This is a genomic window from Paraflavitalea sp., from assembly GCF_059502485.1.
Genome location: NZ_JCACET010000008.1, coordinates 2306863 through 2364533, shown reverse-complemented (window position 1 = coordinate 2364533; position 57671 = coordinate 2306863). Strand labels below are relative to the sequence as shown.

Sequence of the window (57671 nt, the reverse complement as noted above, 5' to 3'; positions counted from 1 at the left end):
TGGTCAACTGTTGCGCAACCGCCGTGATCCTCAACTGGCCGGGCGCCTGCATAAGCGAATGCTGCAGGTGATACAATCGGACACCTGTAACGGGCGTGGTGAACGGCAGGCTTCATTCGGAGATGTAACGCTGCTGGAGGGTTTTGACTTTTTCAACCGGAAGCCTCTGTACCGTGTTTTATATGCGCCTTTTCAAGCTTCTATCGATAAGCGCAACGGACAATGCCGGGTTGTGTCTCCTCCTTTCGATGCGCGGTTTTGCCTGGGCTACCGGTTTCGTTATACGCATGTGTCATTTGTTGCCTGTGCGGCGGTATTGGATTTTGAGCGGGATCATTTTACCTGTGATGTGGTGCGGAGTGATTACCAGGATATTCGTGAACCCATACAACTTTCCCTGCAAGCCAAGATACCTGTTCAAACTAACCTGCCCGTGGTTTTTGTGATGGGTGTGGAGCTTTTGCAGGCAGTGAACGGGCGGTATTATTGTATGGGTGCTGACGGGCCGCTGTCGCTACAGGTGGTGCAATGTGCTGCGGGTGCTCTTGCCGATTGTTCTGTTGCAGCTTAGTTGTATCAGGTGGATGTGGCCGCTCTGCCTGATGGCTCTATATGTGTCGCGACTCTACTGTCCTTCTTCTTCGTTCTTAGCTGCAGCGGGCTAAGGGATGTGGCAGTGCTGTGATCAGCTTCCTTTACTTTTTTCCAGCATTTTTATTGGGCGTGGTGATCGCCAGCCACCTGCCACACGGGCGTCTGTCCGAGGGACTGGGGAAGGTATGGGCTGTTGTGTTGCAGCGTGTGTATTTATTCCTTCATTTTTAAAATCCGTTCTATGAGTATTCAAGAAAGAATGACGAGCCCTACCCCGCCCTTCTTTGCGAAGTTGCGTAACTGGGGCCTTATCCTGGCGGCCGTTGCCGGCGCCGTTCTTACTACCCCGGTAGCCTTGCCGGCTATTGTGGTGAAGGTTGCCGGTTATGTGGCTGTGGCGGCTGGCGTGGCCAGCGCTGTGAGCCAGGCTGTGACGCAACCGAACCAAGAAGGATAGCTCCCGTTTTAACTCCGATCCTTTGAAAACCGCCCTCTGCATGCGTAACACGTGTGCGGGGGGATTACCGGAGGGTTGGAAAGTTGAAAAGGGAAAATATTCTTTCGTCTCCCGTCCTTTAGTCATAGGATCTCAGATTTAGACCGAGCCTGGATTTCTATCCGGGCTTTTTTTATTCTTCTTACTGTTTTATCGTGCCAGGATGTAGTTACTTTCTTTGCTTACTTTTTCGTCAGTTTCTTTTTGTTGACCTTTTTTGCTTACGCAAAGGGTTTCGCGCTTTTCGCGCGTGATTGTTACTTTCTTTGCCTTGATGCAAAGAAAGTAACCAAAGAAAAATCAAGTCAGGCCCGATCGCTCCGCGCGGCCTGACAGGCCAACTCCTCTCCATGGCTTAACATTCTTCACTAATTATTGACAACTGGTCACCTTAGTGTAACGACGTATTTTTGTTTCTGTATCCTTATCTTACTAAGTGTGGATACATTTGCTTCGATAGCTATGTTCAATTTTAATGTCCGGTTATCAGAAGGAAGGGCCCGGAGGCCCCTGATAGACAGCATAAGAAACCGGGAAAGGCAAAGGACCGGAACCGGCCAGGAGGACACGGCCTGCGAACTCCTTTTCAAAAGCAGCCTGCAACGACCGGCTAACGCGATAACCGCGGCACTGCTCAATGCCTACCAGGCAACAACAAGAACGAGCAACGAGATAATACTTCATACTAAAAAATTTTAAACAACAGCAAAAACGCTGCGAGACAGCGGTATGGCGGCATTCGCGCAAGGCCAAAAGGAATGCGCAATAAATGCGCGGATTACTTTTGCTGAATGGGTTGGTGGGGCTAGTGCGGGAGATGGTGGTGAAGATTAGTACTAGAGCTTTATGGCGAACCTTTTGGCGGCTGTCTTTCTGAGGAGGAGATACCTTATTATGGTTGGTTAATTTTATTGACGTAGATCATCACTAATTGGAGGGATGGGTTGGCATGCCGCCATAATTTTATGGAGCAGCTATTGCGGTTTTTATTTTTTTGTATGAGGGGTTGGGATCGGTGGTTGGTGGCAGATGCAGTAGCAAATATCATGGGGACGCTTTGAAAGAAAATTCGGACAATCAAAGATGCACATATAAGTAAGTCAGACCATCGGACAGTTAACTGATTTATTTATCCAACAGAACTAAAGTCATAATATCTTATTAGATTTGATAATTACTCTATTATTAACTTAAGTATAATTACTAATATGCCTCTTAGTTGGAATGAAATCAAAACTAGAGCTACAAACTTTAGCAAAGAATGGCAGGACGAGACAAATGAAAATGCTGAAGCTAAATCATTTTGGGACGGTTTCTTTAATGTTTTCGGCATTAGTCGCCGTAGGGTAGCTACTTTTGAGCAACAGGTAAAGAAAGCTGATGACAAACAAGGATATATTGATTTACTCTGGAAGGGTATGATTTTGATTGAACATAAAAGCCGTGGAAAAGACTTGGACAGAGCTTATAAACAAGCCAAAGATTATTTTCCAGGACTGAACGAAAAAGAACTTCCCAAATATATCCTTGTTAGCGATTTTGAGCGTTTTCGTTTATACGATCTTGAAAATAATGCTCAAACTGAATTTAAATTGAAAGATCTCATTAACCATGTTGGTCTATTCAGTGAAATAGCAGGGTATATAAAAAAAACATATAAAGAGCAGGACCCTGTCAATATACAAGCGGCTGAACTGATGGGTAAATTGCACGATAAGCTTAAAGCCATTGGCTATTCGGGTCATCATTTAGAAGTATATTTGGTACGCTTAGTGTTTTGCCTATTCGCGGATGATACCAACATATTTGAAAAAGGGATCTTTTATGAATATTTGGACATAAGAACTGAAGATGACGGCTCTGATCTATCAGGGCACCTAGCACAATTGTTTGATGTTCTCAATACTCCTACTAATGCCCGCTTAAAGTTTTTAGACGAGAATCTATCTGCTTTTCCATATGTAAACGGTAAACTCTTTGAAGAACGATTGCCCACGGCCGCATTTGATAGTGACATGCGTCGGATATTATTAGATTGCTGTTTGTTAGATTGGGGAAAAATTTCACCTGCCATATTTGGTTCCTTATTTCAAAGCGTAATGAATGAAAAAGAACGCAGAAACTTAGGAGCTCACTATACAAGTGAAAAGAATATTCTCAAACTTATTAAACCTTTATTTTTGGATGAACTCTGGAAAGAGTTTGAAGCAATCAAATACCATAAAGGAAAACTCCAAAATTTCCATGATAAAATAAGTAAGCTACGCTTCTTAGACCCAGCGTGCGGATGTGGCAACTTTCTAATAGTTGCATACAGGGAACTCAGATTGTTGGAAATTGAAATTATCAAAACACTTCTCTTCAAACATGAAAAACTTCGCCCGGAAGTAGCTGCCGAAGCAGGAATTGACATAATCCACCTGATTAAATGCGATGTAGATGCTTTCTATGGGATAGAATATGAAGAATTCCCTGCCCAAATCGCTCAAGTAGCAATGTGGTTGATTGATCACCAGATGAATCAACTGGTTAGCCAGACATTTGGAGAATATTATGTAAGATTACCATTAAAAAAGAGTGCAACGATAAAACATTATAATGCTCTAAGGCTTAACTGGCAAAGCTTGATTGAACCAATGCCATGGGAAACAGGACAGTTAAAATATGATTATATACTAGGAAATCCTCCCTTCTTGGGTAAGCAATATCAAAGTGCTGAACAAAAAGAAGATATGGACGACACATTTAAAGGTGTTAGTGGTGCAGGAGTATTAGACTACGTTACTGCCTGGTATATAAGAGCTGCAGAATATATGAAGGCTGTAAATTTAGGAGAAGGGAAAAACATAAATGGAACAAAGACGGCATTTGTAAGCACGAATTCAATCTCCCAAGGGGAGCAGGTCGCAATACTATGGAATGAGCTTTTTAACAAGTATCATATTAAAATTCATTTTGCACATAGAACTTTTAAATGGTCAAACGAAGCTAGAGGAAATGCAGCTGTTCATTGTGTAATCGTAGGGTTTGCAAACTTTGATGTCACAGAAAAAGTGATTTATGAATATGACAATATCACTAGCGAACCTCATGAGACAAAATCAAAAAACATAAACCCATATTTAGTTGAAGGCAAAGACATTTTTATCCCTACAAGAAAGAAACCTATCTGTAAAGTACCCGAAATTACTTATGGCAGTATGGCTAATGACGGAGGAAATTTATTACTCACTGACGAAGAAAGAAATGAATTGATTAAAAATGAACCTGCGGCTATCAAAATCATTCGACCGTTCTTAGGATCACAAGAATTTATTAACAATATCAAAAGATGGTGTATTTGGCTAAAAGATGTTAATCCAAATGATTTCAAAAATTTGAAACAAATAATTAGAAGAATTGAGGCAGTAAAAGAATACAGGTTGAATAGCTCTAGACCTACAACACGAAAACTTGCTGAATATCCCACATTATTTGGAGAAATAAGGCAACCTAATTCCGATTATATTATTATACCAGGAGTATCTTCAGAAAACCGAAAGTATATCCCTATAGGCTTTTTAGATAAAGACGTAATTGCTAGTGATCTTGCGAGAACAATCCCTAATGCAAACTCGTATATATTCGGAGTCTTGACATCACAGATGCACATGACTTGGGTCAAGTATGTATGTGGTAGGCTAAAAAGTGATTTTAGGTATTCAAACAGCTTAGTATATAACAATTACCCATGGCCTGAAAATATAACAGATAAACAAAAACAAATGGTTGAAAAGGCAGCTCTTGATATACTCCATGTAAGGGCACAATTTCCTAACAATAGCCTTGCAGATTTATATCAACCTAGTACCATGCCACCTGCATTGGTTAAGGCCCACTTAGTGCTTGATAAAACAGTAGATCTATGTTATAGGGCTCAACCATTTTCCAATGAAACTAAAAGGATCGAGTTTTTATTTGAACTGTATGATAAATATACTGGCGGGCTATTTACAAATCAAAAATCTAGAAAAAGTAATAGATCAAAAGGGTTGCTTGAATAAGATGAGTTTCATAAAGGCATTAGTAAAAGTTTAGCTTCGATCTAATACAGGTAGTCTAATCCCAATTTTATACAATGATACATAGCCCGTAATTTCTGTTGAAAACATTTTTCCCTTTTCAATATTTGCTTCAGATTTTTGATTAGCGTAAACAATAACTCCTTTAATATTTTCTCTTGAAGGGGTCGAAAGTCTACTGTAAACACCCTTCATTCTTGTATATCCAGCCAATTGCCTAACATCTTCTAGAGATGGTGCCTGAAAATGATATCTTGGTTTATATTTGCAATCAATAACACACTGAAATCCCTTTTCAGTAATTAATATATCTGTCTCCTTCCTCCGAAATGTATCGTGGTAAGATACACTACCTGGTACTGGAAAAATCTGCTTTAATTTTTGAAAGACATACAACTCAAAAAGTTTACTCATATCAATCCAAAATGGAGGTGTTTCATTTTGACATTGGCCAGTTTTACTTATGTTAAAAGAAAAACGCTTTAATATATATTTTCCCAGATTGATTGCGGAAGGATATTCTTTTAAAAAAGGATTAGTGTCAACCTTGACCCACTCATGCGGATCAGCCAATATTGAAACCTCGTCAAATGCAGGAGCGCAATAATTAAGAATATGTTTTAATTCGTTTGTTTGCGATAAACTAAAAAAATTATTCTTATTATTTAAATAGGAGCTTACGAATCCTAATACCAGTTTCAAAAATTGATTCTCTGCAGAATTGATACCATATTCCTGAAAATTGCAAATTGTCTGAGAAAGCCTATTGTTTAAAATATTCTGCTTTATTTGCTGGCTAACAAGTACTTTCCCCTTTATCCGCCCATTAAGACTTGCAGTTGTCCGGTAATAGGATTTTTTTAACCCTTTTCTTACTATTCGCTGAAGCAACTTTAGGAACTGGACTATCAAAATTGGAGATAGCAAATCCTTTTGCTGTGGAATTGTTATCCAGGGCTGATCAAATTCAACATGAAAAAGTTTATCTAGTTGTTCTATATTTTCAGTTGTCTCCAGGCTCTGCATAAGCATCGCAAGGAAATCCACTTCGGAGGTACTGTTTAATTTAGGTTCAACATAAACGGACGCAATTCCTGGTATTATCCAATCGGCTCCTACAAAATAACTTGACTCAGCAAAAAAATTATCTTCCCGCCTTTGTATGCGATAGCATAGTTGGTCAGGTTTATAAATAAAAAACCTATTATAGGAGGATTCCACCAGAACAGATCGCTGATAATCAGAAATCTTATCTAATGCCTTCTCTTGATATTGCTCTGAAATTAATAACAGACGATGCATATACTATAATGAAAGAGATAAAATGTAATTACGCACACTTACTCCATTTACCTCGCCTACCAAAATCCCGTCTTTAACGTATTCAAGAAGAATTGGCTTTATTTCATACTCAAGACGCATTTTCATGTTACCACTTTTATCTTGGTTTTCGATAAAATAAGAATGTCCAATTTGTACGGATTTTTTATCGAATTCAGGCGAAATATTAGAATCAAAAAGACCAGCTATCAGAGCAAATAAATTGTTATAGAATTTAGATCCTAATTCGGTAGAAAGGTTTTTCGGTAAAACATCCACAAAAGCAAAACGTCTTCTGATTGCATAATCAATATGTCCAATATTTCTATCAGCAGTATTCATCGTACCAATAATGTATAGATTTGGAGGTAGTACCAATCCCCTTTTCCCTTCGATTGCATACATGCTTTCAACTTGTTCTCCACGATATTCCATCGCATAAATCAGTTCACCTAAGACTGATGAAAGGTTTGCTCGATTGATTTCATCAATAATTAGAACATAGTTATTAATAATATGAACTTCTGAAGTTGGCATATATTGATATCGATCGAAGAATTTCCGCAGTAAAGACAGATAGTATGTAGCACGATAGTGAGCGTGCGTGTTAAGATCCTTAGAAATCGTACTCTGGTTAATATCTAAAGTTCCATTTAATACTGCTCTTATTAACGATCTGATATCAGTAAAATTCAGCCTGCTTGAGTGCTCCCAATCACTTCCATACCTGAAACAATCATCGTCCACTTTAAAAATACCTACAGTATCAGTCAACAAATATTGTTTCGCCACGATTTCACTATCAATGCTATCTTTAAATTCATTAAAATTATCTCGAACCCAATTATCCTGTTGAGTTCCTGAATTATTACTCTGGGACAATTGATGATTCTCTAATGCTTCTTCTGCAAGCAACCCTAATACTTTATTAACATTCTTATACTCTATCTGACCTCCATTGGGAACCGCTACGATTCCTCGTATTAAATCTTCATAGGTATATGATGGATGAAATTGAACCACCTTAATCAATCTACTATCAAAACAGCTAAGAACGTATTTTGCTATTGCAGCCTGATAAGCATCTCCACCAGTTAATGGTTTCTTTCTGATCAAATTGGAGTATGAGTCAATTATATGATTATAATTACGTCTCTGCATGTTCCCATTCTCCAATTGTAACGATATTCCACTTTCATCAACCACTACCACCTTATAAGGAAGATTATCATTAATGCTGTATACAATTGAACCTGGCTTGACTATTCTTTTAATATCCTGTATCGTAATTTGGCTAGGTCTTGTTAATTCAATGGCTAATTCTTTAGCCAGTTTTGTTTTGCCTGTGCCGGGAGGTCCCTGCAAAATGATTTGCTTTTTTGCACGTAATACGTCCAAAATATCATTCATATTATTTTCGCTTTTAATTTTTTGTACCTCTGTTATTCCAAGAGCGATGGCTGTATCAACTAACAGTGATCGATAAGATTGATCAAACTTAATAAAATCCCTTACCACGGATTCGTAGTCTGACTTAGAAATATCGATTTCAGTCCAGCATTCCTTATTAGCCGATAAGGAAGCCGGAAGATTTTGATATTCTTTCAATCCCATCATATGAAAATGAAGAGAATCGCTCAATCCGATAACATAACTCAATTTATTTTCGCAGTACTGAAAAAATCCTGAAGGATATACCCTTGCCCATTGATACTCCTGAAATACAAATTTTCCAGGACCAGCTTGTTTGCGAGGGTCTTTTCTTATTGAACAATCATACCCTTTTTCTTTCAACCGCTCACACAAAAAGTTCAATTTTTCGTATACAACTTTTAGCTCATCAAAAATATCATCAGATACTTCTTTTTTCGCATTGTTAGTGATAAGGTCTAAATCATCTTCAGTAATAAAATCCATAATAAAAAATTATCAATAAACAGGTACTAAATGCATACAACTTCCCAAAGCTAATTCTTCTGTCTTTGAGAAATTAAAATAGGAAAAATGCACTCCGATTTTCATACAAAAAACGGTGAAAACACCTATTTAAAGAGTTATTATCGCATCCTTCCGGAATCCATAATACTCTCGCCGACGCACATAGCCTAGCTGGTTGGTGAGCATCCGGGTGTTGCTGATCATAAACTCCGGGTTATTGGAATGGTGGTGGCCATAGATCCAGGCAGTGATGGGTGATTGTTCGATATAATCATATAGTTCCGTGGCAAAGGCTTCATTGATCACTGATCCTTTGTATTGCTTGGGATAGTACATGAAGGTAGGTACATGGTGGGTGGCTACGACGATGTTGGCGGTGGTGGCATCCGCTACAACCTGCTCAATAAATTGCCGGCATTCGTGGTGTAGGCGATTACTGTGCAATGGCCGGAAGCGTTCATCACCCTGCATGATCGACCTGTAATCGGTAACCGCGCGGGCAATATCCCACTCCGCTGCCGGGCCGATATGGGACCATAACGTAGAAAAGATGAGTGTTATATTGTTGTCTATTTGCTCCGCCTGGTTATTGATCAGGAATACATTTGGACGGACGGCTTCGCGAAAACCGCCACTACGCTGTGTTATATTGCTGCCATAGTATTCATGGTTGCCGGGCAGCCAGTAGATGGTTTTGAAATGATCGCTTAGGAAGGAAAAGAAATCGGCGCATTGCTCCATTTCTGTAAATGGAATGATATCGCCTGCCAGCACCAGTATATCCGCCACCGGAACAAGCGGATTGGCCTTTAGCCATTTTGTGTTTTCTGATAGCTCCAGGTGGAGATCGGAGCAATATTGGATGTTCATGATTATTATTGTTTACTGCGCGGCTTCTGCTTTTACTTCTCCCCCACTCTTGCGGTATACGCCCGGATTGACGCCCCTGTATTTTTTGAAGATGCGATTGAGGTGGCTTTTGTCGGTGAAGCCAAACTCGTCGGCGATTTCATTAATGCGCATGCTGCTGTGGAGCAACCGGTTTTCGATGAGTTTGAGTTTGTAGCCCAGCAAATACTCCTGCAGAGTCTCGCCGGTGTGCTTTTTGAAATAGCGGCCGAGATAAGTTTCAGAAACACCAAACTCATTGCTGATGGCTTCCGCGCGGAGGCGTTCGGGATAGTAGATGTTGGCCTGGATGTATTCGAGGATGCGAACGATCTTTTCTTCGCTGGCTTCATTGATGATGGCCGGGAAAGACTGGGTGATGTTGCGCGCCACCAGTACCAACAGGGTTTGCAGGTAATGCCTGATCAGGTCCTGGTGGTAAAGGCCGTGCTGCAGGTGCTCGCGGATGAGGCCATCCATAAGGTGCTTCACCGTGAGGCGGTCGGTCTCGTCTTTTAAGATGCAACCCGGTGCATGGTTGGCGTGCTGCAGGATGTGCTCCAGCCGCTCCATGAGAATGGAATCGCCTTTGGCGGATTGGAGGAACACGCTGTTGAAACGGATAAAGAAGAACTGGGTGGTCTGCTCGATGCGAAAGAGGTGACTATCGTGGGGCGCTACCAGGAAGAGGTTGCCGGGTTTGTAATGTAGTTCGGCCGTATTGATGTGTTGTGTGCCGCTGCCGCCTACAATGTACACCAGTTCAAAGAAGGTGTGGGCATGGAGGCCGCGGGGGCATTCGTCCATGTATTCTTTCAGCACCAGTTCCACCGGCTGGTGGAGGTTGTCCTTGATCATGGTACAAAAGTACACCAGAATGATGTACAAATACAACTTTGGGAGGGCTTGCAGAGGCGACCTTTGTGCAGGAAAGGCAACGAGGCAGCAAGGCATTGAGGCAACGAGGAATACAGATAAGCATTAGAATTTCAACATCTTAAAAGAATAAAAAGGACAATCATGAAAGCGCTCGTTTTACAGGAATATAATCAACCGCTTGTTTTACAGGAAGTCCCGAAGCCCGTGGCTGGCAGAGGACAGGTATTGGTAAGGGTTCATGCCAGTGGGGTGAATCCGCTGGATTTGAAGATACAGGCTGGTGTAGCTACACATGCCAGGACGCAATTGCCCGCTATTTTGGGCGTGGACCTGGCCGGAATAGTAGAAGCTGTTGGTGAAGGGGTTAGCCGGTTCAAACCGGGTGATAAGGTATATGGGATGACGGGCGGGGTGGCTGGCATTCAGGGTTCACTGGCGGAATATGCTGCCGTGGATGCAGACCTGCTGGCGCTGCAACCTACCAACTTATCTATGCGGCAGGCGGCGGCTGTGCCTTTGATCTTCATTACTGCGTGGGAAGGGTTGGTGGATGCGGCCCGGTTGCAGGCTGGTCAGACCGTATTGATCCATGGTGGTGCCGGTGGGGTGGGACATATTGCCGTGCAGATAGCAGTAGGGCTCGGGGCTAAAGTGTATGCTACGGTAAAGCAAGCAGACTTTGCACTGATTGAAAGTTATGGTGCTACGCCGATCGATTATACGCGTGAGCAGCCGGAGGATTATGTGAAAACGTATACGAGTGGTGAAGGTTTTGACATGATTCTGGATACGGTGGGTGAGGAAACACTGGCGGCTTCGTTCAACATCGTAAAACAATATGGTCATGTGGTGAGTATTTTGGGAAGGGGCACGCATAACCTTGCACCGTTGTCTTTTCGTAGTGGGTCGTATTCGGGTGTGTTTACGTTGTATCCATTGATCACGGGTAAGAACCGCAAGCATCATGGGGAGATTATGGCGGAGGCGACAGCATTGATTGAAGCTGGTAAGTTGATGCCGAGACTGGATGAGGCGAGGTATACGATGGAGACAGTGGCGGAGGCCTACGGCTCTATGAAGAATCGTACGGCTAAGGGTAAGGTTGTGGTGGAGGTTGGTTCATAAAGATAAGAAAGGGCACAAGTACTCCACGCGCTGTGCTGGGCGGCATACTTGCGCCAGTATATTGCATGCTTTTGCTTCGAAAAAAAGCCTCCACCGGCACAATCATCCGGCGGAGGCGGGCACCTGTTTATTAAGGAAGACTGAATAGAAGACCAATTAATTAAGCGCCATTCCGATTGCGGTGGCGATGACGCCTATATCTACCAGTACACTCAGAAAGAATGCGGGAATGGTGTACCTGGTAGGCATGGCCGCGAGGTTCACGATCAGCGCCAGGGCCATGGCTCCCAGTGCGGTCAGGAACAAGGCAAGGTTCAAGCCTGTGAGCGCTACTACCAATAATATAGTAAGAGGTGTTAGTACACAGCCATGTCCGCCAAGGGCTAAGGCCAGCCACATGAAGCGGCGTTCTTCCTGCCCATCGGCCCAGGTAATAAAGCGGGCGAATAATGAAGTATGCTCTTTTACGTATACTGGTTGTACTGATGGATGAATTGTTGTTGACATAACGGTTCGTTTTTACACTGTAAAATTGCCCATAAACCGTTTCTTTAATGATGACTGGTGTGAGGAGGGAATATGATTTTAGTCAGGTGGGGCACAAGTACGCCGCGCGCAGGGCCGGGCTGCATACTTGCGCCAGAATCAAGGGCTCAGCCTGACAGAAGGAGCTCAGTCTGACATTGTTTTTTCTCCTACTTTTGCCCGGCTTGTCATATCTTTTTATCAAATCCAAACGATTCATGTCTCTTCAACACATTGCAGTTATCGGGGCGGGTACCATGGGTAATGGTATCGCGCACGTGTTTGCCCAAAGTGGTTTTAAAGTCAACCTCATCGATGTTAATGCCGCTCAGCTGGAAAAGGCTGTGCAAACGATCAGTAAGAACCTCGACCGGCAGGTGACTAAAAACATTATCACGGAAGGTGTGAAGGATGCTACGCTTGCCAACATCACTACCGTTACTGACCTGGCGGCCGGTGTTAAAGAAGCCGACCTCGTGGTAGAGGCTGCCACCGAAAACATAGACCTCAAGCTCAAGATCTTCCGCCAACTGGATGAGGCCGCTCCTGCTGCTGCCATCCTGGCTACCAATACTTCTTCTATTTCCATCACCAAAATTGCTGCTGCTACCAAACGGGCCAACAAGGTGATCGGCATGCACTTCATGAATCCCGTGCCCGTGATGAAGCTCGTAGAGATCATCAATGGGTATGCTACCGACAAGGCGGTGACCGATATCATCGTATCACTGAGCAAACAGTTGGGTAAGGTCCCTTGTGTGGTGAATGATTATCCCGGCTTTATTGCCAACCGCATCCTGATGCCCATGATCAATGAGGCTATCTATAGCTTGTATGAAGGCGTGGCAGGCGTGGAAGCCATCGATACGGTGATGAAACTTGGTATGGCTCACCCAATGGGGCCTTTGCAACTGGCTGATTTTATCGGACTGGATGTATGTTATTCTATCCTCAACGTGCTGTATGAAGGTTTCGGTAATCCGAAGTATGCGCCTTGTCCGTTATTGACCAATATGGTGACGGCGGGCTACCTGGGCGTAAAGAGTGGCGAAGGGTTTTATAAATATACTGCGGGCAGTAAAGACCTCGTTGTGAGCGAACGGTTCAAATAAGAATTAAGCTTTCTTCACTTCTACATTACGGATATCATTCAACCTGTATAATGCTTCCTGGAGGCGGGCTTTGGAAATCCCGATCTTCAGGTGGCAGAAGAGGCCGAGCTCCTGCTCAATGACTGTGCAGTTGAGTTGTTTTACCACCATCATGATGTCGTTCATCTGTGAGTAGTCGAAATGCACGATATAGGGCACTTCGATGAAGCGCTGGGTGACAGGCATTACCTGCAGCACCAACGCAGCGGCGCTTTTGTAGGCGTTGATCAGTCCGGGTACGCCCAGCAGGGTGCCGCCAAAATAACGCACCACCACGATGAGCACATTGGTGATTTCTTTGCTGTCGATCTGTCCGAGGATGGGCTTGCCGGCAGTGCCTGATGGCTCGCCGTCGTCGCTCACGCGGAAGGTATTTTTATCGGTACCTATGCGGTAGGCAAAGCAATGGTGGGTTGCCTTGGGATGTTCTTTCTTGACCTCTTCGAGGCGCTGTTTAAACTCTTCTATCGTATTGATGGGATACGCGTAGGCGATGAATTTACTGCCCCTGTCCTTATACTCCGCGGTGGCGGGCTTTTCGACGGTATAATAGAATTCCTGTTCCTGCATGTTGGTTGTAATGGTTGGTGTCATCCTTCTCCCCTTTTCAAGGTCTGTATGGTATCTGTTCCTACGTGCTGTTGCGCTGCCGGCGTTGCTGCTCCGATGACCGGTGCTGCGATACCTGCATCCACAAACAGCTGCTCGTTGGTGATGATCCGGGCTTCGTCCCAGTATCCTTCATCAATGAATGACTGGAGCAATCGTGTGCCGCCTTCTATCAGTACGCTCAATATCTTTTGCTGGTACAACGCATTGGCGATCTGGTGCACGAGACTCACATCTTTGGTAACCTGGTAGTAGTGCAGGTTGCCCTGCTCTTCGTGCTGCAGCGTGTTGAATACGATGGTACGAACTTTTTTGTCGAAGATTTTCAAGGATGATGGTAGCCGCAAGTCCATATCGACCACCAGGCGTATGGGATCGGGGCCTGTCCACAGGCGGCTGTTGAGCTGGGGATCGTCGAACAGGGCCGTGTTGGTGCCTACCAGTATGGCTGCTTCTTCGCTACGCCATTTGTGTACCAGCCGGTTGGTGAGCTCGTTGCTAATGTGGAGCCGGGAATAATCTTCATTGGCGATGCAGCCATTGGCCGTTTGCGCCCATTTCAATAGGATGTAGGGCCGGTGGTATTTGTGGAACGTAAAGAATCGTTTGTTGAGCTCTGTAGCTTCTTTTTCCAATACGCCCACTGTGGTTTTGATGCCGGCGGCATGGAGCTTGTCGATGCCTTTGCCATCTACTTCTATGAAGGGATCGCGGCAACCAATGATAACCTCGGGTATGCGGTGGCGCACGATAAGGTCGGCACAGGGTGGCGTTTTGCCGTGGTGGGCGCAAGGCTCCAGCGACACGTACATGGTGGACTGGGAGATCAACGGGCGATCGGCTTCCTGTACGGAGTCGATGCAATTGACTTCGGCATGTGGTCCACCGTATTGCCGGTGAAAACCTTCTCCAATGATGCGGTCCTGGTGTACCAGCACCGCCCCTACCAGGGGGTTGGGCGCCACGTGGCCGGCTGCCTGCTGCGCCAGTTTCAGACAGCGATGGAGATATGTTTCGTGTTTGGTCAAGGAGGCGCGAAGATACGGAGGAACGGCCAGCTTCGAGCGGTAGAGTCGCCCGGGCCAGAGGCCCCGCAATAGGCTCACTCGCCAGAGGCGAGCGAGTGGGGAGAGTCGAGAGTTCCCATACCTTTGCGGCATGACGATCCAGCAGGCGCAACAGCAGTTAAGGGTGGAGTTACAATTGATCTATGATCCGCGGGAGGCCGCCAATATTGCCAATTGGGTGATGGAAAGTGTGACCGGGCTGGAGCGGATGGAGCGCCTGATACATCAGTATGACCCGCTTTCTGCGGCACAGGAAGCTACGCTGGCTGGCTATACCACTGCCCTGCTCGATCATGTGCCCGTGCAATATGTGCTGCATGAGTCCTGGTTTTACGGGTTGAAGTTGTATGTGGATGAACACGTATTGATTCCCCGGCCGGAAACAGAGGAGCTGGTACACTGGATCGTATCGGAACAAGACCCGGGCGCTATTCAAAGCCGGTTTACCAATTTCGATGTTATTCCGCTTACAGCTGCACAGGTTTTGCCTACTTCGGATTTTTTACCGGCACCACCGCATGTAAAGGATTTTCGTTTTCCGCATGTACGCATTCTGGATATTGGCACCGGCAGTGGCTGTATTCCCATCGCTTTGAAGAAGTCCTTGCCTGCCTCCGAAGTGCATGCCTGTGATGTGAGCGCCGGCGCCTTGCAGGTGGCGCGCAAAAATGGGGATACGCATGAAGCTGCCATCGAATGGCGGCAAGTGGATTTTCTGCGCACGTATGACTGGGACCTGCTGCCGCGGGTAGATATCATCGTCAGCAATCCTCCTTATATTCCTGTTAAAGACAAGGCTACCATGCACGACAATGTGTTACGGCATGAGCCACACCTCGCTTTGTTTGTAGCCGATGATGACCCGCTGTTGTTTTACCGGCATATTGCGCGGTTTGGTCAGCAGAAGCTATTGCCGGGTGGTAGTATTTATGTGGAGATCCATGAAGATCTTGGTGCTGCTACGGAAGCGGTTTTCCGGCAATATGGTTTTGAGGATACGGTTGTGAAGAAAGATATGCAGGGGAAAGACAGGATGGTGCGGGCGAGGAGGTAACTGTTTCCGATGGGCACAAGTACCCAGCGCTGCTGAGCCGGACGGCATACTTGCGCCAGTTGCGAGTCCTGAGTCAGGAATTGCTGATTAGCCTTTGGGTGTCATTTCTTCGAAAAGCTTCAGGTATACTACGAGGTACCAGAACAGGCCTATCATGGCAAAACCTACTATTGCTCCTAGCAGTTTGCTTTTAAGTTTCATTTGTACCGCCATCGGCACAGCTATCACCAGGGAAATAACGGGTTGTAAAAGGATGTTGCGCAGAAAATACACAAGTCCTCCGGAACGCTGTTCCACGCTATAGTTGGCTGCAACAAAAACGTAAGACTGGAAAATCAATTCACTAAAGAGTACTGTTATGCACCCTATCGCTATCAGATATACAATACTGGTGCCCGGAGACTGTGACAATATTTTTTTAAAGGTGAAGTGGAATACGGCGAACATGCTGAGAAATATCATGAGCCCGTAGACATTGATGGTGCCCTCACCTATATTTACCCACTGTGGTAATACATCCCGTAAAAAGTGCCGGGCGAAGAAAAGCGCGGTCAATGCTGCAATGGCCAGCAATAGTGTTTTACGGTTGTCGGTGGGCGCTGTCCTGTCGGGGACCGGCTCAACAATGTCTTCCAGCATAAGGGTTTGTTTGGATGAAGGGTATATCTTGTTTGGCACAAGCCCCCTCTCTCAATTATCTGCCCTGCATGCCTGCACCAGTTATTAACGTTTTTCTTATTTCACGTTCGCTACTACTTTGGCGCCTACGCTTTTGGAGACGCGCATGATGCGGAATATCTCGCCCCAGTAGGCAGTGGTATCGGCATTGATAACGACTACAGGGGTATCGATGGATTGTTTGAATTTAACGATCTCTGCTTTCAGCAAGGTGTCGAACAATATCGGATCGGCTCTTTTGGTGCCGATGTAGAATTGTTGTGCATTGTCGATCGACACAGTGATATGTTGTTTGGCCTTGGTATCTTTTGTTCCCCTCGGGTTGTTGACCTTAACAATGTTGGGGTTGGCAATGGTAGACACGATCAGGAAGAAGAACAGCAGGATGAACAGGATGTCGTTCAAGGCTCCTGCGTGTAGCTCCGGATGTGATCTTAACCTGCTTCTTAGATTCATTTATTACTTTATTTCAGTATTCTAATGGTGTCTCTCTTAAAGTACCCTTCGACAAGCTCAGGGTGACAATGGTTATCGCGTAGGTTCCTGCAGGATGTCGATGAACTCTGCGCTGGCTACTTCCATACGGTTTACGTTCTTATCGATCTGTGCATTGAGGAAGTTGTATCCTACATAGGCCAACAGACCAATGATCAATCCGCTGGCTGAAGTGATCATCTTGGTATAGATACCTCCGGCGATCTGCGCGGGGGTGAAGTCGCCTGATGCATTGATGTTGTAGAACAACTGCAGCATACCGAAGATGGTGCCAAGGAACCCGAACATCGGTGCGATGCCGTATACCAGTGAGAGCATGGAGAGGTTGCGCTCCATTTTATAGATCTCCAGCTTGCCTACGTTTTCCATGCTTTTCTCGATGGCGTCGATGGGCTTGCCGATACGTTGTAATCCTTTATCGATCATCCGGGCTACCGGATTGGTAGTATTCTTGGCGAGGGAACGGGCAGCTGATACGTTGCCACTGAACACATTATCACGGATGATGTTCATGAAATTGGGATCGATGTTGCTGGCTTTGCGGATAGCAATGAGGCGCTCGAAGAAGAAAAATACTGCCAATACTAGTAACAGTGCCAGGGGTATCATGAGGGGACCGCCGTGTGCCAACATTTCCATAACATTCATAGAGGGCGCTGTACCACTGGGTTGCATAACCTGTTTGAGTGAATCTGCATTGATCTGAAGAAAAAACCAATTCATCCAGTATTGTTTTTAGTGCTGTAAATGTATCAAATGTGTGCCTAAAACGTTTTGACGCCGTTAATATTTCTTAAAAGAATGTGAATTAAGGGTGGGGCTTCTTTAACTTCCTGATTGTTTTATCATCATGGCTTGTATCTGGCGCATGGTGTTTTCCATGCCATCGGGGCTTCCGTCGAGGAAGATGACGTTGCCTTTGCCGTATTCGGCAAAGTTTTTCACGGCTTCTGTCCACATGCTGAAGAGGATGACATTGGTATCGAGGTTGGCTTGTTTCATTTCTGCTGCTGCATGGCTCATACCCCTTGCTACTTCTTCGCGGAACAGGGCCACACCTTGTCCACGCAATTGTGCTGCCTGGCGTTCTGCTTCTGCAGCAATTTTGATGGCATTACCTTCTGCTTCTGCTGATTTGGTTTTGGTGATGAGGAGTGCCTGTCCTTCGTTTTCTGCTGCAGCTTTGAGGTTGTTGCTGGCCACTACCCTACTCATGGAATCCATGATCTGCTGGTCGAAGGTGATATCGTTGATCTGCAGGTCGAGCAGGTGGTATCCCCAATCTTCGAGCAGGTGATCTATCTGTTCTTTTACGTATTCAACGATCTCTTTGCGCAAGCCCAATATTTCAGCCTGGCGCTTCGTAGCCACAAATGAACGGATGGTGCCTTCGATGGTGCGGGTAAGCGCCTGCATCAGGTCGCGCTCGCTGAGGAATTTGAAGGCTACTTTTTTGATCGTTTCTTCTTCGCTGTTTTGTACTGCATAGAGCAGCATGCTTTTGAAGTATACATTGGCCTGATCGGCTGTGACGGCCTGGAACTCCATTTCCACTGAGCGGTTTTGTACGCTGACCCTGCGATAGATCCTTTCGAAAAAGGGTATCAGGAAGTTCAGACCGGGCCGCACCACGCGCTGGTACTTACCAAACATCGTGATAACGCCGATATAACCCTGGTTGATGGTTTTTAGTCCGGCAAACAAGATGAGGATTACAATGATGACCCACCAGTAGGATTGAAGGAGATCCATATATAAATATTTTGCTGAAAGTAGTCTTTTTTGTGAAATACTCAGCCGGGAAGACGGGAAGGCGGCAAGGCTATTGCCTATTCCCTACCTTTGCGCCTTTGTTACACATCATGACGCAACATTATTCTTTATTGATAGTAGGTGGCGGGCCAATCGGGCTGGCCTGTGGACTGGCTGCGCAAAAGGCGGGTCTGGATTATGTGATCATCGAGAAGGGCTGTCTGACCAATTCTCTGTATAACTATCCATTAAACATGACCTTTTTTTCCACGTCGGAGCGACTGGAGATCGGTGGTGTTCCTTTCGTGTCGAACAATGCGAAGCCCATCCGGCCTGAAGCATTGGAATATTACCGGCGGGTCACGACTTCCAACAACCTGCATGTGCAATTGCAGGAGGAGGTGCAGGATATTATCCGGCAGGATCAACATTATGTGGTGAGTACTTCGCGCGCTTCGTATACGGCTACGCATATCATTATCGCTACGGGCTTTTATGATATTCCCAAACTGCTGGATGTTCCCGGCGAAGGGCTGCCCAAGGTGCTGCATTATTATAAAGAGGCGCACTTTTATGCGCTGCAAAAAGTAGTGGTGGTAGGCGCCAGCAACTCAGCCATCGACGCTGCGCTGGAGACCTGGCGCAAGGGTGCGGAAGTGACGCTGATCGTGCGGAAGGATAAGATCGGCGAACGGGTGAAGTATTGGGTGAAGCCTGATATGGAGAACCGCATCAAAGAGGGTAGCATCAAAGTGTTTTTCAATTCAAACCTGCAGGCTGTGCGGGAGCATGAAGTGGATATCATTACGCCTGATGGCGTGGTGACTATTCCCAATGACTATGTGATTGCGCTGACGGGTTATCAACCCAATTTTGATTTCCTGCGGCGGGTGGGTATTGAGCTTTCTGATGATGCTATTTTACAGCCTGCTTATAATCCGGAGACGATGGAGACCAATCTGCCGAATGTGTACCTCGCGGGGGTGGTATGTGGGGGTATGAATACGCATTTGTGGTTTATCGAGAATTCGCGGGAGCATGCGGATAAAATTATGAAAAATATATTGGCTCACTCTCTTCGATAGACATAGATCTCTACTCTTCTGTTCTGCTGGCGGCCGGCGGGCGTTTTGTTGCTGCGTACGGGCCGGAGGAATGCATAGCTGCGGGTGGTGAAAGAGATTTTTCCGGCTGGTAATTTTTTCTCTACATATTCTTTTACGGCTATTGCGCGGTTGCGTGATAGTGCTTCATTGTAGGCCAATGTGCCGACGCTATCAGTATGTCCTTCTATAACGACTGAATCGACCTGGAAGCTATTGAGCTTGCGGGCAAAGCTATCGAGTGATCCAAAGCTTTTGGGCGATAGCTGGTAGCTGGCTGTGGCAAAGAAAATATCCGGGATGATCAGCGTATCGATGTGTTGTTTGGGTGGTATGGGCCTGTTGGCTGTTTTGGGCAGGGGCTTGACAGGTGGTGGATTTTTGGTATTGATGTATACCTGTCTTCTGAGAAATTCGTGGCGCTGGTTTTCTCTATAGATATCGGCTTTCACGCTATCGGCCTGCGGACAAAGGCCTTCCTGCTTATCGAGCGGTATGAGCGATACTGCATCGAGGTAGAAGTAGTAATTGCGCTGCATGTCGGGCGCGTTGCGAAAGGTCCACTCTTTGCGGTTGAAGCTACCGATGGTGATGTAGCCTTCTTCTCCCGTAGCGGTATAAATGAGCCGCACTTTTTGCCAGTTGTTGGGGTCTGCGTCCAGGGTGTCCAGTGCATTGATGGCCCAAAGCTGTGGCTGTATTTCTTTGTAGTTCCTTTTCTCATACAGGAAATCGCCGGCACTGAAATAAACACCTACACTATCCAATATATCGTGCCGGGAGCGCACCCAGAACTCCACCTGGTATTGATGTCCGGTCTGCAGGCCACAGAGCAGGCGGGTACGAATGAAGTAGTGCGTGCCGGGTGTTTTATAAGCAGTTCCGGAAGCAAGGCCTACGAAGTGTGTTCCATCGTAGGCTTTGCCGGGTGTATAATAGTAATAGTTGTCGTAGAAGGAATTGGCAACCCAGGATTCAGGGGCGCAGTTTTGCTTGTATTCAACGCAAATGTTCTCGTCTTCGAACCCGCCGTTGGAGACGAGGTTCTGGGCGTGGACGGATACGGACAAGAGAATCACCAGGAAGGATAGTATTCCTTTTGCTTCGATAGCAGATTTCTCACTCCGCTGTCGCTCCGTTCGAAATGACAAAAAAGAGGGAGCATTCAAAATGACAATGTATTTTAGTTGACCAGTTGACGAGTTAACAGGTTAAAAGGTTGGATGCTTACGCCTTTTCCTCCCAGATCATAGCCAAATGAACTATCGTTTCTACGCTCTTCTGCATATCCTGCACGCTTACGTATTCGTGTTTGCCGTGGAAGGCCATTTCGCCGGTGAAGATATTGGGGCAGGGCAATCCCATAAATGATAAGCGTGAGCCGTCTGTGCCGCCTCGGGCGCTCATTTCTATCACCTCTACTCCTGCCCGCTCTATTGCTGCTTTTGCATATTCGGATACCTGCGGGTGGTTGTCGAGTATTTCTTTCATGTTGCGGTATTGCTCTCTTACCACCATCTCGGCTTTGGCGCCAGGGAATTTCCGGAGTGCATAATCCATTTCATCGCGCAGGGCGTTTTCATAGGCGGCGAGCTTATGCGTCCAGAAGTCGCGGATGATGAACTGCAGGGTGGCTTTTTCGATCGTGCCTTCTATCTGCACGGGGTGCACGAAGCCATAGCGGTCTTCGGTGGTTTCGGGCGACCAGCTATCTTTCGGCAATTGCTCCAGGAAAGTGGCTGCCACTTTAATGGCATTTACCAGTTTGTCTTTTGCATAGCCGGGATGCGCACTCACGCCCTGTACTGTGATAGTGACAGAATCGGCCGAGAAGGTTTCAGCTTCAAAGGAACCGCGTTCTCCACCATCGAGGGTGTACGCGAAATCGGCGCCCAGTTTTTTGAGGTCCACATGGTCTACACCGTGTCCTATTTCTTCATCGGGCGTAAAGAGTATTTTGATCGTGCCGTGCTTTACTTCCGGATGGGTGGTGAGGTAGTGGGCCATGTCCATGATCACTGCAATGCCTGCTTTATCGTCTGCGCCCAGCAACGTGGTGCCGGAAGCGGTGATGATGTCGTCTCCTATCTTTTTGCGCAGGTAAGGGTGTGCTTCGGGTGTAATGATCTGTGTGGGATCATCGGGCAACACGATATTGCCGCCATCATATTTGTGGTGCACGATCGGTTTCACGCCTGTGCCCGTGCAATCGGGCGCAGTATCCATGTGGGCGCAATAGCAGATGACGGGCACCTGTTTATCGGTATTGGACGGTATGGTAGCATATACATATCCGTATTCGTCGAGGTGGGCATCTGTGAGGCCTATCTGCAGGAGTTCCTGCACCAGCATGCGACCCAGTGTTTTTTGTTTTTCGGTGGAGGGGAAGGTTTTCGATTGGGGATCACTCTGCGTGTCTATCTGCACATATCTTAGAAACTTTTCCTGTACGGTGAAGGAATATTTATCGAACATGGGATTGTATTTTTGGCAAGATATATTATTATGGCTGTAACCAATCATCCCCTACCCGCTATCCGGCAAGGCTGGGTGCGCGCTATTGTTTTTTTTATCGTACATATTGGTATTTATTTACTGGTTGGCAGTATTGCCGGGGCCGCCTGGATACTGCAGCATCCGGAAGTTACCACCAAGGAGCTCATCAACGACCCTACGCTCGATGCTGTTGTGGTTGCCGGCAGCACCTTCCTGTCTATCATTTTGGTTTTTGTATTCCGCCGTTTTGTGGACCGGCAGTCCATCCTAAGCATGGGCTTTACGTGGAAAGGGCATCAACGGTACGCCTGGGCGGGTTTCCTGCTGGGGATTGTGTTGCTGGGTATCGGTTCGCTGATCTTATGTGGTACGCAAAAGATCGATTGGGTGGAAACCCGGCTGGATGTGGGCCCAATTGTATCGGGGCTGGTATTGTTTGCGCTGACTGCTTTGAGCGAGGAGATCACTTTCAGGGGCTATATGCTGAATAATATGTTGCTGTCTATGCCCCGGTGGCCGGCACTTGGTGCGGTGACGGTGCTTTTTGCATTGATGCACATAGGCAACGCACACCTGAACCTGGTGGCTATTGTAAATCTGCTGGCCGGGGGCTTGTTGCTGGGCATCAATTATGTGTATACCCGCAATTTATGGTTCTCGGTTTTCTTTCATTTCAGCTGGAATTTCTTTCAGGGTACGGTGCTGGGGTATGAGGTGAGCGGACTGAGCGGACAATCGATCTGGCATATGGAGCGCAAGGGGGATGACCTGCTCACCGGTGGTGCTTTTGGCTTTGAGGGGTCGGCGGTGGCCACGGGGTTGTTGCTGCTGGCCGTGTTGTTTTGCCTGTACAGGCCTGTTTGGGATGCGGCACTGGGGGCACAAGTACGCCACGCGCAGGGCCCGAGCGGCATACTTGCGCCAGAACCAGCGGGTAAGAAACAAGGCTGAGCAGGGGCGAAAAGGCACGCCTTGGTTCGTGAGGACACGAACCAAGGCGTGAAGCAAAGCCAGAGGCTTTGAAATACCCGTCATCCCGCCATTCGGCGGGAAGGCTGGCGACTGACATAAAAAAGTCCCGCCGGAGGCGGGACAGACCATCTAACTTACTATACTACTATTTTTAAAGGGCTGGTTAGCGCTTTTTGGTGGCTTTCTTTTTAGCTGTTGCTTTAGGGGCTTCCACAACCGGCTCGGCTACCACTTCTCCGGGGTATTCCACTTTACCGGAGGGGATGGGCAGATCGCCAAAGACCGGCGGGAAAATGAGGGAGAAGTTCTCGATCGAGTTGTGGCTTACATCTACAAACTTCCAGTTTTGACCGGCATCGTTGGATTGTCCTACGAGGTAAGACGTTACCAGTGCTTTTTTATCATTGATAAAGGTGTTGCGCACTTTTTCTATCACACACTGCCATTGATCGATGTCGTTGCGCATCTCTATGACACGGATCGTTTCCGGCTTTTCTTCGAGCTTGGGCTCGTTACGAAAATAAATGGTGACCACATGTTCTTTGAACTGCTGGGCTCCTCCGTAATATTTAATGGCGGTGGGGTTGGTAAGTTCCGTATAGGTTTTCCAGTCCTGGTAGAAATGGGCCTTTACAAAGCTTTCTGCAAACTTCATGGCATTGCGGGTGGCAACGGCCGTATCTGACTCCTGGGCCTGGGTTTGCTGAGCAGTGAACAGCAACAGGAATGAACCAAGGATAGTGGTGTAAACGCGTTTCATAGGGTATACATTTGAGGCCAAAATATAAAAAAGCCCGGTAAGTTCATACCGGGCTTTTACTATCCTAAAATGCAGTTTTCTGCACAGTAAATCAAGGCATTATGATGCGGGAAGCACCGCCACCGATGGACACCAGTTCGATGTCGAAGATAAGGTCTTCGCCAGCAAGGGGATGGTTGGCATCGAGGGTCACGCTTTCTTCCTTAATATCAGTGATCACCACAGGGATAACCTGTCCAGAACCATTGGTCATGTTGAGACGCATGCCCAGTTCGGGGTTCATATCCGGGGGAAAGTTGGCTTTGGGGAATTCTACCAGCATGCCAGGGTCTTTGGGACCGTAAGCCTGCTCAACGGGTATCTGGATGGTCTTTTTTTCGCCTATTGCCATGCCAGTCACGCCATTGTCGAATCCGGCAATAACGGAGCCACTACCTACTTCAAATTCGAGTGGTTCACGGCCTTCTGAAGAGTCGAAGGTTGTTCCATCTGTTAACCGGCCATGGTAGTGCACCTTTACGGTATCACCCGATTTTGCTTGTTGCATTTACAAAGTGTTTTAGTATGTTATTAAACTTCAGTCACCACCTCGTTTCTAATCATACACGGACGAGAAGAAAGACCGGTTACTGCCGACAAAGTAACGGGAAAAAAATCATACCAGGGACGGGAAATTCGAGATGTCAGTTGCCAGTTGCAGGTTGCAAGTTTCAGGGGAAAAGGCTACGAGGAGGGTTTTGAAGTCAGGGGATGAAAGGACTGGTACGGGAGATTAAATTTGTGTTACCGACCCGACTATGATTGTTTGGAACTTATACAGGCTATTGGCTCCTGCATCTGGTGGTTGCAATTGACTATCTTTGACTATCAATCACTTAAAGTAATGAGAAGGATATTCATCATAATGATTGTGTTAGTTTGTGTGAAGGTTAGCGCGGCTGGTGTGAAGACAGTCGGCAGTCGGCAATCGACAATCGGCAATGTAGCAGCCGGGATCGTACCCGGTGCGGAGAGAACGGAGCTATACCTGCCACGGCTGCAAGGTAAACGGGTAGCCGTTTTCGCCAATCATACTTCTACTATCGGCAATAAGAACATCGTAGACGTGCTGAAGGAAAAGGGCGTCAATATCACCGTGATCTTTGGACCCGAGCATGGGTTCCGGGGCACGGCCGATGCCGGTGAGAAGGTGGGCAATTATACCGATCCGCAAACGGGCATCCCGGTTGTTTCCCTGTATGGCGCCAAACACCGTCCCTCGGCTGATGACCTTAAAAATGCCGACATACTGTTGTTTGACATCCAGGATGTGGGCACCCGCTTTTATACTTATATATCTTCCATGCAGGAGTATATGGAGGCGGCGATTGAAAATAATAAACCGTTGATTATTCTTGACCGTCCCAATCCCAACGGGTTTTATGTGGACGGGCCGGTTCTCGATACTGCCTTCCGGTCGTTTGTAGGCATGCAGCCCATCCCCATCGTATATGGCATGACGCTGGGCGAATATGCCTATATGCTGGCTGGCGAACAATGGCTACAAAAGCCCGTAACTGCTCCCATCCATATTCCTTCTTCGCCTGAACGGGCTGCGCTGGAAAGGCGGCGTGCGCCTACCAGCAGCAAAGTTTTTTCGCTGACCATTATTCCCTGCACCGGCTATACGCACAAGAGTCTATACGTGCTGCCTGTGAAGCCCTCTCCTAACCTGCCCGATATTCAATCGATTTACTGGTATGGTTCTACCTGTTTTTTTGAAGGTACTGTGTTAAGTGAAGGCCGGGGTACGGATAAGCCTTTCCAGTTGTTTGGCCATCCTGCGCTGCCTGCTAATCTGGTTTCGTTTACACCGCGTAGTAAACCCGGTGCTACCAATCCCAAACTGAAAGATCAACTTTGCTATGGCTGGGACCTCAGTGGTGAGCCTGCCGATGTGTTGAAAAAAGTGAATGGGCAGGTACAGATCAAATATTTGCTGGAGGCTTATAAGCTGTTTCCGCGCAAGGATTCCTTTTTCCTCAACAAGGGTAACTTCTTCAATAAGCTGGCAGGTAATGATGTGTTGATACAACAGGTGAAAGCAGAGGCTTCTGAAGCGGAGATACGCAAGAGCTGGGAGCCGGGGCTGAAGCAGTTTAAGGAGATCAGGAAGAAGTATTTGATCTATGAGGATTTTGAGTGAGGTTGACAGGTTGAAATGTTGATGGGTTGATAAGACGTTTGCTTCGATAGCAGATTTCTCACTCCGCTATCGCTGCGTTCGAAATGACAAAGAGAGTGGGTATTATTGTAATAATTGAGTAATGAATGACCAATTGAAAGATACAAGGATTGTTTTTATGGGGACGCCGGAGTTTGCGGTGGCATCGCTGGATGCGCTGGTGAAAGCAGGCGCCCGTATTGTAGGTGTGATCACTGCTCCTGATAAACCAGCGGGCCGTGGCATGAAGATGAATGAAAGTGCTGTGAAGAAGTATGCTGTGGAGCATGGGCTGCACCTGTTGCAACCGGAAAAGTTGAAAGACCCCGCCTTCCTGGAAGCGTTGCGCGCGTTGCGCGTCGATCTCCAGATCGTAGTGGCTTTCCGCATGCTGCCTGAAGTGGTGTGGAATATGCCGGCAATGGGAACGGTGAACCTACATGGTTCGTTGTTGCCGCAATACCGTGGTGCAGCGCCCATCAACTGGGCTGTGATCAATGGTGAAAAAGAAACGGGTGTGACTACTTTCAAGTTGCAACATGCCATCGATACCGGTAACATTCTATTGCAGGACAGCTTTGCCGTGGGTGAAGATGATACCGCCGGTGACGTGCATGATTATATGAAAGAGGTAGGCGCCAAACTGCTGGTGAAGACCGTGGAGGGATTGGTGGCGGGAACGATTGAGGAGAAACCGCAGGAAGAAACCGTCAATCGGCAATCGACAATCGGCAATGATACTTCGTCGCTTAAGCATGCGCCCAAGATATTTACGGAGACGTGCAAGATTGACTGGCAGAAGCCGGCTTTTGATATTCATAACCTTATTCGCGGGTTATCACCTTTCCCGGGTGCTTTTACCTACCTGCAGGATAAGGTGCTTAAGATCTACCGCTCTAAAAAGGAGATCGCGCCACCTACGATTCCGCAGGGTACCGCTGATACCAATGGCAAGACTTACCTGAAGTTTGCCTGTGCGGATGGATATATTCATGTGTTGGATCTTCAGTTGGAGGGAAAGAAACGTATGACGATAGAGGAGTTTCTGCGCGGCTATAGGTTTTAGTGTTAACATCGATTTACTGCGTGGCTAAAAGCCACAAAATAAAAATGCGGGGCTACAAGCCCCGCATAGCAATTATTTAAGTTCAACTATTAATACTTTACATCTACATAGAACTTGCCGTTCTCAGTGCCGAGCTCGGAGGCGGCGGCATCGCTGAGGCGGACCATCAGACCAATGCTTTCTTTCATTTCGGGCAACTGGCCCAACACTTTGGCGTAAACAGTCTTTTGTGTCGAGGTGAAGGTGATCTTTACAATGGTGCCTACCGGTACATTGTTCATCAATGCATAGTACTTACCGTCTTTCCAGCCACTGGTGCTGCGGAAGATACCTGCATTGCCGGTATTCGTTTTACCGCTTTCAGCATACTGCGACCTGAAATAACCGCCTTTGTGGTTGCCGCTACCGGCAGACGTGTTATTGCTGCTGGGTGCAGTGGTCGTATTTGCAGGTGTGGTGGTGGCTGGCGTTGTAGAAGCTGGAGTTGTGACAGGGGGTGTAGTAGTAACAGGTTTTTCTACCACTGGTGCAGGCGGCGTTGTTTTAGGCTCTTCCGTCTTCACCGTACCTGTAGTTGTTTCTTTGTTGGGCGTGGTAGTTGTATTGGCCGCTGTGCTTGTATTGGAAGCCGGTGTTGTTGTTACAGGTGTTTCTTTCTTCGGCTCTTCTTTCACCGGTTCTGCTTTGGCAACGGGTGGCGCTGCTGTTACTGCTACTACTTTATTGGTGCCTGATGCAGCCAATGCGCTTTGTCCCTGTTTTACTTTCAGGTATCCTACTATGAGGCTCATGCCGGGCTTCAGCTGGTCGTTGGTAACGTTGTTCCACTTTTCCAGGTTGGCCACCGGTACTTTCTGGTGGTTCTGGCTGATGCGGTATAACCATTCTTTTTCCTGTACCGTGTAATAGATCGGTACAAATACTTCATCTGCCGCCTTCGTTCCGTCGATGGACAGGTTGGTGGTGAGTGGTATTTTAAGGGCTTGCCCGATGGCCAGGGGCTTGTCCATGCTGCTGTTGTTGAGCGGGGCAATTTCCTTGGGGCTTACGTTGTACAATCGTCCGATGCTGTACCAGTTTTCTTTGGCTGCTACCGTGTGCGTGAGGTAGAGTGAAGGGGATGTGCCCTGCACTTTGAGCTGCTGCGCACGCAGTGTGGTGGCCGAGGTTACTAAAACAAGAAGTAATACTTTGATTTTCAACATAGTCATGAATTTCATCACCGTGCAAAGATGTGGAATATTTTCAATTGTTACCACTTTTCAATATACGCCATGCAGATGGATAATAGTTGTTGATCCTGTTGGGTAACACCTTGATCCAACCCAATGCTATTCCGTCGTATTTTACCAGCGTCCATCCTGTTTTTGTGGCCGGTATCTTAACTTCTTCTCTTCTCAAATATTGCAGTGCTTCTTCCTTTTTTAACGTTACTTCAACAATATTCTCCGATAGCAGGTTGCTGAGAGCAAAGGCGTGATCGGGTACCAGGCTGTTTCCTGCTATTTTACCAATTATTGTACCGGCTTTGCGCAGGTACAGGTGCTCGGCAGTGATGTGCAGTGCTTCTTCGAGTGAGGAAGGAAAAGCAATGATCATATCTCCCTGTTTCCATAATTGCACTGCTGCCTCTTTTTTAAGCCAGGGATTGATGATCTCTGCTTCGGCCTTGCTTACTTTTTGCCATTTTGTTTTTTTCGGTACACGGGGGGCTGTTCCTCCGCCACCTTGTCTACGGAAGCAGGCCAGGAATAATCCTTCGCCTTTCACTTTATCGGGAAAGAAACGATACCCATATCCTTTTTTCTTTTCGCTGATGGTTTCTACAATGCCCCAATTGGGTTGTATCTGCAATGGCAGGCTTTCGAATTCAAATTCCTCCATCAACCAATCGACGATTGCTTCATCTTCCTCGCTGGAGTAAGAGCAGGTAGAATAGATAAGCACGCCATCGTCTTTAAGAGCGGTCAAGCTATCGGCCAGTATACGCTGCTGACGCTGACTGCAGAGTTGTACATTCTGTTCGCTCCATTCGGCTATAGCCTCTTCGTCGCGCCGGAACAGGCCGCTGCCGCTGCAAGGGGCATCGATGACCATGACATCAAAGAAGCTTTCCAGGCGGGCAAAGTGTGCGGGATCGTTGTTGGTAACGATCGTATTGACCGCGCCCCATTTGGTGAGATTTTCTTCCAGGATGGCTGCGCGTGTTTTGATGACGTCGTTGCTAACCAGTAAACTATTGGGTGTAATAAGTGATTGCAGCAAGGTGGATTTGCCACCGGGCGCTGCGCACAGATCGAGCACGCGGATATCTTTACTTAGATCGGTTGTTTGTTTCAATGCCTGTTCGAGGAACATGCTGGAGGCTTCCTGCACGTAATACAACCCGCCGTGAAAGGCAGGATCGAAGGTGAAGGAGGGCCGCTCGGCGAGGTAGTAGCCGTGGGAGGTCCAGGGAATCGGCAATCGGGAATCGGCAATCGGCAATGGGTCGCTTGTATTTGATGACTCCTGATTACTGTCAAGCTCCTTTTCTGAACCAAGGGCGGACTGTCTCAACGGATTGAAACGGATAGAGGTAACCTGTTCACCGGATTGGTGTACGGCTTCGAACGTTTCGCGGTTGTATCCTTTCACGCCTTCCAGCGAATCCAATAGTGCTTGTGGTAAGATCAAATTGCCCTGTATTAATCGGGCAAATGTACGTTCGAATCGGGAATTGGCATAGACGTGGTGCTCAATCGAGGAGTTCGTCTATCGCTTCGAAGGGATCGGCTGCCGGCCTGCCTTTCACTGCATATGCTTGCCTCAATGCGCCTATTAAACAAACATGGGAAAAGACAACGCCTGCAAAGAAAACAAGGATATGGTCTTTGGCAAGAAAATGATAGTGCTGGCCCTTCAACCACGCCTCCACCGGCAATAGGATAAGGATGCCTGCCAGGGCAATGAAGTAGCCGGCAAATAGCCCTTTGTGGTATTTCAGTTTACGCATGCGCCACCAGACAATGGTTTCACCAATTAAAATGATAATGATACCAAGCTGTAACGTAGTGTGTTCATAAGATACCGGGGGCGCATTGTTGATTGTATAGACAGGCGGCAGATCGTACACCAGGAAGCAGGCTACGCATGTGATGAGAACAATCATCATCAGCAGCTGGACAGGAAAGGTTTTAGGTGCTAGCATGAAGAATTAATTGTTTTCGGCGTAATCGTCGAGTATGTTCGCCGGGTTAGTGGGAATGAAGGCTTTCTTCTTTCGTGACTGCCATACCATGATCGCTAAAAATACATGGGCTATACCGATACCTGTCCAATATAACATATCATTTGGAACGAGCCAATCAAAAGGGATTCCCATACGCAAGGCCATAATCGGAAGTACCACTAAGATGAATATCAGCGGTAGTATATATCCGATCGTCAGCCACCTGTTATATCTTTTCTTTCTGATTCGCCAAAATATGATGGACTCTCCTATCAATACGAGAATTGTGGTGCCAGCACGCATACTTTCTCTGATAAACTTTTCACTTGTGCGAGGCGCATTCCCATTATCTACACCGTATTTACGTATGAACTCTCGTTCTGACGATAAGCTGTGTACAGACATGCTAACAAAAAAGTACAAAGCGAAAGCCTGCATAATGATCAGCGGTACCAATAAATAAACGGGAGCCGTAAAGTGTTTTCTATTCATCATACTTATCGGTCGGCATATTCATTCAATATATCCTTTTCACCAGGCACCACATCACCTGATCTATTCTTGCGGTTCTTCCACACGCTTATCAACACCAGCGCAAAGCAAACATGTGCCATTATGAAAAACACTCTAAGCAATCCGCCGTAAAGTATATTCATGGTTCGTATGGTATCCGTTGTTTCTTCCGAAGCGACACTTAAATCTATAAAAGATTGGGCTATTGCAAAACCTGCAGGTAGCACTGCCAATGTCAACGCAATTCCAACTGCATGACCTATGGCAAAGTCTTTCCTGTATTTTCTTTTTCGTATTCTCCAATAAACAAAACTCTCTATCAGTATTATTACGCAAAAAATACCGATATTGATCAGCCGGTTTATCCAATATGCCTTCAGACTATAGGACAACGACTCTTCAGACCCGGGACTGAGTTTTACCAGACTTACATAAGATAAAAAAGCCGGCCACTCCAAAACAGCTCCAATCAAAAAAGAGAAAGCCATAATATAAACAGGTGCCAGGAAAGTCTTTTTCTCAGACATGGTTGCTTGTATGAGTACCTGTTTACAGCTTATAAGTTTTTAATCTCTGCAATGAGGTCCTGCAATACTTTTTTGGCGTCGCCAAAGAGCATGGAGGTTTTGGGTTGGAAGAAGAGATCGTTTTCGATGCCTGCATAGCCGGGTTTCATGCTTCGCTTGTTGACGATCACATTTTTGGCCAGTTCCACATCGAGAATGGGCATGCCGTAAATGGGTGAGGCGGGATCGGTCTTGGCAGCGGGGTTCACTACATCGTTAGCACCCAGTACCAACACCACATCTGTCGTAGAAAACTCTTCATTGGCCTGTTCCATTTCCTGGAGTTTGTCGTAGCTCACATCGGCTTCGGCCAACAGGACGTTCATGTGTCCGGGCATGCGGCCAGCCACCGGGTGGATGGCGTATTTCACATCTACGCCTTTGCTTTCGAGCAGTTTTTCCAACTCATGGCATGCGTGTTGTGCCTGTGCTACGGCCAATCCATATCCTGGTACAATGATGACTTTGTGGGCGTAGGTCATGATGACCGCTGTATCGCTGAGGGATATTTCTTTGTAGGAGCCTTGTTCTTTGGTGCCACCTCCACCTGCTGCACTGCTACCGCCACCGAAAGAGCCAATGAGCACATTGAGCAGGGAACGGTTCATGGCCTTACACATCAGTATCGTAAGTAGTGTACCGGCAGCACCTACCAGTATACCACCAGTGAGCATGACTTTGTTGTCGTAGAGGAAGCCCCCGCAAGCGGCAGCAACACCTGTAAATGAGTTGAGGAGAGAGATCACCACAGGCATATCGGCGCCGCCAATGGGCATTACGAAGAACACGCCATACACTAATGACAATGCCAGTACGCCGTAGAAGAGTGCGGAGATATAACCAATATTGAGTGGCAGATCCGGCGCATCGTCTGTAGAGCCTACTGTCATTTTGATCTTATAGATGAGGAACACAGACAAACCAAGGATGGTGATAAGAATAACCTGGTTGACGATGTGTTGTCCTTTAAATGCAAAGTCTTTTATTTTCCCGTTGAGCTTGCCCCAGGCAATCATGCTACCGGCAAAGGAAACAGAGCCAATGATGAGGCCAGCGAAGATGGTGATCAACACGCCTGTTTGTACGCCCAATGACAGTACCGCATCGTCTACCTGCTCCCCTACTTCATAAGCTTCGTGGATCGTATTCTTAAATCCGTTGGCAGCATAGTGGCCAAATTCAATGATGGAGATCAATGCCGCGCAGGCGCCGCCCATACCGTTGAAGAGGCTCACCATTTCGGGCATGGCCGTCATCTTCACTTTTTTGGCGGCCAGGGTGCCAATGACTCCGCCAATGAGAAGGCCGGCAAATATCCATATATAGTTGTGCAGCTTTTCGCCTGTTTCGTCATCGCGGTAAAGGAAGATGGTGCCCAGGATGGCGACCGTCATGCCCACAGCCGCTATCAGGTTGCCCTTGCGCGCGGTGGCGGGGTTGGACAGCATTTTAAGTCCTATGATAAAGGTTACTGAGCCGATCAGGTAACAAAGCGTGAGTATACTAAATTCCATAGGTCGTTAGTTCGTTATTTCTTCTTCGATTTAAACATTTCCAGCATCCTGTCTGTGACCACAAACCCTCCTACCACGTTGAGCGTACCCAACACCACTGCCAGGAAGCCCAATATAAGGGCCACATAGTTGCCGGCATCTGCTTTGCCCATCACGATGATGGCGCCGATGATGACCACACCGTGTATGGCATTTGCACCGGACATCAGGGGCGTGTGTAATACGCTGGGCACCCGGCCAATTACTTCTATTCCCACGAAGATCATCAGGATAACGATGTAGATGATCTGCTGGTTATCGGATAGCCATTTGAGTACTGCTTCCATGCTCTATGTTTTATGTTCCGCGTTTCAGGTTACAAGTTTCAGGTTTCACGGTTCGCTACTGCTTCACTCTTTCATGCTTCACTTCTCCATCATGGGTGATGCATGATCCTTTTACGAGGTCATCTTCCCAATTGAGGTTGATAGCACCTTCTTTGGTGGTGATGAGTTGTAAAAAGTTCAGCACGTTCTTTCCGTATAGTTTGCTGGCATCGGAGGGCATGCTGGCGGGCAGGTTGCTGTCGCCAATGATGCGCACGCCGTTGTGCACTACTGTTTCGTTGTTTTTGGAAAAGGGTGTGTTACCGCCTGTGGCTGCTGCCAGGTCTATGATCACGGAACCATTGCGCATGTTGCCCAGCATCGCTTCTGTGAGCAGGATGGGCGCTTTTTTACCGGGTATCTGCGCGGTGGTGATAATGATATCGGCTTTGGCTGCGCTCTCTGCTATTTTCTGTTGCTGGCGTTGTTTGTATTCTTCGCTTTGTTCTACCGCATAGCCACCGGCTTTGGATGCATCGGCAGCGCCTTCCACTTCCACGAATTTGGCGCCAAGGCTCATCACTTCTTCTTTCACAGCCGGGCGGGTATCAAATACTTCTACTACTGCCCCGAGGCGTTTTGCCGTGGCAATGGCCTGCAAACCGGCTACGCCTGCTCCGAGGATCAATATTTTGGCGGGTGCAATACTTCCGGCTGCCGTCATGAACATGGGGAAGTAACGGCCATAGTTATTGGCAGCGAGCAATACGGCTTTATACCCCGCTATATTGGCCTGTGAGCTCAATACGTCCATGCTCTGTGCACGGGTAGTACGGGGCAACATGTCGAGGCTAAAGGAGGTAATTCCCTGCTTTGCCCAATCCTGCATGAGGCCGGGATGGAACAAGGGCTGGAATACGCCGATGATGATCTTTTGTGCAGGGAGTGTATCTACTTCGGTGAACTGGTGAATGGCTAAAATGATGTCGGAGGTTTGCAGCACTTCCTGCCGGCTCTTGATGTGGGCGCCTGCTTTGGTGTAGTCGTCGTTGCTGCTAAAGGCTTTTTCGCCTGCTCCCTCCTCTACCTGTAGGGTGATTCCTTTTTTGGTCAGTGTTGCTACCGCTTCGGGTAACAGGGATACTCGTGTTTCGGCTGATGGTTCTTTTAAAATTCCGATCGTCATACCCATGGATTGTGTATTCAAGATAGTGAAAAATGCTATCCGCTAAAAAACAAACTGGCTCATACATTCTATTACTGAACGCATGAGCCAGTTATTATTGTGTAATTCTTATTCTTTTCTTAATAGGCCTGGGCAAAAAGCACCCTTTGTGTGCTGGGTTTGCCGCTGAATACGCAAACGCCTTCTTCAGCCGGATTGTCGATCGGAATGCAACGGATGGTTGCTTTGGTTTGCTCCTTGATCTTTTCTTCTGTTTCGGCTGTGCCATCCCAATGGGCGGAGATGAAACCGCCTTTTTCGCTCAGCACTTTTACAAACTCGTCCCAACTGTTGACTTTGGTGATGTGCTCATCACGGTAGGCCAGGGCCTTGTTGTAAATGGCTTTTTGTATTTCGTCGAGCAGGTTCACGATCCTGTTGGCCAGTCCGTCGAAGGATACGCTGCTTTTTTCGCGGGTATCGCGACGGGCCAGTTCGGCCACGTTGTTCTCGATATCGCGGGCACCGATGGCAATGCGCACGGGTACACCTTTCATTTCATGTTCGGCGAATTTCCAGCCCGGACGGGTATTGTCGTTGTTGTCGTATTTAACGCGGATACCGGCTGCTTTGAGCTCTGCCATGAGGGCATTGGCTTTGGCGTCGATCACCGGCTTGCTTTCTTCGCCTTTATAGATAGGCACGATCACCACCTGGGTGGGTGCGATCTTCGGCGGCAGGATCAGTCCTTCGTCATCACTGTGCGCCATTACCAGCGCACCGATAAGGCGGGTACTTACGCCCCAGCTGGTAGCCCATACGTAATCGAGCTTGTTTTCTTTATCGGAGAATTTTACTTCGAATGCTTTGGCAAAGTTTTGTCCGAGGAAGTGGGAGGTACCGGCCTGCAGGGCTTTTCCATCCTGCATGAGGGCTTCGATGCAATAGGTTTCTACCGCGCCGGCAAAACGCTCGCTTTCGGATTTTATTCCTTTTACCACCGGCAGCGCCATCCAGTTTTCCACGAAGTCGGCATATACATGCAGCATTTGTTCAGCTTCTGCTATGGCCTCCTGTTTGGTGTTATGGGCGGTATGGCCTTCCTGCCAGAGGAACTCGGCGGTACGCAGGAAAAGGCGGGTACGCATTTCCCAACGGACTACGTTGGCCCACTGGTTGATGAGGATGGGCAGGTCGCGGTAGGACTGTATCCAGTTCTTATAAGTATTCCAGATGATGGCTTCGCTGGTTGGGCGCACCACCAGTTCTTCTTCGAGTTTAGCTTCGGAGTCTACGATCAGTTTGCCTTTATGATTGGGATCGGCCTTCAGGCGGTAGTGGGTAACTACTGCGCATTCTTTGGCAAATCCTTCTGCGTTCTTTTCTTCGGCCTCGAACAAGCTTTTGGGTACGAAGAGGGGGAAGTAGGCGTTTACGTGGCCAGTGTCTTTGAACATCTTGTCCAGGGCATCGCGCATGTTTTCCCAGAGGGCAAACCCATAGGGTTTTATTACCATACAACCACGTACGGCCGAATAATCGGCCAGGCTGCCTTTAATAACGAGGTCATTGTACCATTGTGAGTAGTCTGCACTTCTGCTGGTGATCTCTTTGCTCATTTTTTACCGTTGTTAATTACCGGGCGTTTTTTACCGATCGATGCAGGAAGGTTGTTGGTCGTCTAAAAAGGGCCCTTTATGGCTGATTTTCACTACCAACTTTAACATTCTGGCTGCATTTTTTAATGGCTTTGGCCGCCTTTTTATTGTAATTTTATTCTGAAAGAACGCAAAAGTAGCAACTTCGCATCGTAAATCATTAAAATAGCACTAACCATGTCCCGACTTCTACTTTTCATCGCTATAGCAGTAATTGGCTTGTCCAGTTGCTCGGTATATCGTTCCGGGCAAACCAAGACCCCAGACGATGTATATTATTCTCCTGCCCGTGAAGGTGCCGCGTATGTAGAAACTGAACAAAAAAGAGAAGGTTCTTACCGTGGTGGGGATGATTATTCGTATGACGACCGCTGGTTACGGATGCGGGTGCGCGACCGTTATCGCTGGAGCGCTTTCGATGATTATGACTGGAATTACAGCAGTTATTACAATCCTTACGGCGGAAGTTATTATAACAGTTTCAATCCTTATTGGAACTACGGTATTGGCTTCAACAATTACTGGAATGCCATGTATCGCTGGAATAGCTTCTACAATCCTTATTGTGGTGGCATCATCATCGTAAATCCAAAGGGAAATCAACCGGCTTATACAGCTGTACGTAATTTCACACTGGATCGCTATACGAATACGAATTACAATAATACCAACAGGCCGTTGGGTGCTACCAAAGCTGGTTTGCGCTATAACAGCCCTACTTACAATAACGGCAATACACGTACTACCAACAGCCTGGGCAGCAGCATTCGCCGGGTGTTTTCCAATGGTAATAGTGGCAGCAGTGGTGGTGGCCGGGAAACTTATTACAATACTGGCTCTTCTAACGACAGGCCCAACCGGACTTATACGCCTTCGAGCTCGTCTTCTTCCTCTTCCCGCACTTACACTCCTTCTTCTTCTTCCAGCTCGTCCTCTTCATCAAGTGGCAGCAGTGGCGGCGGAGGTGGTGGCGTGAGCAGGCCCAGCCGTGGCGGCAATTAATGGCCCAACTAATTATGAGAGGAACCAGGATTTAAGGATATCTTGAATTTTGTTTCCTCTTTTTTTGTACTTCCCCGATCATTTTGAATTGAGAAACACATGAACAGAAAATTTTACCTGATTGCCGCCTTGTTTGCTACGCAGCAGGCAGTGGCGCAGATACCGGAGGATGCTTTGCGTATGAGCTGGAACGTGCCTTCGGGCTCGGCCCGCAGCCAGGCTATTGGCGGGGCTATGGGCTCGCTGGGTGGCGAGATCACCAACTTGTGGGTAAACCCTGCCGGACTTGGTTTTTATAAGACCAGTGAGCTTGTATTGAGCCCTGGCTTTACGCTGGCCCGCAGCAAGGGCAACTTCCGGGAAACCGATGCCTCGGCTGATGGCCTGAACCGCTTCAACCTGGGGGCTTCCGGTTTGGTATTTGGCTTCAGTGATAAGTACAGCAAGTGGACCAGCAAGTCTTTCAGCATCGGTGTGAACCGGGTAGCGAATTTTGCAGGTACCTATTATTATAAAGGAACTAACGATTACAGTTCTTTCACAGAGCCATTGGCTAATGAGTTTTTCAATTATTACGCGAATACCAAAGACGCGAATCCTTCGCTGACGAATAAGCAGATCATCGATATGGGGATCAACAACCAGTCTTTATCGCTGCAGACGCGGATGGGGCTGTATACTTACTTGTTGGATGTGGACAATAACAATACGGTATTTTCCCGTGCAGAAGACCTGGGTGTCGTGAATCAGGAGCGGAAGATCATCACCAAAGGAGGTATAACCGAGCTTGCGCTTGGTTTTGCTTCGAATATGGATGACAAGCTTTATCTGGGCCTTGGCATCGGTATTCCCATTGTGAACTACCAGCGTACCAGTACATTTACAGAATCGGACCCTACCAGTGCAGTGAATGATTTCAATTACTCTACTTACCATGAGGAATTCAGTTCCAAGGGTGTTGGTTTGAATGCCAAACTGGGCTTGATCTTCAAACCTGTTGAAAGATTCCGTCTGGGCGTAGCAGTACATACTCCGAGCCTGTATGCCTTGAAAGATAGAACCAACGCCAAGATGGTGACCGATCTGGAAACTTCTTTCGATCCTGATTTCCCCAAAGACAGTATCACTTCCGCGACTTTGTATAATGGTGCTAATCCAGAGTTCAAGTATGACCTAGTAAGTCCCTGGAAGTTTATGTTGAGCGGTTCTTATGTGTTGAATGAAGTGGAAGATGTTTCTAATCAGCGGGGATTCATCTCTGCCGATATTGAATATGTTACTTATGGCAGTTCCCGCTTCAATGAAGCGGAGGACAATGGCGAAGGTGAATACTTCAAGCAAGTGACTGAAGCTGTGAAGCAATCTTACAAGGGTGCTTTCAACTTCCGTGTGGGTGGTGAGCTGAAGTTCAATACCATCATGACGCGTGTTGGTTTTGCCTATTATGGCAATCCTTATGAGGATAAAGAACTGAAGGCACGCAGAATGAACGTGAGTGGTGGTTTGGGTTATCGTGATAAAGGTATTTTCATCGATCTTACTTATGTGCATAGTTTGAATAAGGATGTGGACTTCCCCTACCGCGTTGATGCGCCACGGGCTAATACCTTTGCTACGATCAAGGATAACAGCAGTAATATTATGCTGACGTTTGGGATTAAGTTGTAACCACGGCAATCGTGAGTCGGCAATCGGCAATGCGTTTACTTCGATAGGGCCAGAGGCCCTGTAATAGGCCCTCGAGGCTGCAAGCCTCGAAGAGCAAATACACTTTCACTTCGATATATCTAATTCCGATAAAATAATAAACCCCGCCTGAAAAGGCGGGGTTTGTTTTCAAGGTTCTTTTAAAAACCTTAACCCTTCACTTTAAAGTCCTCACAGGGGATCTCTACGGATTGCCGGGATTCGCTCCCGGCTGGTTGTTTGGCATTACAAAAATCGGTTATCTTATTAGAATAATTTCGCATCCAAGTGGTCATCTGATCATAATATTAACAAAATTTATGTTTGTCTAAGTATTACTTCTTAGCCTATTTAAATAGACAAGCGCAAACATATCTTGTTTCAGGAGCCGGCCGTTGCCTGCCGGCAATATTCCAGTATGGCAGCTTCGTTTTTAGGGGAAAACCATTGTACGTCAGCGTCTTTCCGGAACCAGGTCATTTGTCTTTTAGCATACTGACGGGTGTTCGTCTTAATTGCCTCCACCGCCTGCGCCAACGTACTGTTTCCATCCATACAATTAAACAACTCACTGTAGCCCACGGTTTGAAGTGCATTCAAATGGCGTACCGGCAATAGCCCCTTCACTTCCTCCAATAATCCCTGCTGCATCATTATATCGACACGCTGATGTATGTTTTGGTGCAATTGTTCTTTCGCTAATTCCAGTCCAATTTTAACAATCCGGAACGGTCTTGCTGCTTTTTTTCCCTGCTGCCAGGACCGGATTGAGCGTCCGGTGGCCAGTTTCACTTCCAGCGCGCGCATCAGCCGTTGTGGGTTGTGTATTTCTCCATTGCTATAGTATAATGGATCATTTTCTTCCACCTGCCGTTGCAGCCACGGTAATCCTTTTTGCTGGTACTCTTCACTGATCTGCTCCCGCACTGTTAATGACACTGGTGGCATATCATCCAATCCTTCACAAAATGCTTTTACATATAATCCCGTGCCACCTGTCATGACCGCCACATTTTGGCTGGCATATATCTGGTTAACGGACTGTAGCGCGTATTGTTCGAATACCATTGCGTTGACCTCATCGTGAATGGAATGAGAGTTGATGAAGTAATGGTGCACACGTGACAGCTCTTCTACAGATGGTTTGGCTACGCCAATGGTCATTTCCTGAAAGCACTGCCGTGAATCTGCTGAAACTATGGCTGTATTGAAGTGCTCTGCCACCCGAATAGCAAGGGCTGTTTTTCCTACTGCTGTAGGGCCAACGATCACAATACAGGTTTTCTGCTGCATGACAGGTTATTAAAACAAAAAGAGGTGATCTCCTGCTGTTGGACATCACCTCCGGTATAAGTTTATTGGGGATGTTTATATTTCTTCTTCCTTGCCGCCTTCGTCGTCTGCTTCTTCGCCCAGTTCCAATCCGTCATCATCACCGTCTCCCTCTGTGCCGTAGCCTTCTGCGCCGGCTTTGAGGTCGTATTTCTCTTCGACTTCTGTGAGTTTATCGCCTACCAGTCCTTTGGTGCCATATTGTGACGGTGCAATGCCTTCCGTCTTTACGACAGCGGGATAATCGAGCTTGGCATTTTCTTCTTTAGAGACGTTGATGAGCTCCACCATAAAGCTCCATCCTTTTACAAAGTCGTAGTTGTAGATGAATTTCTGGTTGGGATCGCGGATCTCTGAACCGATGGTTGTTTCCTCCATCAGCAGGGGCGCCACTTTGTACGTCCTGCCATCGTATTTTGCCAGACTGATCTCTCTTCCACGCTGCCATTGGTCATTGCTGCGGTAGAAAGTAGCCTGGTGTTTGTTATCGAACTCGTATGCTTTCAGGATGATCTGGTGCAGTTGTAAAAACGTTTGGGTGTGTTTTACAGCTACATCACGATAGATGCTATCGTCTTCTTCAAAGTATATCCTGAATTTTAGTACAGCCATAATGTGTGTTTCGATTTCTGGTTTTTGGTTTTGGTTCGTAGCGGCAACTGGCCGAAGCAGCTTACATAGGTTCATCACTCTTCACTGATCCAAAAGTAATATAATTCTGCAATATCTTTTCCGCACAACTATCATACCAGCTAACGTTTTGGGAAATGGTAATTATACGAGGGGCTTCAGTCCCATTTCTTCTGCCGTTTTCATCATAAAATCATATGCTGCGTCATAATTATTGTCAATTTTTCCGTCCAGGATCGCTTCCCGGATGGCATTTTTAATGTCACCGACCTGTTTGCAGGGGGAAAGGCCAAATATTTCCATAATCATTTCTCCGGTGATGGGTGGCTGCCAGTTACGAATACGATCTTTTTCTTCTACTTCGCGCAGCCTCTCTTTAACGATCTCGAAATTTTCGAGGTAGCGCTTTACTTTCTGCTTGTTTTTTGACGTAATGTCTGCACTACACAGTAACATGAGGTCATCTATGTCATCACCTGCATCGAATAGCAGTCTGCGGATAGCAGAGTCCGTAATGTCTTCTTTTGTGAGGCTGATGGGTCGCAGGTGTAGTTCGACGAGTTTGCGCACGAAACGCATCTTCTCGTTCTGTGGCAGTTTAAGGCGGGTAAATATGCGGGGCACCATGCGCCCTCCGACGACTTCGTGCCCGTGAAAGGTCCACCCATGTCCTGTTTCAAACTTCTTGGTAGGGGGTTTGCCAATATCATGCAATAAGGCTGCCCAACGCAGCCAGAGATCATTGGTATGCTGGCTAATGTTGTCGATTACCTGGAGGGTGTGGTAAAAGTTATCTTTATGTCCCAGTCCGTCAACATATTCCGCCCCCACCAGGTCGACCATTTGGGGGAAAATAATGTGCAGCAATCCGCTTTTGTAGAGCAGATCGAGCCCAACGGATGGTTTTTTACTTAATAGTATTTTATTCAGCTCATCAGTGATGCGCTCCTGTGAAATGATGCGGATGCGCTCTACATTGTCTTTGATGGCCTGAAATACCGGTGGGTGGATCGTAAATTCCAATTGCGATGCAAAGCGAATGGCACGCATCATGCGCAGGGGATCGTCGCTAAAGGTTTGCAACGGATCGAGGGGTGTGCGAATGAGCTTGTTTTCCAGGTCTTTCAGTCCTTCAAAAGGATCGATCAGCTTTCCATAGTCAGCTTTGTTGAGGCTAATGGCCATTGCATTGATCGTGAAATCGCGCCGGTCCTGGTCGTCTTTGATGGTACCGGGCTTTACTTCCGGATTGCGGCTATGGTAGCTGTAGCTTTCTTTGCGGGCGCCTACGAACTCTATTTCAAAGGCTGCTTCTTCTCCGTCTTTGAGTTTGATCTGTGCCGTACCGAATGTTTTGAAGAAGGCAACATGGGGCCGGGGATTGAAACGGTCGGCCACACGATTGGCCAGTTCAATGCCATCACCTACGCATACGATATCAGCGTCTTTGGTATTGCGTCCGATCAGTTTGTCGCGCACAAATCCTCCAATGATCCAGGCTTCTATGCCCAGGCCTTCTGCCGCATGTGCAATTTTATTGAAAACAAACAACTCTTTATCGGTACAGCGAATATCCATGGGACAAATGTAATGAGAAGCTTTGAGCTATTAATTGTCTAATACTTTAAGTAGTTGTTCTTCTTTGATGTTATAGGCGCACTTAAAATGCCCAAGGGGACAGGTTTTGCGGCCGTGCAATCCGCAGGGGCGACAAGGCAGTGGCTCCAGCACTTCCACCACGAAGCGTTTATCCGACAACGGTCCGAAGCCAAAGGAAGGCAGTGTAGAACAGTACACTGCCGTGACCGGCGCATTGACCGCTGAAGCAAAGTGCATGGGGGCAGAATCGTTGACATAGTTCATCATCGCGTGCTTCATGAGGGCGGTGGATTGCAGGAAGTTCAACTTGCCGCAGAGATTGGTAACTGACAGATGTGGTACTGCCTGCCTGATCTTTTCTCCCATATCAGCATCTCCCGGCCCACCGAGCAGGTATACGTGCTGGTCGTTCGTCAATTGTTTCAGAAACGCTATCCATTTGTCTACCGGGTATTGCTTGGTGAACCACACGGAGGCCGGTGAAATAGTGATGTAGGGAAACTGTTGGTATTGTTTTACTGCTGCTTCATCAGCCGCTGAAGGGTATAGCCGTGGCTTCATGATATCATCACCGGTAAATGCTTTTACCAATTCATTGTTCCTTTCTATTTCATGGCGGGTAGTGGCGCCATCACTGATGATGTGTTTTATTTTCTTGCTGAAGAAGCGGCTGAATGGGTTCTTGTCGAAGCCAATGGTTTCTTTGGCACCGGAGAAGGCAGTGAGCAATCCCGTAGCAGCAAAGCGTTGTACGTTGATGACCTTATCATATTTGCGGGTACGTACGTAGCGCAACAGCTTCAACAGGTTTTTCATTTTGCCTTCCTGCTTGTTCCATACCAGTACTTCGCGCAGGAAGGGGTGATTCTTGAGCAAACCTTCATTGCCTTTGCGCACCATGAAGTCGATCTGTGCATCGGGGTATTGACGATGCAGTTTTTCGATGATGCCGGTTGCCAGCACCACATCTCCGATAAAGGCTGTTTGTATGACGAGGAATTGCATCATGGCCTGATTACTGTTACTTGTCCGTTTTCCCATCGCACCACGGCCGAAGGCGCCGCGATAGTGGCATCGGTTTGCCGGTAATGCACCACATAGTCCACCTGCTGTTTGATGGCATCCGACACCTCCGCAAAGGTACGGGGTGACGGCTCTCCGCTAAAGTTGGCAGAGGTAGATACGATGGGCTTGCGGAAACGCTTGATCAGGTGCTTGCAGTAAGTTTCATCTACAATACGGATGGCAATGGAGCCGTCCTGATTTATCAGGTTATCGGCCAGGCCAATGGCGCTGTCGTAGATCACCGTAGTGGGCTTGGTGGTGCTATCGAGGTAGTCGAAGACCGCCAGGTCGGGACTGGCCACATACTGCAGCAAGTCGCGCTGATCGGCCAGTAGTACGATCATACTTTTTTCGGCTGGCCTTTTCTTGAGTTCGTAAATCTTCTGCACCGCTTCGGCGTTGGTAGCGTCGCACCCGATACCCCAGATCGTATCTGTGGGATAGAGTATCAGTCCGCCCGCCTGTAGCGCTGCCAGACTATTTTCTACATCCGTATTAAAATCCATGCTGCAAATGTATTGGTGTAATGATCGTTCTCCAAAACGGGCTCTTTACCCCTCCCCGACCTTTCTTCCGGTAAATTTGGCTGTCATATAGTAAATTCGCAAAAATTTCTTCGTCATGGATTTACAACAACTGATATCAGAAGCCTGGAATAACCGGGAATTATTGAAAGAGAATAAATATAGTGAAGCGGTAAGATCAACGATTGCCGAGATCGATAAGGGATTGTTGCGTGTGGCCTCTCCCGGTGAGCAGGGCTGGACAGTGAACGAGTGGGTGAAGCAGGCTATCCTCATGTATTTTGGCATCCAGCAGATGCAAACCTGGACTGTAGGTCCTTTCGAGTTCTATGATAAGATGTTGCTGAAGAGTAATTATAAGGAGTTGGGCGTACGGGCTGTGCCGCATGCCATTGCCCGTCACGGTGCTTATATTGCAAAAAATGTGGTGCTGATGCCTTCTTATGTAAACATCGGTGCTTATGTAGATGAGGGCACGATGGTGGATACCTGGGCTACTGTGGGCAGCTGCGCGCAGATTGGCAAGGGTGTGCACCTGAGTGGTGGTGTAGGCATTGGTGGTGTACTGGAGCCGTTGCAGGCTTCTCCTGTCATCATCGAAGACGGTTGTTTTATCGGCAGCCGTTGTATCGTGGTGGAAGGTGTGATCGTGGAGAAAGAAGCTGTACTCGGCGCCAACGTGGTATTGACAAAGAGCACCAAGATCATCGACGTGAGTGGTCCTGAGCCCGTGGAATACAAGGGCCGTGTACCAGCCCGCAGCGTGGTGATCCCTGGTTCTTATACCAAGAAGTTCCCTGCCGGTGATTACCAGGTAGGTTGTGCGTTGATCATCGGTCAGCGTAAAGCCAGCACCGATCTGAAGACGAGCCTGAACGATGCACTGCGCGATTTCAATGTAAGTGTATAGTATTGCCGGTTTCCGGTAAATGATATAAACAGGGGCGGTAATAATATGCCCCTGTTTTTTTGTGTGGCAAGGTTAACGGGCGATGATCATCTTTTTGGTGATGGACTCCTGTCCATTTACAATCAGGCTGTAGATATAGCTACCGGCGGGTAACATGGATTTATTAATAACAACCTGGCTGTTTCCGCGCAGGCTCTTGAACTGCAACAGCATTTTGCCTGTCAGATCAAACACTGCAATGCTGGCGTTGTTTACTTCTTCCGGAATAGTATACTTGATCTCGGTCGAATATCCTGATGGATTGGGGTTGTTCTGTCCGAGGTACAATCCCTGGAGCGGTTGATTGACAGCGGATGGCTTACCGGTCAGCTGATCGAGCTTTGCTTCCAGTTTCTCTATGTATTCCTGTTGTTCCTGAACGGCTTTTATCAATACCGGGATCATCATGGTGTAATTGATGGCCAATGTTTTTTCGGAGCCTTCGAACCGCCTGTTGACGAATTTCGGATGCTCTACTTCTGTCACCATTTCAGGAAACACTTTCTTCAGTTCCTGGGCTACTAATCCATGCTGCTTGTTTTTGGGCAGCTGCAGGTAACCCACTTCTTCGCTCTTATAATTGTAGGATACGGGATTCAGTAGTTTAATTTTATCCAGGAGTGATCCTTCGCCGCGAATGTCTTTTTTCAATCTTTCATCGGAAGGCAGGTAAGAGCCTGTGGTAAATACATCGCCATTGAAATAGCCGGCCCAGTTGAAGGCACCATTCTGCCCAATGCCGTATACACCATAATTGGAGGACACCGCTCCATCAGAGATGCCCATTACACCAATACCAGTGATTCCGGCACTGGAGGAAATGCCTTTGAGGCCTTCATTGTAGTTGCCGCCTCCTGTGGTAATGCTGGTGAGGCCATAGTTGGCCCATCCGCCTCCTGTTTCTATCAATACGCCGTCGGTTTGCTGTGTGGAAGTGCCTGTAGAAGTTGTTTGTACCCGCAGTGTGGGGATCACTATACCGATGCCTGCACCGGGAGCAGCTACAAGGTTGATTTGGGTTTGGGCCTGTGCAGGTGCGCTGATTACAATCGTTGCCAAAGCGATGGCTGATGTCATAAGCATGTTTAGTTCTCTTTTCATAAAACAAGGTTTTTGGTTTCTCTTAAATTACATTCCTATTTTCCGTTGGCCATTATTTCCACTTGCTATTTGCGGACTCTACAGATAAAATTTATTATTTCTTATAACGTATCACTTAGCCGGGTAACCGAAAACTAATGCGTTCAGGATTACTCGTAAAAAAAGCGATACTTTTACATTCGGAAAGGCTTTATTGAAGATCAACCAGTGGGGACATACACATGAACAGTAATAAGTATCAAGGGGTTACATGGATGGGCTTTTGCATCACTTTCCTGGGCGCCATTATGTTCTCTACCAAGGCCATTATTGTGAAGCTGGCTTTCAACCATGCGTCGGTAGATGCTTTGACGCTCCTTACGCTAAGGATGATCTTTTCGCTACCTTTTTATGTGGGCGCCGTTTGGCTGGTGAACAAACAGGAAAACGCTACGCCGCTCACCAGGCGTCAATGGATAGTGGTGTTGGTGCTGGGTATTTTTGGTTATTACCTGAGTAGTTTGTTTGATTTTGTGGGTCTGCAATATATTTCTGCGGGGCTTGAGCGGTTGATCCTCTTCCTCTACCCCACTTTCGCTGTATTGATCAACTCTTTTGTATTCAAGCAGCCTATCCGTCGTGCCCAGCGCTGGGCGTTGGTACTTACTTATGTGGGCATTGGCCTGGCTTATTTTGGTGAGCTACGGGTAGACACTGGCAATCCTAATTTCTACTATGGCAGTTTGCTGATCTTTATGTGTGCCATCACTTATTCCATTTATATCGCGGGTAGTGGTTATATCATCCCCAAAGTAGGCGCCACCAAGTTTACGGCTTATGCGATGCTGGCGGCTACGGGTGGCATTTTCACCCACTTTTTGTTTGCAGGCAACTTCCAAGCTTTGCAGCAGGGCGCGGGGCTGTGGTGGTATGGCATTCTCCTGGCTGTGGTAGCCACCGTGATCCCCTCTTTCCTTATTTCCTATGGCATGAAGCGGATCGGCTCGAACAATGTGGCCATTATTTCGAGCATCGGTCCGGTATCTACCATCCTACAGGCGCACTGGATACTGGGTGAAAGCATTTTCCTGGAACAGATCGTAGGTACCGCGCTGGTTATCATCGGGGTATTGCTGATTGGGTGGAAAGAGAAAAAAGCAGAAAAATAAAAGAATCTCTTTGAGGGGAATAGGTTTACCCTTATCTTTGCAGCCCTGAAACAGAAAAAAACCTGCCCAGGTGGCGAAATTGGTAGACGCACTGTGTTCAGGTCGCAGCGCTCGCAAGGGTGTGCTGGTTCGAATCCAGTCCTGGGCACTTAAGATTGGCCCCGACGATAAGTCGGGGCTTTTTCATTTTTTGTATTTTCCAGACGTGGGCGATAGCTCAATGCGCCCATCTTAAATCAAACTTATTCTAACATGAGGATCTCATGCTTTTTATGTGTCCTGTTATTGTGTTATAACTCCCAAGCCCAGGTATCTCTTTCGAAATTATCATTGCCCTTCGGAAAACATACAGTCGGATTTAAACACTATCTCCGGAACGATAGCACCAGAACCTATCAGAGAATGGGCGATTGGGACAATAAAGTTACTGCAAGGCCCATCCCGATAAGTGTATGGTTTCCCGCACAGCCACCATCTCCTCATACACCAATGACGGTGGAAAGCTACATGACCATTTTGAAAGAGGAAGAAGAATGGGAAGCATTGCCCAACGAAAGAATCCTCGATTGGTTTTATTATACTAATACCTCAGACAATAGAGCTCACTTCAAAGAAGTGGTCAAAGCCTTCATTAATGCCAAGCCGCTGCCAGGGAAATTCCCCGTTGTCGTATACGCACCAAGCTACCAGGCAAGCTCGGTAGAGAATTTCGCATTGTGTGAATTATTGGCCAGCTGTGGATTTGTAGTCATCGCCAGTCCCAGCCGGGGAACGGAAACCCGTTTTTTGCAAGGCGCAAGTATACGGGATATTGAAACACAAGCCAGAGATATCCGTTTCTTAATTGCAGAGAGTGCAAAACTTCCTTTTGTCGACTTAGAACATCTTGCGGTAATGGGCTTTAGCTTTGGAGGCATATCGAATGTGCTGGCACAAACGATGGACCCGAGGATCAAAGCAATGATCTGCCTGGATGGAAGCATAAAATACCAGTATCATAAAATCCAGTCATCGCCTTATTATAACATTGCCAAAGTAAATGTGCCATTCATCTTCATGTCGCAAAAAGACATTCCATTGGAGGTAATGAAGGCAGACAATATCGATACTACGCTGAATACCAAATTTGAGTTTTACGATTCACTACTATACAGTGATGCCTATTACCTCAGGTTCAATAATATGACTCACCCCTACTTCAGTTCAATGGGTGTGCTCTTTCAGGACCGGGACAAAAGACAAGATAAAGCTGACACACTAATCATGGATTCCTATAAATGGATGACCATGTATTGCTTAAATTTTCTACAGGCTTTCCTAACAAACAACACGCAGGCAAAAGCATTTCTGGACAATCAACCCGGAGCTAACGGTGTAATGAACGATGTGATAACTAAACAATCGAAGAAAAGTCTGATCAAGCCTTTTTCTTTTGAAGACTTCAACCTCCTGGCCAGAAGACAAAACTATAATGACCTACCTGATCTTTACAATGATTTGATTAAGCATAAAACAGGTTTTAAAATGGAAGAATGGAAGGCAAACAACTTGGGCTTGAACCTCCTCTTCAATAAAAAAACAGCAGAAGGAATAAATGTATTAAAGCTCAATACGATCCTATTTCCGCAGTCGGCAAATGCGCATGACAGCCTGGGAGAAGGATACCTGATGGCAGGAGATAGAGAAAATGCAGCAAAAAGCTTCAGGGACTCTTTAAAATATGATCCGCATAATCAAAATGCCATAAACAGACTCAAGCAACTATAATCACCTTACCAATTACTACAATCGCTCAACTTTCACATTGCCGATGTAATAATAATTCTTCCGGTAATCGTCATTCTCTCCACCGAAGAACACGATGTTCTTCAACTTTATGGTGGACGGTACGGCTTTTTTACATTCGTAAATTATCTGTCCGTCGGATAGTATCTGGAGTGATTCACCCTTCTTGATGACCTGCAGGGTGATGGTGTTTAGTTGCTTGTTGTTTGAGAATCCGGGTACTTTGAGGTAAGGGTATGTTCTGTTATTCTCTTTTTCACAGGCAACAGCACTGTATCCACTTCCCAAACCACCGTCGAGCCATAGGTTGCCGGGGTTGCCGCTGTTGCCGGGTGTGATCTTTATCTCCAGACCACTGAATCCGGCGCTTGGATGCAGGGAAACATCTTTGTCGGTTAAACCTATGGTGATGGGCTTGGTACTGTAAGGAATGTCTTTTACCACGGCCAGGTTGAAGCTAAGGTTGAAATCGGCTGACAGCGCAGTTATCTGCGGGTATGTTTTATGACTGGTGAACTCCATCCATTTTGAACCATTCATCTCTTTCACCTTTGCTTTGTAGCCGGTCCTGAAATCATTGCCGCTTTTCCAGTTGGGTGGATAGCCATCAAGGGCCACGGCAGAAAAGTCATCGAAAAACAAGACGTTCTTGTCTTTTGCAGCGGACTCCGCTGTTTTGGATGATGCCACAGCTGCTTTGTCAGAAGGGGATTCTGCCAGGGGTGGACGTAGAGGTTTATAAGGTGCTATTACTTTATCATTGCCAAAATGATAATCGTATACATACTTAAAGTTGAAGTTGTTGAGAATGCTTTCCATCATGTGTACGGAAGCTGGCAGATCGGGCAAGGTCATTGACCAATATACAGCTATCCATTGCGGGCTATTTTTACAGGCTTCCGTTACGCCTTTCTTTAAACGCAAAACGGGTAATGTGGTGCGGCCGCTCTTTATTTCAAGTGCCTGTAAAACTCCTTTGTCTGCATCCTTTATATCAAGGAAGTCCAACCCAACGGCGGGATCGATACGCGCTTCTTCATCGAACCTGTTCTTATAAGTCTGTTTTATCAGCGCCATGTTTTTTTGTGCTTGTTCCAAAGCGCCGGCAATGGGTGTCCTGGACTCGTAAAAATCTTTGTGTAGCGTAGGGATATTCTTTTCGAGGCGGTTTAAAAATTCGCCCAGTGTAATGCCTTCAACGGGAAATGGCTGATTGTTTTTAGTGATAATGACCACGTATAAGCCTTTGCCGGCAACCAGCTCCATATCGCTGGGGATTACAAAGTGCCGGTATGGTTGCAAATTGGGATGTTTATCAAAATTCAGGTAGGATGATTTTTGTGCAGCGTAAGGGAAGGACGCAGCCGATTGCTCTCCGGGAACATACGTGGGCATCATAAAGTAGTTTTCGCCCGGTGTGGAAATGCAGTTTATAGCGGTCGTAATGTATTCCAGTTGGTTAACGGAAATATTCCACCGCTCACCAAATGGCTCATGAGCAACAGGCACAAATGTGCCATCGGCTTTCTTTTTAATGGGCTGCCAGGTTTGGGCAAAAGCGCCGTACAAGTGCGGAATAGACTCTTCGTGATAAAAAGTGGTGAGCCCGAAATTCTTGTATTTATCCGCTCCACGGTTTTGGAAATACTTAGCGATGCCAATGCATCCTTTGGGTGTATAGCTGGCCTGCATCCACTGAATGAATTTACGGGAGTCGTTCATTTGCTTCGCAGTATAGGTCCTGCTACCCAATGTTTTGGCTGGTACTGTTTTATTGGGGTCAGACAGGCCGCCTTCCCAGCCTATATAATAATCTTCAATTTCCGCATGGGACATTCTTTTCTCAACGGGAAGCTCTTTCGTGTCGCGCTGGGCAAAGCAGTTTACGGATAACAGGATAAACAACAGTACGGGTAACCTTTTCATTATATGCCTATTATCTTGTAAACCTATAGGTATTGCAGAAATACAGGCATCCTTAAAAAAGGTGATTTTTAAGCCGGAGGCTTTTCGATAGAACAGAACAAGCTCTGGGGAGCAAGGCAAAGAGTGTTGCCCCTACGGGGCAAAAGATACGTTAGATGTAATTCTCTACAAAGCTGTAGCCCCAATGGGGCATAATACAGGTGACAGATTAATTCGATACCGCTTTTACAATAATGGCGCGTCCTGCCCTGCCCTTTTTTGCAAATTGCCCCTGTTTTACCCTTTTGTGCTATTAGTATGGACTATCTATGGTCGATCTATGGACTATCCATGGACCATCCATGGACTATCTATTCTGTATCCCTTCCTCATTTTCTGTTCCGGCTACTCCTTTCTTCCCTTTTCCGGAATTTTTCCCATTTCTATTTTATTGTTCGTCTTTAATAGCAAGCGTCGAATATACAGTACCGGTAATACGGTTTCCAAATTTTTCTGGTGTGGTTTGGTAATTTTAGGAATAATAAGAAAAATAGTAACTAAAATTCCTAATATTCCCATTATTCCGAATCGTGGCCAGAAAAATTTGGAAACGGGTATTCGGTTGTTGTACGTTTGTCTGGACTGTTAGTCATGACCAACTTCTTCAAAAGGTTCATTCATGTTGACGTTGTTTTCACAAGCTGGTAACTGATCAATACCGGTTTGAGGTTCAGCAAAACATGAAGAACAATGTGTGGTGCTTATCTTCTGTTGTTTCCTCTGGCCACGGCCAACTTAATATATCGCTACACATACGATGATCTCAAAGCAGCACCGGCAACGGCAGTACACTGCTACCTCGCCCACACTCCGGCAATCGTTGTTCAGTAGTTGTTTAAACGTAGCTTCTTATAAGGAGCAAGCTTTTGGCAGCCTTCTGTACAATAGCCAACCAGGATGCTTCCTGCAATCTTTGGTGGTTTTGCCGGGGTCCCGTTTCAGCAGGAACTCCGTTGCCGGGCAAACCGGAAGTAAGAAGTAAGATGTAGGAGGTTGGAAAGACCTTCATGCATAAAAAGACCTGGATGCGGAAAGTTGGGAAGGATGAAACTCTGTTTTATTCCTCCTGCTTTCCGGCGTCCTGGCTATGTGGACTTACCATTTCCGGGAAAAGTCTTTCGTCACAAAGGAGGTCAGTGGATTGAAAGAGTTATCTGCAGTACAAATAAGAATGCGCTTATCATAATTATCTAAGAAGGTACTGGTGTTAGTGAAGGTGATCGTTTTTCGACCCAGTGTGGGATGAAGGTTATTATTTGCATCACGAAACTCAAGTGTTACACTCACGTTCTCTATTTTCCAGGCATCGGCAAAAAAGTTGGGTTTATAGATGATGCGTAGTGAGAGACCGTAAGTTTGAAGATCATTCAGCGAGATGATACTGGTACCCGTATTACTTGTATTATACCTGACAGGGATTGCATTCGGTTGAGAGCCCGATGTGTAAAAAGTAGTTCTTTCCAATCCTACCGGAGTGTTCTCGTTCTTTTTCATTTCATTGGTCAGGTTGTTCTGAGCAAAGATCTGAAACTTGTCATTTCTTGCCCACAGTTCAATTCCTACGTTAGATAATGACTCTTTATTATCGTTGCCCGTGCCGATATTGACCTTGACTGCAGTAAGGTTGTAAGTTGCTGCCGGAGCAGGAGTAGGATTACGCGTTGGTGTCGACTCCAATCCCGGGGATCTTTGTTTTATTACTTCTACTTTTTTCTTTGGTGGCGTCAGTGGGTCAAACTGTGCCTGTAGTTTAGCTGTAACCAATAACAGGAAGGCTGGGTATATTAAGATTTTAAGCATGGTATCTATTTCAAGATTAAAAATAGACATCATGATGAATGGCAGTTATCCCCTGAAAGCAGGATTTTCAGTAAATGGTCCTATTTTTATAACTACTAAAAATGGGATCAATGGGTAAACAGAAATGGAAGCTAAGCGTATTACCGGTAGTTATAATCCTTGTATGGCTCAATAGTCTGCAATCAGTTTATGCAGTACCTCCTACCCCACCGGACAACAGGCCCAACATCATTTTCATCCTTACGGATGATATGGGCTTTAGTGATATCGGTTGTTTTGGCGGGCAATTTGTTCCAACGCCCAACATAGACCAGCTTGCGAAAAGCGGGCGGAAGTTTACACAGTATTATAGCGCTGCTCCCATCTGTTCGCCGTCAAGGGCCGGGTTTCTTACCGGCATGTATCCCGGCAGGTGGAACTTTGCGACTTATCTCGATAATAAAAAACACAACAAGGATGCTGAGCAGGCAGACTACCTCGATCCTGCAGCTCCTTCTATCGGCCGCTTCTTTAAGAATGCCGGCTATGCTACCGGGCATTTCGGCAAATGGCATATGGGTGGTGGCAGGGATGTAAAAGATGCGCCGGGATTTGAACGGTATGGTTTCGATGAACATGCCAGCACTTATGAAAGCCCCGATCCTGATCCGTTAATTACTGCCACCAACTGGATCTGGTCGGATAAGGACAGTATTAAAAGATGGGACCGCACCCGGTATTTTGTCGATAAGACATTGGATTTTTTAAGCAGGCATAAGGGGCAACCTTGTTTTGTGAACTTATGGCCCGATGAAGTGCATACGCCCTGGGTGCCACAAGAAAGCAGGACTACGCCTATGAAGCCGGAGGAGGAAGTGGCTTTTAAACTGGTGTTAAAGGAATATGATATTCAAATGGGCAGATTGATTGACGGATTAAAGAAGCTGGGGATCGACAAGAATACGATTATTGTTTTTACCAGCGATAATGGTCCTTTGCCCAACTTCCGGGGAGACAGGGCTGCCGGCCTACGGGGCACAAAACTGTCTTTGTATGAAGGCGGCACACGCATGCCTTTCATCATCAGTTGGCCCGGGCATGTTCCGGCAGGCACGGTAGACGAATCATCCGTGATCAGCGCATTGGATATGCTTCCTTCTTTTGCCAAACTGGGTAAGGTGACTATCCCCAAGGATTACAATGGCGACGGAATTGATAAGAGTGCAGTTTTGCTGGGAAAGCCTGCAGCAAGAACACAGGATATATTCTGGGAGTATGGCCGTAACGATATTGCCTACAAGTATCCTGGCCCGAAAAACAAAAGCCCTAATCTTGCTGTGCGGTCCGGCGAATGGAAGTTGTTGATGAATAGTGATGGTACGGACATTCAGCTTTTCAATATCATACAAGATAAAGGCGAAACGATCAATGTTGCAGAGCGTGAGCCGGCTATCGCTGCCAGGCTTAAAGAGAGGTTGTTGAAATGGTGGCAGGCGCTGCCGAAATTAAAATAACAGCATACTGCGTTCGCACACGTAGCCTATCAATAAAACGGCTCCCTCAAATGATTGGGGGAGCCGTTTTATTATCTATTATACTTGTGTATTCTTACTCCTGGATACGACGGAAATCAATGTTCGTAGCAGCAAGGCCCTGCGGACTAAAGTGTCCATTAGAAGCATTGCAACCTGCTTTGATCACTACATAGATCGTTCCGCTGGCGCCAAATGTCATATCAGCTGTTCTTGTACCGTTGAAGGCGGTCCAGGTGCCCCAGGTGATGAAGCTCAACTTCTGGTTGTCGGAATAATCTTTACCATCTGCAGGAACGGTTTGACCAAACAATATCTGGAACCAGGCATCTTGTGTTACACCGTATGCACCGTTCATTGTATAACGGTATGTTTTATTAGCCACTACCTGCACTGCCTGATAAATACCACCGTTTACAGAAGCTGTTACCGGTCTTGTATTCGTAGTAGCCGTGTAAGCATTGTTGGCTAATGTCCAGATAATCTTATTGGCGTTGGCATCATACTTACTCCAATATTGCTCGTCACCGGCATTCATTTTACCGCCTTTGATCAGGTTGTCGTAGGCTGGGTCGTTCTTAGTGGTCGTTACAGTCAAAGAAGGCGCATTGTACAATTTTCCTCTTTTATCCAGTGCCTGCATTTTAATGGTATAGGTGCCGGCCAACGGATAGAAAACGGTATCTGTAGTTTTGCCCATAACGGCTCCACCGCCTTTACCTACATCCCACCGGGTGCCTACCACATCGCCTTTGGTTGTGTTGGTGATCACAAACTTGGTATCGTTGCCCGGTACGGGTGTTACCGTGAAAGTAGCTACCAGGCTGTCCACCGCTTCATACACTTCATAGCTGTTGTTGGCGTCTTTCTCACAACCCATCAGCATGAACCCGCCCAAAGCCAAAGAGAGCGTGGCTGTCAGTATCCTGCTTTTTATTGATGATCTCATAATCATAATTTTAATCGTATTTATGATGTTTTATGCTTTTTGTTGGATTACCAGCCGGTGTTTTGTGTCCAACCAGTTTTGGTGATCTCAGCTTCGGGAATGGGGTACAAATACATCTTAGAAGCATCGAATACCCTGTCTTCCAACTTGGTGGGGGTGTATACAAAATTCGATCCATTGAGTGTGATAGAAATGCTTCTTACAGGATTACCCAGTACATTTCCGATCTTCCACCTGCGCACATCCCACCAACGATGTCCTTCAAAGCCCAGCTCTACCCTGCGCTCATGAACGATCGCATCGGTTGTTACCGTTGTCAATGCAGGCATCGTGCTGCGTGTTCTTACTCTGTTAATGGCCTGCAAAGCAGTCATACCATAGTTTAAAGGATCGCCGGAGGCGCCATAAGCATTGAACATTGCTTCGGCATAGTTCAACAGCACTTCTGCATACCGGAAATACAGCCACTGGTGTGTAGTGGTGGTATTGTTGAGCAGGTCTACTGTTGGGTTCACATTCTTCGACAGGTAGTAGCCTGTTTTGGTAGCATTCAACTTAGGCTGACCGCTATTGCCGCCAAAGTAGGTTTGAATGGTGGTAGACTTAAAGGAAGCGCCATTGAATATCACTGTTGCAGCGAGACGTGGATCGCGGTTGGCGTATGGATTAGCAGCGTGTACTGTGTTGGTCCAATCGAAAGGAACCGATGTGGCGCCAGTCTTCACTTCAAACTCGTCTACAAAGTTCTGACTGGGCGTAACGCTGTTGCCATTGGTATTTTCAAATACAATCGGAAAGTTGCTTCTTTCGAAACCGTTCTGACCGCCATAACGCTTAAAGAAAATCGCTTCTGTAGAAGCGGCATTGGTTGCACCAAACACGTTGGTATAGGATGCATCCAGGTTGAATATATTCATGGCAATTACTTCACGGGCTGCCGCTGCAGCATCTGCCCAGGTATAAGTAGAACCAGCCTCTTTAAATAAGGGGCTTGCCGCATACAACAGGGCTCTTGCCTTGAGTGCTTTAATGGCTGCATTGGTGGCTCTTCCGGATTCGTACCAGCTGGTTACCGCGCTTGTGCGAACGCTGTCCGGAATAATAACGGCTGCTTTATCGCACAAAGAAGCGATGTATTTAAAGCACTCGTCTACCGTGTTCCTTGGTAAACCCTGCCAGGTAGATGGCTGGTTGTAATCCAATGCCTGATCGATAATGGGAACTGCACCATAACGCTTTACCAGTTCGAAGTAGAAGAATGCTTTCAGGAAATAGCACTCTCCTTCCATCAGCTTAATGTTGGTAGAGTTCCTTTTGTATTCAACGGAATCGTTGTTAACGATCCTGTTGGAATAGGGAGACAGGTCTACATCGCCTTTATGTTTCAGGTAGAGATTGGCCTGAAAAATACCATTGAAGTAGTTGCCCCATACACCGTCCGGGTTATTGAAGCGGTTCCACACGCCATAGTTGAAGGTATGTGACCGGTTGTTTACGTTTGTATGGTAGGCATCATCTGTTGCCGCTTCCATGTCAACCCACGCATAGCCATCCGGCATATAGCTGTAGGCATTCCATACAATGCCCTGTATGTAATCGTATCTTTTGTACATTAGTTCGATCGGCATATCCGCAGGGATATTCTTCACATTCAGAAAGTCTTTCTTACATGAAGTAAGACCTAATGCCGCGACTATTATTATGATGATATAATGATTGTTTTTCATCCTGTAAGTTTTCAATTCGTTCTAAAATTTTGCTTTAAGGCCCACTGTCACTGTCTTCATCAAAGGATAACCCATGGAAAGTCTTTCCGGTTCCAGCCCATCGATCTTTGTGCTCAACAGGTTGTTGCCGCTCAGGTAGATCCTGAATACTTCAAACTTTCTTAAGAAGCTTTTTGCGGGAAGGGTATAACCTACTTCAACGCTACGCAATTTGATAAAGCCACCGTCGCGAAGCCAGAAGTCTGCCTGCTGGTTATTGTTGTTGTTTACCAGGGTAGACAATCTTGGAGAAGTAGCTGTGGCAGCATTTTCAGGCGTCCATGGATTGTTGGAGAAAGCTGTGATGTTATTGTTGTTGGCCAAAGGATGTACATAATCAAAGGCATCTTCATGTAAGCTAACCGTCCTGTTCGTTACTCCCTGAACGAAGGCATCGAAATCGAATCCTGCATATTTAACGCCTACATTGAAGCCCACCGTAATTTCAGGAAGCCTTGCAAACTTCAATGGTGATTTATCGTAATCGTTGATAATACCATCGTTGTTCAGATCAACATATTTCAAATCGCCCGGACGAACCTGGCCGTAGGTCGATTTGGCGATGCCTGCTTTTAAATTGCCGTTTGCATCGAAATCAGCTACCTGGTAAAAGCCGGCTTCCTGTAATCCCCTGATCTGGTTAATTCTATATCCTTTCAGGTACAGGTAGTCGTATGGCTGTGCATCCTGGGCTC

The 57671-nt window shown here is 46.7% G+C and carries 52 protein-coding genes and 1 tRNA gene (2 of these 53 only partly in view); 17 read left to right on the top strand and 36 right to left on the bottom strand.

The window, feature by feature from the left end:
- Both AC5JBY_RS12025 and AC5JBY_RS12020 read left to right on the top strand, forming a co-directional pair.
- Window positions 1-571, top strand: partial view of a hypothetical protein gene (locus AC5JBY_RS12025; RefSeq protein WP_495904837.1) — the 3' portion only. 107 nt of this gene lie to the left of the window's left edge; the window shows 571 of its 678 coding nt (coding positions 108-678); the start codon falls outside the window, past its left edge; its stop codon occupies window positions 569-571.
- Window positions 572-835: 264 nt separating this feature from the next.
- A complete protein-coding gene (locus tag AC5JBY_RS12020) occupies window positions 836-1051 on the top strand; it encodes a hypothetical protein (RefSeq protein ID WP_495904836.1) in 216 nt (71 codons plus the stop codon).
- Between the two features lie 525 nt (window positions 1052-1576).
- On the opposite strand, the gene AC5JBY_RS12015 is transcribed toward AC5JBY_RS12020, so the two are convergent.
- The gene (locus AC5JBY_RS12015; RefSeq protein WP_495904835.1) at window positions 1577-1774 is read right to left on the bottom strand and encodes a hypothetical protein; all 198 of its coding nucleotides are present in this window, start codon (window positions 1772-1774) and stop codon (window positions 1577-1579) included.
- A gap of 524 nt (window positions 1775-2298) precedes the next feature.
- Here AC5JBY_RS12015 and AC5JBY_RS12010 point away from each other — a divergent pair.
- Entirely contained in the window at window positions 2299-5133 is a 2835-nt protein-coding gene (locus AC5JBY_RS12010) for a class I SAM-dependent DNA methyltransferase (protein ID WP_495904834.1), read from the top strand.
- 30 nt (window positions 5134-5163) lie between these two features.
- Here AC5JBY_RS12010 and AC5JBY_RS12005 read toward each other — a convergent pair whose 3' ends face one another.
- The 4 genes from AC5JBY_RS12005 to AC5JBY_RS11990 form a co-directional block, all read right to left on the bottom strand.
- Window positions 5164-6453: a 5-methylcytosine restriction system specificity protein McrC gene (locus tag AC5JBY_RS12005; protein ID WP_495904833.1), complete on the bottom strand. Its 1290-nt coding sequence runs from the start codon at window positions 6451-6453 to the stop codon at window positions 5164-5166.
- A 3-nt stretch (window positions 6454-6456) separates the two neighbouring features.
- Window positions 6457-8388, bottom strand: coding sequence for an AAA family ATPase (locus tag AC5JBY_RS12000; protein ID WP_495904832.1), 1932 nt, complete (start codon window positions 8386-8388; stop codon window positions 6457-6459).
- A 129-nt stretch (window positions 8389-8517) separates the two neighbouring features.
- Window positions 8518-9279: a metallophosphoesterase gene (locus AC5JBY_RS11995; RefSeq protein WP_495904831.1), complete on the bottom strand. Its 762-nt coding sequence runs from the start codon at window positions 9277-9279 to the stop codon at window positions 8518-8520.
- A gap of 12 nt (window positions 9280-9291) precedes the next feature.
- Window positions 9292-10155, bottom strand: coding sequence for an AraC family transcriptional regulator (locus tag AC5JBY_RS11990; RefSeq protein ID WP_495904830.1), 864 nt, complete (start codon window positions 10153-10155; stop codon window positions 9292-9294).
- 162 nt (window positions 10156-10317) lie between these two features.
- Here AC5JBY_RS11990 and AC5JBY_RS11985 point away from each other — a divergent pair, with 162 nt between their 5' ends.
- The gene (locus AC5JBY_RS11985) at window positions 10318-11301 is read left to right on the top strand and encodes a zinc-dependent alcohol dehydrogenase family protein (RefSeq protein ID WP_495904829.1); all 984 of its coding nucleotides are present in this window, start codon (window positions 10318-10320) and stop codon (window positions 11299-11301) included.
- A gap of 156 nt (window positions 11302-11457) precedes the next feature.
- Here AC5JBY_RS11985 and AC5JBY_RS11980 read toward each other — a convergent pair whose 3' ends face one another.
- Complete coding sequence (locus AC5JBY_RS11980) at window positions 11458-11808, bottom strand: hypothetical protein (protein WP_495904828.1); 351 nt, start codon at window positions 11806-11808, stop codon at window positions 11458-11460.
- A gap of 236 nt (window positions 11809-12044) precedes the next feature.
- Between AC5JBY_RS11980 and AC5JBY_RS11975 the strand changes: the two genes are divergently transcribed.
- Window positions 12045-12938: a 3-hydroxybutyryl-CoA dehydrogenase gene (locus AC5JBY_RS11975; RefSeq protein ID WP_495904827.1), complete on the top strand. Its 894-nt coding sequence runs from the start codon at window positions 12045-12047 to the stop codon at window positions 12936-12938.
- A gap of 3 nt (window positions 12939-12941) precedes the next feature.
- On the opposite strand, the gene AC5JBY_RS11970 is transcribed toward AC5JBY_RS11975, so the two are convergent.
- Together AC5JBY_RS11970 and ribD are read right to left on the bottom strand one after the other, a co-directional pair.
- On the bottom strand, window positions 12942-13571 hold the full coding sequence (locus AC5JBY_RS11970; RefSeq protein ID WP_495904826.1) for an IMPACT family protein: 630 nt from the start codon (window positions 13569-13571) through the stop codon (window positions 12942-12944).
- On the bottom strand, window positions 13568-14614 hold the full coding sequence (ribD, locus tag AC5JBY_RS11965) for a bifunctional diaminohydroxyphosphoribosylaminopyrimidine deaminase/5-amino-6-(5-phosphoribosylamino)uracil reductase RibD (protein WP_495904825.1): 1047 nt from the start codon (window positions 14612-14614) through the stop codon (window positions 13568-13570). Before ribD ends, AC5JBY_RS11970 begins: the two co-directional genes overlap by 4 nt.
- 130 nt (window positions 14615-14744) lie before the next feature.
- On the opposite strand from ribD, the gene prmC reads away from it, so the two are divergent.
- The gene (prmC, locus tag AC5JBY_RS11960; RefSeq protein WP_495904824.1) at window positions 14745-15707 is read left to right on the top strand and encodes a peptide chain release factor N(5)-glutamine methyltransferase; all 963 of its coding nucleotides are present in this window, start codon (window positions 14745-14747) and stop codon (window positions 15705-15707) included.
- 87 nt (window positions 15708-15794) lie between these two features.
- Here the strand turns inward: prmC and AC5JBY_RS11955 are convergent, their stop codons facing one another.
- The 4 genes from AC5JBY_RS11955 to AC5JBY_RS11940 form a co-directional block, all read right to left on the bottom strand.
- A complete protein-coding gene (locus AC5JBY_RS11955; protein ID WP_495904823.1) occupies window positions 15795-16346 on the bottom strand; it encodes a hypothetical protein in 552 nt (183 codons plus the stop codon).
- Between the two features lie 96 nt (window positions 16347-16442).
- Window positions 16443-16841 carry a biopolymer transporter ExbD gene (locus AC5JBY_RS11950; RefSeq protein ID WP_495904822.1) on the bottom strand — a complete coding sequence of 133 codons (399 nt, stop codon included), beginning with the start codon at window positions 16839-16841 and terminating at the stop codon, window positions 16443-16445.
- Between the two features lie 72 nt (window positions 16842-16913).
- Window positions 16914-17603 carry a MotA/TolQ/ExbB proton channel family protein gene (locus tag AC5JBY_RS11945; RefSeq protein ID WP_495904821.1) on the bottom strand — a complete coding sequence of 230 codons (690 nt, stop codon included), beginning with the start codon at window positions 17601-17603 and terminating at the stop codon, window positions 16914-16916.
- A gap of 102 nt (window positions 17604-17705) precedes the next feature.
- Window positions 17706-18632 carry an SPFH domain-containing protein gene (locus AC5JBY_RS11940; protein ID WP_495904820.1) on the bottom strand — a complete coding sequence of 309 codons (927 nt, stop codon included), beginning with the start codon at window positions 18630-18632 and terminating at the stop codon, window positions 17706-17708.
- A 110-nt stretch (window positions 18633-18742) separates the two neighbouring features.
- On the opposite strand from AC5JBY_RS11940, the gene AC5JBY_RS11935 reads away from it, so the two are divergent.
- Complete coding sequence (locus AC5JBY_RS11935; protein WP_495904819.1) at window positions 18743-19717, top strand: YpdA family putative bacillithiol disulfide reductase; 975 nt, start codon at window positions 18743-18745, stop codon at window positions 19715-19717.
- On the opposite strand, the gene AC5JBY_RS11930 is transcribed toward AC5JBY_RS11935, so the two are convergent.
- Together AC5JBY_RS11930 and pepT are read right to left on the bottom strand one after the other, a co-directional pair.
- Window positions 19702-20886, bottom strand: coding sequence for an OmpA family protein (locus AC5JBY_RS11930; RefSeq protein WP_495904818.1), 1185 nt, complete (start codon window positions 20884-20886; stop codon window positions 19702-19704). The two genes, AC5JBY_RS11935 and AC5JBY_RS11930, sit on opposite strands and share 16 nt — an antisense overlap.
- Before the next feature lie 76 nt (window positions 20887-20962).
- The gene (pepT, locus tag AC5JBY_RS11925; protein WP_495904817.1) at window positions 20963-22210 is read right to left on the bottom strand and encodes a peptidase T; all 1248 of its coding nucleotides are present in this window, start codon (window positions 22208-22210) and stop codon (window positions 20963-20965) included.
- A 30-nt stretch (window positions 22211-22240) separates the two neighbouring features.
- On the opposite strand from pepT, the gene AC5JBY_RS11920 reads away from it, so the two are divergent.
- Window positions 22241-23182, top strand: a complete 942-nt coding sequence (locus AC5JBY_RS11920) for a CPBP family intramembrane glutamic endopeptidase (protein WP_495904816.1) — start codon at window positions 22241-22243, stop codon at window positions 23180-23182.
- A gap of 184 nt (window positions 23183-23366) precedes the next feature.
- Here the strand turns inward: AC5JBY_RS11920 and AC5JBY_RS11915 are convergent, their stop codons facing one another.
- Both AC5JBY_RS11915 and AC5JBY_RS11910 read right to left on the bottom strand, forming a co-directional pair.
- Window positions 23367-23963: a hypothetical protein gene (locus AC5JBY_RS11915; protein ID WP_495904815.1), complete on the bottom strand. Its 597-nt coding sequence runs from the start codon at window positions 23961-23963 to the stop codon at window positions 23367-23369.
- Between the two features lie 91 nt (window positions 23964-24054).
- Window positions 24055-24510, bottom strand: coding sequence for an FKBP-type peptidyl-prolyl cis-trans isomerase (locus AC5JBY_RS11910; RefSeq protein WP_495904814.1), 456 nt, complete (start codon window positions 24508-24510; stop codon window positions 24055-24057).
- A 336-nt stretch (window positions 24511-24846) separates the two neighbouring features.
- Between AC5JBY_RS11910 and AC5JBY_RS11905 the strand changes: the two genes are divergently transcribed.
- Window positions 24847-26148, top strand: coding sequence for an exo-beta-N-acetylmuramidase NamZ family protein (locus AC5JBY_RS11905; protein WP_495904813.1), 1302 nt, complete (start codon window positions 24847-24849; stop codon window positions 26146-26148).
- A 121-nt stretch (window positions 26149-26269) separates the two neighbouring features.
- Window positions 26270-27232, top strand: a complete 963-nt coding sequence (gene fmt, locus AC5JBY_RS11900; protein ID WP_495904812.1) for a methionyl-tRNA formyltransferase — start codon at window positions 26270-26272, stop codon at window positions 27230-27232.
- Between the two features lie 89 nt (window positions 27233-27321).
- Here fmt and AC5JBY_RS11895 read toward each other — a convergent pair whose 3' ends face one another.
- From AC5JBY_RS11895 to proS, 9 genes are all read right to left on the bottom strand, one after another.
- On the bottom strand, window positions 27322-28437 hold the full coding sequence (locus AC5JBY_RS11895; protein WP_495904811.1) for a LysM peptidoglycan-binding domain-containing protein: 1116 nt from the start codon (window positions 28435-28437) through the stop codon (window positions 27322-27324).
- Between the two features lie 40 nt (window positions 28438-28477).
- The gene (locus tag AC5JBY_RS11890; protein WP_495904810.1) at window positions 28478-29908 is read right to left on the bottom strand and encodes a methyltransferase RsmF C-terminal domain-like protein; all 1431 of its coding nucleotides are present in this window, start codon (window positions 29906-29908) and stop codon (window positions 28478-28480) included.
- Window positions 29909-29969: 61 nt separating this feature from the next.
- Window positions 29970-30422 carry a hypothetical protein gene (locus tag AC5JBY_RS11885; protein WP_495904809.1) on the bottom strand — a complete coding sequence of 151 codons (453 nt, stop codon included), beginning with the start codon at window positions 30420-30422 and terminating at the stop codon, window positions 29970-29972.
- 6 nt (window positions 30423-30428) lie between these two features.
- Window positions 30429-30938 carry a hypothetical protein gene (locus AC5JBY_RS11880; protein ID WP_495904808.1) on the bottom strand — a complete coding sequence of 170 codons (510 nt, stop codon included), beginning with the start codon at window positions 30936-30938 and terminating at the stop codon, window positions 30429-30431.
- 2 nt (window positions 30939-30940) lie between these two features.
- Window positions 30941-31483 carry a hypothetical protein gene (locus AC5JBY_RS11875; RefSeq protein WP_495904807.1) on the bottom strand — a complete coding sequence of 181 codons (543 nt, stop codon included), beginning with the start codon at window positions 31481-31483 and terminating at the stop codon, window positions 30941-30943.
- A 29-nt stretch (window positions 31484-31512) separates the two neighbouring features.
- Window positions 31513-33036 carry an NAD(P)(+) transhydrogenase (Re/Si-specific) subunit beta gene (locus AC5JBY_RS11870; RefSeq protein ID WP_495904806.1) on the bottom strand — a complete coding sequence of 508 codons (1524 nt, stop codon included), beginning with the start codon at window positions 33034-33036 and terminating at the stop codon, window positions 31513-31515.
- A 14-nt stretch (window positions 33037-33050) separates the two neighbouring features.
- Entirely contained in the window at window positions 33051-33362 is a 312-nt protein-coding gene (locus tag AC5JBY_RS11865) for an NAD(P) transhydrogenase subunit alpha part 2 (protein WP_495904805.1), read from the bottom strand.
- 55 nt (window positions 33363-33417) lie between these two features.
- Window positions 33418-34527: a Re/Si-specific NAD(P)(+) transhydrogenase subunit alpha gene (locus AC5JBY_RS11860; protein ID WP_495904804.1), complete on the bottom strand. Its 1110-nt coding sequence runs from the start codon at window positions 34525-34527 to the stop codon at window positions 33418-33420.
- A gap of 119 nt (window positions 34528-34646) precedes the next feature.
- Complete coding sequence (gene proS / locus AC5JBY_RS11855) at window positions 34647-36125, bottom strand: proline--tRNA ligase (RefSeq protein ID WP_495904803.1); 1479 nt, start codon at window positions 36123-36125, stop codon at window positions 34647-34649.
- Window positions 36126-36341: 216 nt separating this feature from the next.
- Here proS and AC5JBY_RS11850 point away from each other — a divergent pair, with 216 nt between their 5' ends.
- Both AC5JBY_RS11850 and AC5JBY_RS11845 read left to right on the top strand, forming a co-directional pair.
- Window positions 36342-37166, top strand: a complete 825-nt coding sequence (locus AC5JBY_RS11850; protein ID WP_495904802.1) for a hypothetical protein — start codon at window positions 36342-36344, stop codon at window positions 37164-37166.
- Window positions 37167-37265: 99 nt separating this feature from the next.
- Window positions 37266-38834: an OmpP1/FadL family transporter gene (locus AC5JBY_RS11845; protein ID WP_495904801.1), complete on the top strand. Its 1569-nt coding sequence runs from the start codon at window positions 37266-37268 to the stop codon at window positions 38832-38834.
- 399 nt (window positions 38835-39233) lie between these two features.
- Here the strand turns inward: AC5JBY_RS11845 and miaA are convergent, their stop codons facing one another.
- The 5 genes from miaA to AC5JBY_RS11820 form a co-directional block, all read right to left on the bottom strand.
- On the bottom strand, window positions 39234-40145 hold the full coding sequence (miaA, locus tag AC5JBY_RS11840; protein WP_495904800.1) for a tRNA (adenosine(37)-N6)-dimethylallyltransferase MiaA: 912 nt from the start codon (window positions 40143-40145) through the stop codon (window positions 39234-39236).
- Window positions 40146-40220: 75 nt separating this feature from the next.
- The gene (locus AC5JBY_RS11835) at window positions 40221-40796 is read right to left on the bottom strand and encodes an IS1096 element passenger TnpR family protein (protein WP_495904799.1); all 576 of its coding nucleotides are present in this window, start codon (window positions 40794-40796) and stop codon (window positions 40221-40223) included.
- Between the two features lie 162 nt (window positions 40797-40958).
- Window positions 40959-42392 (bottom strand): CCA tRNA nucleotidyltransferase, encoded by a 1434-nt coding sequence (locus AC5JBY_RS11830; protein ID WP_495904798.1) that lies wholly within the window; start codon window positions 42390-42392, stop codon window positions 40959-40961.
- A gap of 30 nt (window positions 42393-42422) precedes the next feature.
- On the bottom strand, window positions 42423-43421 hold the full coding sequence (locus AC5JBY_RS11825; protein WP_495904797.1) for a glycosyltransferase family 9 protein: 999 nt from the start codon (window positions 43419-43421) through the stop codon (window positions 42423-42425).
- A complete protein-coding gene (locus AC5JBY_RS11820) occupies window positions 43418-43984 on the bottom strand; it encodes an L-threonylcarbamoyladenylate synthase (protein ID WP_495904796.1) in 567 nt (188 codons plus the stop codon). The genes AC5JBY_RS11825 and AC5JBY_RS11820 overlap by 4 nt, the downstream gene beginning before the upstream one ends.
- Before the next feature lie 115 nt (window positions 43985-44099).
- Between AC5JBY_RS11820 and AC5JBY_RS11815 the strand changes: the two genes are divergently transcribed.
- Window positions 44100-44912 carry a 2,3,4,5-tetrahydropyridine-2,6-dicarboxylate N-succinyltransferase gene (locus AC5JBY_RS11815; protein ID WP_495904795.1) on the top strand — a complete coding sequence of 271 codons (813 nt, stop codon included), beginning with the start codon at window positions 44100-44102 and terminating at the stop codon, window positions 44910-44912.
- 72 nt (window positions 44913-44984) lie between these two features.
- Here the strand turns inward: AC5JBY_RS11815 and AC5JBY_RS11810 are convergent, their stop codons facing one another.
- A complete protein-coding gene (locus tag AC5JBY_RS11810; RefSeq protein ID WP_495904794.1) occupies window positions 44985-46052 on the bottom strand; it encodes a tail fiber domain-containing protein in 1068 nt (355 codons plus the stop codon).
- A 221-nt stretch (window positions 46053-46273) separates the two neighbouring features.
- Here AC5JBY_RS11810 and AC5JBY_RS11805 point away from each other — a divergent pair, with 221 nt between their 5' ends.
- The 3 genes from AC5JBY_RS11805 (at window position 46274) to AC5JBY_RS11795 (ending at window position 48967) form a co-directional block, all read left to right on the top strand.
- Window positions 46274-47200 (top strand): DMT family transporter, encoded by a 927-nt coding sequence (locus AC5JBY_RS11805; RefSeq protein ID WP_495904793.1) that lies wholly within the window; start codon window positions 46274-46276, stop codon window positions 47198-47200.
- A gap of 64 nt (window positions 47201-47264) precedes the next feature.
- A tRNA-Leu gene (locus AC5JBY_RS11800) sits at window positions 47265-47348 on the top strand.
- Between the two features lie 254 nt (window positions 47349-47602).
- Window positions 47603-48967 (top strand): poly(ethylene terephthalate) hydrolase family protein, encoded by a 1365-nt coding sequence (locus tag AC5JBY_RS11795; protein ID WP_495904792.1) that lies wholly within the window; start codon window positions 47603-47605, stop codon window positions 48965-48967.
- A 15-nt stretch (window positions 48968-48982) separates the two neighbouring features.
- Here the strand turns inward: AC5JBY_RS11795 and AC5JBY_RS11790 are convergent, their stop codons facing one another.
- Both AC5JBY_RS11790 and AC5JBY_RS11785 read right to left on the bottom strand, forming a co-directional pair.
- Entirely contained in the window at window positions 48983-50911 is a 1929-nt protein-coding gene (locus AC5JBY_RS11790) for a hypothetical protein (protein ID WP_495904791.1), read from the bottom strand.
- A 1134-nt stretch (window positions 50912-52045) separates the two neighbouring features.
- Window positions 52046-52750 carry a hypothetical protein gene (locus AC5JBY_RS11785; protein WP_495904790.1) on the bottom strand — a complete coding sequence of 235 codons (705 nt, stop codon included), beginning with the start codon at window positions 52748-52750 and terminating at the stop codon, window positions 52046-52048.
- Window positions 52751-52860: 110 nt separating this feature from the next.
- Between AC5JBY_RS11785 and AC5JBY_RS11780 the strand changes: the two genes are divergently transcribed.
- Window positions 52861-54243 (top strand): sulfatase-like hydrolase/transferase, encoded by a 1383-nt coding sequence (locus tag AC5JBY_RS11780; protein ID WP_495904789.1) that lies wholly within the window; start codon window positions 52861-52863, stop codon window positions 54241-54243.
- A 94-nt stretch (window positions 54244-54337) separates the two neighbouring features.
- Here AC5JBY_RS11780 and AC5JBY_RS11775 read toward each other — a convergent pair whose 3' ends face one another.
- The 3 genes in view from AC5JBY_RS11775 to AC5JBY_RS11765 are tightly spaced (at most 47 nt apart) and all read right to left on the bottom strand, a layout consistent with a single transcriptional unit that may run on beyond the window.
- Window positions 54338-55210, bottom strand: coding sequence for a PKD domain-containing protein (locus AC5JBY_RS11775; RefSeq protein ID WP_495904788.1), 873 nt, complete (start codon window positions 55208-55210; stop codon window positions 54338-54340).
- A 47-nt stretch (window positions 55211-55257) separates the two neighbouring features.
- The gene (locus AC5JBY_RS11770; protein WP_495904787.1) at window positions 55258-56937 is read right to left on the bottom strand and encodes a RagB/SusD family nutrient uptake outer membrane protein; all 1680 of its coding nucleotides are present in this window, start codon (window positions 56935-56937) and stop codon (window positions 55258-55260) included.
- Window positions 56938-56958: 21 nt separating this feature from the next.
- On the bottom strand, window positions 56959-57671 hold the 3' portion of the coding sequence (locus AC5JBY_RS11765; protein ID WP_495904786.1) for a SusC/RagA family TonB-linked outer membrane protein. The gene runs 2137 nt beyond the window's last position; 713 of the gene's 2850 nt are visible here — the last part of the coding sequence; its start codon lies beyond the right edge, outside the window; its stop codon occupies window positions 56959-56961.

What these genes read in the sequence shown, in the direction of transcription:
- AC5JBY_RS12020 (WP_495904836.1), top strand. Translation starts at nt 836, where the DNA reads ATGAGTATTCAAGAAAGAATGACGAGCCCTACCCCGCCCTTCTTTGCG.
- AC5JBY_RS12015 (WP_495904835.1), bottom strand. Translation starts at nt 1,774, where the DNA reads ATGAAGTATTATCTCGTTGCTCGTTCTTGTTGTTGCCTGGTAGGCATT.
- AC5JBY_RS12010 (WP_495904834.1), top strand. Translation starts at nt 2,299, where the DNA reads ATGCCTCTTAGTTGGAATGAAATCAAAACTAGAGCTACAAACTTTAGC.
- AC5JBY_RS12005 (WP_495904833.1), bottom strand. Translation starts at nt 6,453, where the DNA reads ATGCATCGTCTGTTATTAATTTCAGAGCAATATCAAGAGAAGGCATTA.
- AC5JBY_RS12000 (WP_495904832.1), bottom strand. Translation starts at nt 8,388, where the DNA reads ATGGATTTTATTACTGAAGATGATTTAGACCTTATCACTAACAATGCG.
- AC5JBY_RS11995 (WP_495904831.1), bottom strand. Translation starts at nt 9,279, where the DNA reads ATGAACATCCAATATTGCTCCGATCTCCACCTGGAGCTATCAGAAAAC.
- AC5JBY_RS11990 (WP_495904830.1), bottom strand. Translation starts at nt 10,155, where the DNA reads ATGATCAAGGACAACCTCCACCAGCCGGTGGAACTGGTGCTGAAAGAA.
- AC5JBY_RS11985 (WP_495904829.1), top strand. Translation starts at nt 10,318, where the DNA reads ATGAAAGCGCTCGTTTTACAGGAATATAATCAACCGCTTGTTTTACAG.
- AC5JBY_RS11980 (WP_495904828.1), bottom strand. Translation starts at nt 11,808, where the DNA reads ATGTCAACAACAATTCATCCATCAGTACAACCAGTATACGTAAAAGAG.
- AC5JBY_RS11975 (WP_495904827.1), top strand. Translation starts at nt 12,045, where the DNA reads ATGTCTCTTCAACACATTGCAGTTATCGGGGCGGGTACCATGGGTAAT.
- AC5JBY_RS11970 (WP_495904826.1), bottom strand. Translation starts at nt 13,571, where the DNA reads ATGACACCAACCATTACAACCAACATGCAGGAACAGGAATTCTATTAT.
- prmC (WP_495904824.1), top strand. Translation starts at nt 14,745, where the DNA reads ATGACGATCCAGCAGGCGCAACAGCAGTTAAGGGTGGAGTTACAATTG.
- AC5JBY_RS11955 (WP_495904823.1), bottom strand. Translation starts at nt 16,346, where the DNA reads ATGCTGGAAGACATTGTTGAGCCGGTCCCCGACAGGACAGCGCCCACC.
- AC5JBY_RS11950 (WP_495904822.1), bottom strand. Translation starts at nt 16,841, where the DNA reads ATGAATCTAAGAAGCAGGTTAAGATCACATCCGGAGCTACACGCAGGA.
- AC5JBY_RS11945 (WP_495904821.1), bottom strand. Translation starts at nt 17,603, where the DNA reads ATGAATTGGTTTTTTCTTCAGATCAATGCAGATTCACTCAAACAGGTT.
- AC5JBY_RS11940 (WP_495904820.1), bottom strand. Translation starts at nt 18,632, where the DNA reads ATGGATCTCCTTCAATCCTACTGGTGGGTCATCATTGTAATCCTCATC.
- AC5JBY_RS11935 (WP_495904819.1), top strand. Translation starts at nt 18,743, where the DNA reads ATGACGCAACATTATTCTTTATTGATAGTAGGTGGCGGGCCAATCGGG.
- pepT (WP_495904817.1), bottom strand. Translation starts at nt 22,210, where the DNA reads ATGTTCGATAAATATTCCTTCACCGTACAGGAAAAGTTTCTAAGATAT.
- AC5JBY_RS11920 (WP_495904816.1), top strand. Translation starts at nt 22,241, where the DNA reads ATGGCTGTAACCAATCATCCCCTACCCGCTATCCGGCAAGGCTGGGTG.
- AC5JBY_RS11915 (WP_495904815.1), bottom strand. Translation starts at nt 23,963, where the DNA reads ATGAAACGCGTTTACACCACTATCCTTGGTTCATTCCTGTTGCTGTTC.
- AC5JBY_RS11910 (WP_495904814.1), bottom strand. Translation starts at nt 24,510, where the DNA reads ATGCAACAAGCAAAATCGGGTGATACCGTAAAGGTGCACTACCATGGC.
- AC5JBY_RS11905 (WP_495904813.1), top strand. Translation starts at nt 24,847, where the DNA reads ATGAGAAGGATATTCATCATAATGATTGTGTTAGTTTGTGTGAAGGTT.
- fmt (WP_495904812.1), top strand. Translation starts at nt 26,270, where the DNA reads ATGAATGACCAATTGAAAGATACAAGGATTGTTTTTATGGGGACGCCG.
- AC5JBY_RS11895 (WP_495904811.1), bottom strand. Translation starts at nt 28,437, where the DNA reads ATGTTGAAAATCAAAGTATTACTTCTTGTTTTAGTAACCTCGGCCACC.
- AC5JBY_RS11885 (WP_495904809.1), bottom strand. Translation starts at nt 30,422, where the DNA reads ATGCTAGCACCTAAAACCTTTCCTGTCCAGCTGCTGATGATGATTGTT.
- AC5JBY_RS11880 (WP_495904808.1), bottom strand. Translation starts at nt 30,938, where the DNA reads ATGATGAATAGAAAACACTTTACGGCTCCCGTTTATTTATTGGTACCG.
- AC5JBY_RS11875 (WP_495904807.1), bottom strand. Translation starts at nt 31,483, where the DNA reads ATGTCTGAGAAAAAGACTTTCCTGGCACCTGTTTATATTATGGCTTTC.
- AC5JBY_RS11870 (WP_495904806.1), bottom strand. Translation starts at nt 33,036, where the DNA reads ATGGAATTTAGTATACTCACGCTTTGTTACCTGATCGGCTCAGTAACC.
- AC5JBY_RS11865 (WP_495904805.1), bottom strand. Translation starts at nt 33,362, where the DNA reads ATGGAAGCAGTACTCAAATGGCTATCCGATAACCAGCAGATCATCTAC.
- AC5JBY_RS11860 (WP_495904804.1), bottom strand. Translation starts at nt 34,527, where the DNA reads ATGACGATCGGAATTTTAAAAGAACCATCAGCCGAAACACGAGTATCC.
- proS (WP_495904803.1), bottom strand. Translation starts at nt 36,125, where the DNA reads ATGAGCAAAGAGATCACCAGCAGAAGTGCAGACTACTCACAATGGTAC.
- AC5JBY_RS11850 (WP_495904802.1), top strand. Translation starts at nt 36,342, where the DNA reads ATGTCCCGACTTCTACTTTTCATCGCTATAGCAGTAATTGGCTTGTCC.
- AC5JBY_RS11845 (WP_495904801.1), top strand. Translation starts at nt 37,266, where the DNA reads ATGAACAGAAAATTTTACCTGATTGCCGCCTTGTTTGCTACGCAGCAG.
- miaA (WP_495904800.1), bottom strand. Translation starts at nt 40,145, where the DNA reads ATGCAGCAGAAAACCTGTATTGTGATCGTTGGCCCTACAGCAGTAGGA.
- AC5JBY_RS11835 (WP_495904799.1), bottom strand. Translation starts at nt 40,796, where the DNA reads ATGGCTGTACTAAAATTCAGGATATACTTTGAAGAAGACGATAGCATC.
- AC5JBY_RS11830 (WP_495904798.1), bottom strand. Translation starts at nt 42,392, where the DNA reads ATGGATATTCGCTGTACCGATAAAGAGTTGTTTGTTTTCAATAAAATT.
- AC5JBY_RS11825 (WP_495904797.1), bottom strand. Translation starts at nt 43,421, where the DNA reads ATGATGCAATTCCTCGTCATACAAACAGCCTTTATCGGAGATGTGGTG.
- AC5JBY_RS11820 (WP_495904796.1), bottom strand. Translation starts at nt 43,984, where the DNA reads ATGGATTTTAATACGGATGTAGAAAATAGTCTGGCAGCGCTACAGGCG.
- AC5JBY_RS11815 (WP_495904795.1), top strand. Translation starts at nt 44,100, where the DNA reads ATGGATTTACAACAACTGATATCAGAAGCCTGGAATAACCGGGAATTA.
- AC5JBY_RS11810 (WP_495904794.1), bottom strand. Translation starts at nt 46,052, where the DNA reads ATGAAAAGAGAACTAAACATGCTTATGACATCAGCCATCGCTTTGGCA.
- AC5JBY_RS11805 (WP_495904793.1), top strand. Translation starts at nt 46,274, where the DNA reads ATGAACAGTAATAAGTATCAAGGGGTTACATGGATGGGCTTTTGCATC.
- AC5JBY_RS11795 (WP_495904792.1), top strand. Translation starts at nt 47,603, where the DNA reads ATGGGCGATTGGGACAATAAAGTTACTGCAAGGCCCATCCCGATAAGT.
- AC5JBY_RS11790 (WP_495904791.1), bottom strand. Translation starts at nt 50,911, where the DNA reads ATGAAAAGGTTACCCGTACTGTTGTTTATCCTGTTATCCGTAAACTGC.
- AC5JBY_RS11785 (WP_495904790.1), bottom strand. Translation starts at nt 52,750, where the DNA reads ATGCTTAAAATCTTAATATACCCAGCCTTCCTGTTATTGGTTACAGCT.
- AC5JBY_RS11780 (WP_495904789.1), top strand. Translation starts at nt 52,861, where the DNA reads ATGGGTAAACAGAAATGGAAGCTAAGCGTATTACCGGTAGTTATAATC.
- AC5JBY_RS11775 (WP_495904788.1), bottom strand. Translation starts at nt 55,210, where the DNA reads ATGAGATCATCAATAAAAAGCAGGATACTGACAGCCACGCTCTCTTTG.
- AC5JBY_RS11770 (WP_495904787.1), bottom strand. Translation starts at nt 56,937, where the DNA reads ATGAAAAACAATCATTATATCATCATAATAATAGTCGCGGCATTAGGT.